Origin of the sequence: Thioclava arctica (assembly GCF_040892615.1) — a bacterium.
GTDB classification, from domain to species: Bacteria; Pseudomonadota; Alphaproteobacteria; order Rhodobacterales; family Rhodobacteraceae; genus Thioclava; species Thioclava arctica.
This window is the reverse complement of the sequence record NZ_JBFRYC010000005.1, coordinates 168,452-223,980: the sequence shown is the minus strand read 5'-3', so window position 1 is coordinate 223,980 and position 55,529 is coordinate 168,452. Positions and strand designations below refer to the sequence as shown.

56 protein-coding genes, 2 tRNA genes and 1 pseudogene (1 of these 59 cut by a window edge) are annotated in these 55,529 nt (G+C 59.3%); 37 read left to right on the top strand and 22 right to left on the bottom strand.

Annotated features, from left to right (window positions below):
• Positions 1 to 67: 67 nt before the first annotated feature.
• The 3 genes from AB4874_RS10880 (at position 68) to AB4874_RS10870 (ending at position 2,312) form a co-directional block, all read left to right on the top strand.
• A complete protein-coding gene (locus AB4874_RS10880; RefSeq protein WP_368391999.1) occupies positions 68 to 709 on the top strand; it encodes an acyl-homoserine-lactone synthase in 642 nt (213 codons plus the stop codon).
• Positions 706 to 1,020: a hypothetical protein gene (locus AB4874_RS10875; protein WP_368391998.1), complete on the top strand. Its 315-nt coding sequence runs from the start codon at positions 706 to 708 to the stop codon at positions 1,018 to 1,020. The genes AB4874_RS10880 and AB4874_RS10875 overlap by 4 nt, the downstream gene beginning before the upstream one ends.
• Positions 1,021 to 1,235: 215 nt before the next feature.
• Positions 1,236 to 2,312 carry a helix-turn-helix domain-containing protein gene (locus AB4874_RS10870; RefSeq protein WP_368391997.1) on the top strand — a complete coding sequence of 359 codons (1,077 nt, stop codon included), beginning with the start codon at positions 1,236 to 1,238 and terminating at the stop codon, positions 2,310 to 2,312.
• Positions 2,313 to 2,341: 29 nt separating this feature from the next.
• Here the strand turns inward: AB4874_RS10870 and AB4874_RS10865 are convergent, their stop codons facing one another.
• Positions 2,342 to 3,094: a CPBP family glutamic-type intramembrane protease gene (locus tag AB4874_RS10865; protein ID WP_368391996.1), complete on the bottom strand. Its 753-nt coding sequence runs from the start codon at positions 3,092 to 3,094 to the stop codon at positions 2,342 to 2,344.
• A 125-nt stretch (positions 3,095 to 3,219) separates the two neighbouring features.
• A complete protein-coding gene (locus AB4874_RS10860) occupies positions 3,220 to 3,801 on the bottom strand; it encodes a hypothetical protein (protein WP_368391995.1) in 582 nt (193 codons plus the stop codon).
• A 608-nt stretch (positions 3,802 to 4,409) separates the two neighbouring features.
• On the opposite strand from AB4874_RS10860, the gene rsgA reads away from it, so the two are divergent.
• Both rsgA and AB4874_RS10850 read left to right on the top strand, forming a co-directional pair.
• A complete protein-coding gene (gene rsgA, locus AB4874_RS10855; RefSeq protein WP_368391994.1) occupies positions 4,410 to 5,486 on the top strand; it encodes a ribosome small subunit-dependent GTPase A in 1,077 nt (358 codons plus the stop codon).
• 4 nt (positions 5,487 to 5,490) lie between these two features.
• Complete coding sequence (locus AB4874_RS10850) at positions 5,491 to 5,919, top strand: GNAT family N-acetyltransferase (protein ID WP_368391993.1); 429 nt, start codon at positions 5,491 to 5,493, stop codon at positions 5,917 to 5,919.
• A gap of 269 nt (positions 5,920 to 6,188) precedes the next feature.
• Here the strand turns inward: AB4874_RS10850 and AB4874_RS10845 are convergent, their stop codons facing one another.
• Positions 6,189 to 6,935: a hypothetical protein gene (locus AB4874_RS10845; RefSeq protein WP_368391992.1), complete on the bottom strand. Its 747-nt coding sequence runs from the start codon at positions 6,933 to 6,935 to the stop codon at positions 6,189 to 6,191.
• A 687-nt stretch (positions 6,936 to 7,622) separates the two neighbouring features.
• On the opposite strand from AB4874_RS10845, the gene AB4874_RS10840 reads away from it, so the two are divergent.
• The 9 genes from AB4874_RS10840 to AB4874_RS10800 all read left to right on the top strand — a co-directional run bounded on the left by AB4874_RS10840 (position 7,623) and on the right by AB4874_RS10800 (position 17,005).
• On the top strand, positions 7,623 to 8,783 hold the full coding sequence (locus AB4874_RS10840) for a transporter substrate-binding domain-containing protein (RefSeq protein ID WP_295536820.1): 1,161 nt from the start codon (positions 7,623 to 7,625) through the stop codon (positions 8,781 to 8,783).
• Positions 8,780 to 9,427, top strand: a complete 648-nt coding sequence (locus AB4874_RS10835) for an ANTAR domain-containing response regulator (RefSeq protein ID WP_368391991.1) — start codon at positions 8,780 to 8,782, stop codon at positions 9,425 to 9,427. The genes AB4874_RS10840 and AB4874_RS10835 overlap by 4 nt, the downstream gene beginning before the upstream one ends.
• A gap of 40 nt (positions 9,428 to 9,467) precedes the next feature.
• Positions 9,468 to 10,706: an urea ABC transporter substrate-binding protein gene (locus AB4874_RS10830; RefSeq protein WP_368391990.1), complete on the top strand. Its 1,239-nt coding sequence runs from the start codon at positions 9,468 to 9,470 to the stop codon at positions 10,704 to 10,706.
• A 93-nt stretch (positions 10,707 to 10,799) separates the two neighbouring features.
• Positions 10,800 to 11,672, top strand: a complete 873-nt coding sequence (locus AB4874_RS10825; protein WP_295536815.1) for an ABC transporter permease subunit — start codon at positions 10,800 to 10,802, stop codon at positions 11,670 to 11,672.
• A gap of 1 nt (position 11,673) precedes the next feature.
• Positions 11,674 to 12,744 carry an ABC transporter permease subunit gene (locus AB4874_RS10820; RefSeq protein WP_368391989.1) on the top strand — a complete coding sequence of 357 codons (1,071 nt, stop codon included), beginning with the start codon at positions 11,674 to 11,676 and terminating at the stop codon, positions 12,742 to 12,744.
• Positions 12,744 to 13,460: an ABC transporter ATP-binding protein gene (locus AB4874_RS10815; RefSeq protein WP_368391988.1), complete on the top strand. Its 717-nt coding sequence runs from the start codon at positions 12,744 to 12,746 to the stop codon at positions 13,458 to 13,460. The genes AB4874_RS10820 and AB4874_RS10815 overlap by 1 nt, the downstream gene beginning before the upstream one ends.
• The gene (locus AB4874_RS10810) at positions 13,453 to 14,166 is read left to right on the top strand and encodes an ABC transporter ATP-binding protein (protein WP_368391987.1); all 714 of its coding nucleotides are present in this window, start codon (positions 13,453 to 13,455) and stop codon (positions 14,164 to 14,166) included. The genes AB4874_RS10815 and AB4874_RS10810 overlap by 8 nt, the downstream gene beginning before the upstream one ends.
• 44 nt (positions 14,167 to 14,210) lie before the next feature.
• Entirely contained in the window at positions 14,211 to 15,209 is a 999-nt protein-coding gene (locus AB4874_RS10805) for an acetamidase/formamidase family protein (RefSeq protein ID WP_295537512.1), read from the top strand.
• A gap of 242 nt (positions 15,210 to 15,451) precedes the next feature.
• The gene (locus AB4874_RS10800; RefSeq protein WP_368391986.1) at positions 15,452 to 17,005 is read left to right on the top strand and encodes an amidase; all 1,554 of its coding nucleotides are present in this window, start codon (positions 15,452 to 15,454) and stop codon (positions 17,003 to 17,005) included.
• 676 nt (positions 17,006 to 17,681) lie between these two features.
• Here AB4874_RS10800 and AB4874_RS10795 read toward each other — a convergent pair.
• A pseudogene (locus tag AB4874_RS10795) lies at positions 17,682 to 18,936 on the bottom strand (IS3 family transposase).
• Positions 18,937 to 19,116: 180 nt separating this feature from the next.
• On the opposite strand from AB4874_RS10795, the gene AB4874_RS10790 reads away from it, so the two are divergent.
• The 4 genes from AB4874_RS10790 to AB4874_RS10775 all read left to right on the top strand — a co-directional run bounded on the left by AB4874_RS10790 (position 19,117) and on the right by AB4874_RS10775 (position 22,845).
• Positions 19,117 to 19,503 (top strand): antitoxin Xre/MbcA/ParS toxin-binding domain-containing protein, encoded by a 387-nt coding sequence (locus tag AB4874_RS10790; protein WP_368391985.1) that lies wholly within the window; start codon positions 19,117 to 19,119, stop codon positions 19,501 to 19,503.
• Positions 19,504 to 19,686: 183 nt separating this feature from the next.
• Positions 19,687 to 21,072 carry a transposase gene (locus AB4874_RS10785; RefSeq protein ID WP_368391984.1) on the top strand — a complete coding sequence of 462 codons (1,386 nt, stop codon included), beginning with the start codon at positions 19,687 to 19,689 and terminating at the stop codon, positions 21,070 to 21,072.
• Between the two features lie 328 nt (positions 21,073 to 21,400).
• Positions 21,401 to 22,243: a DUF6544 family protein gene (locus AB4874_RS10780; RefSeq protein ID WP_368391983.1), complete on the top strand. Its 843-nt coding sequence runs from the start codon at positions 21,401 to 21,403 to the stop codon at positions 22,241 to 22,243.
• The gene (locus AB4874_RS10775) at positions 22,240 to 22,845 is read left to right on the top strand and encodes a M23 family metallopeptidase (RefSeq protein WP_368391982.1); all 606 of its coding nucleotides are present in this window, start codon (positions 22,240 to 22,242) and stop codon (positions 22,843 to 22,845) included. The genes AB4874_RS10780 and AB4874_RS10775 overlap by 4 nt, the downstream gene beginning before the upstream one ends.
• 6 nt (positions 22,846 to 22,851) lie before the next feature.
• On the opposite strand, the gene AB4874_RS10770 is transcribed toward AB4874_RS10775, so the two are convergent.
• The 5 genes from AB4874_RS10770 to AB4874_RS10750 form a co-directional block, all read right to left on the bottom strand.
• On the bottom strand, positions 22,852 to 23,661 hold the full coding sequence (locus AB4874_RS10770) for a serine hydrolase domain-containing protein (protein ID WP_368391981.1): 810 nt from the start codon (positions 23,659 to 23,661) through the stop codon (positions 22,852 to 22,854).
• A complete protein-coding gene (locus AB4874_RS10765; protein WP_368391980.1) occupies positions 23,658 to 23,882 on the bottom strand; it encodes a hypothetical protein in 225 nt (74 codons plus the stop codon). Before AB4874_RS10765 ends, AB4874_RS10770 begins: the two co-directional genes overlap by 4 nt.
• A 5-nt stretch (positions 23,883 to 23,887) precedes the next feature.
• Positions 23,888 to 24,742, bottom strand: coding sequence for a CPBP family intramembrane glutamic endopeptidase (locus AB4874_RS10760; protein ID WP_368391979.1), 855 nt, complete (start codon positions 24,740 to 24,742; stop codon positions 23,888 to 23,890).
• Between the two features lie 77 nt (positions 24,743 to 24,819).
• Positions 24,820 to 25,227 carry a hypothetical protein gene (locus AB4874_RS10755; RefSeq protein WP_368391978.1) on the bottom strand — a complete coding sequence of 136 codons (408 nt, stop codon included), beginning with the start codon at positions 25,225 to 25,227 and terminating at the stop codon, positions 24,820 to 24,822.
• Between the two features lie 901 nt (positions 25,228 to 26,128).
• Positions 26,129 to 26,203: transfer RNA gene (locus AB4874_RS10750), tRNA-Thr, on the bottom strand.
• A gap of 118 nt (positions 26,204 to 26,321) precedes the next feature.
• Between AB4874_RS10750 and AB4874_RS10745 the strand changes: the two genes are divergently transcribed.
• The 11 genes from AB4874_RS10745 to AB4874_RS10695 all read left to right on the top strand — a co-directional run bounded on the left by AB4874_RS10745 (position 26,322) and on the right by AB4874_RS10695 (position 33,118).
• Positions 26,322 to 26,492: a hypothetical protein gene (locus AB4874_RS10745; RefSeq protein WP_295533037.1), complete on the top strand. Its 171-nt coding sequence runs from the start codon at positions 26,322 to 26,324 to the stop codon at positions 26,490 to 26,492.
• A complete protein-coding gene (gene murA / locus AB4874_RS10740) occupies positions 26,493 to 27,761 on the top strand; it encodes a UDP-N-acetylglucosamine 1-carboxyvinyltransferase (RefSeq protein WP_368391977.1) in 1,269 nt (422 codons plus the stop codon). It abuts the gene before it with no gap.
• A 52-nt stretch (positions 27,762 to 27,813) separates the two neighbouring features.
• On the top strand, positions 27,814 to 28,290 hold the full coding sequence (locus tag AB4874_RS10735; RefSeq protein WP_295533035.1) for a DUF2948 family protein: 477 nt from the start codon (positions 27,814 to 27,816) through the stop codon (positions 28,288 to 28,290).
• A gap of 175 nt (positions 28,291 to 28,465) precedes the next feature.
• Positions 28,466 to 29,776 (top strand): histidinol dehydrogenase, encoded by a 1,311-nt coding sequence (gene hisD / locus AB4874_RS10730; RefSeq protein WP_368391976.1) that lies wholly within the window; start codon positions 28,466 to 28,468, stop codon positions 29,774 to 29,776.
• Positions 29,776 to 30,252, top strand: a complete 477-nt coding sequence (locus AB4874_RS10725) for a UPF0262 family protein (RefSeq protein WP_295533033.1) — start codon at positions 29,776 to 29,778, stop codon at positions 30,250 to 30,252. The genes hisD and AB4874_RS10725 overlap by 1 nt, the downstream gene beginning before the upstream one ends.
• Before the next feature lie 3 nt (positions 30,253 to 30,255).
• The gene (locus AB4874_RS10720) at positions 30,256 to 30,708 is read left to right on the top strand and encodes an arsenate-mycothiol transferase ArsC (protein WP_295533032.1); all 453 of its coding nucleotides are present in this window, start codon (positions 30,256 to 30,258) and stop codon (positions 30,706 to 30,708) included.
• Between the two features lie 214 nt (positions 30,709 to 30,922).
• Positions 30,923 to 31,141, top strand: coding sequence for a translation initiation factor IF-1 (gene infA / locus AB4874_RS10715; RefSeq protein WP_010397442.1), 219 nt, complete (start codon positions 30,923 to 30,925; stop codon positions 31,139 to 31,141).
• A 9-nt stretch (positions 31,142 to 31,150) separates the two neighbouring features.
• A complete protein-coding gene (locus AB4874_RS10710) occupies positions 31,151 to 31,723 on the top strand; it encodes a Maf family protein (RefSeq protein ID WP_295533031.1) in 573 nt (190 codons plus the stop codon).
• Positions 31,720 to 32,754: a ribonuclease E/G gene (locus AB4874_RS10705; RefSeq protein ID WP_368391975.1), complete on the top strand. Its 1,035-nt coding sequence runs from the start codon at positions 31,720 to 31,722 to the stop codon at positions 32,752 to 32,754. The genes AB4874_RS10710 and AB4874_RS10705 overlap by 4 nt, the downstream gene beginning before the upstream one ends.
• Positions 32,751 to 32,942 (top strand): DNA gyrase inhibitor YacG, encoded by a 192-nt coding sequence (locus AB4874_RS10700; protein WP_295533029.1) that lies wholly within the window; start codon positions 32,751 to 32,753, stop codon positions 32,940 to 32,942. The genes AB4874_RS10705 and AB4874_RS10700 overlap by 4 nt, the downstream gene beginning before the upstream one ends.
• A gap of 100 nt (positions 32,943 to 33,042) precedes the next feature.
• Positions 33,043 to 33,118: transfer RNA gene (locus AB4874_RS10695), tRNA-Phe, on the top strand.
• A 380-nt stretch (positions 33,119 to 33,498) separates the two neighbouring features.
• Here AB4874_RS10695 and AB4874_RS10690 read toward each other — a convergent pair.
• The 3 genes from AB4874_RS10690 to AB4874_RS10680 all read right to left on the bottom strand — a co-directional run bounded on the left by AB4874_RS10690 (position 33,499) and on the right by AB4874_RS10680 (position 36,437).
• On the bottom strand, positions 33,499 to 34,284 hold the full coding sequence (locus AB4874_RS10690; protein ID WP_295533028.1) for an ATP-binding cassette domain-containing protein: 786 nt from the start codon (positions 34,282 to 34,284) through the stop codon (positions 33,499 to 33,501).
• Between the two features lies 1 nt (position 34,285).
• Positions 34,286 to 35,407, bottom strand: a complete 1,122-nt coding sequence (locus tag AB4874_RS10685) for an ABC transporter permease (RefSeq protein WP_368391974.1) — start codon at positions 35,405 to 35,407, stop codon at positions 34,286 to 34,288.
• 79 nt (positions 35,408 to 35,486) lie between these two features.
• On the bottom strand, positions 35,487 to 36,437 hold the full coding sequence (locus AB4874_RS10680) for a sugar ABC transporter substrate-binding protein (protein ID WP_295533026.1): 951 nt from the start codon (positions 36,435 to 36,437) through the stop codon (positions 35,487 to 35,489).
• A 187-nt stretch (positions 36,438 to 36,624) separates the two neighbouring features.
• Here AB4874_RS10680 and AB4874_RS10675 point away from each other — a divergent pair, with 187 nt between their 5' ends.
• The gene (locus AB4874_RS10675) at positions 36,625 to 37,623 is read left to right on the top strand and encodes a LacI family DNA-binding transcriptional regulator (RefSeq protein WP_295533025.1); all 999 of its coding nucleotides are present in this window, start codon (positions 36,625 to 36,627) and stop codon (positions 37,621 to 37,623) included.
• On the opposite strand, the gene AB4874_RS10670 is transcribed toward AB4874_RS10675, so the two are convergent.
• Genes AB4874_RS10670 through AB4874_RS10660 form a run of 3 tightly spaced genes read right to left on the bottom strand, consistent with a single transcriptional unit; the run spans position 37,620 to position 40,806 of the window.
• On the bottom strand, positions 37,620 to 38,777 hold the full coding sequence (locus AB4874_RS10670) for a Gfo/Idh/MocA family protein (RefSeq protein WP_368391973.1): 1,158 nt from the start codon (positions 38,775 to 38,777) through the stop codon (positions 37,620 to 37,622). The genes AB4874_RS10675 and AB4874_RS10670 overlap by 4 nt on opposite strands.
• Positions 38,778 to 38,789: 12 nt before the next feature.
• The gene (locus AB4874_RS10665; RefSeq protein ID WP_368391972.1) at positions 38,790 to 39,683 is read right to left on the bottom strand and encodes a TIM barrel protein; all 894 of its coding nucleotides are present in this window, start codon (positions 39,681 to 39,683) and stop codon (positions 38,790 to 38,792) included.
• A 13-nt stretch (positions 39,684 to 39,696) separates the two neighbouring features.
• Positions 39,697 to 40,806, bottom strand: a complete 1,110-nt coding sequence (locus AB4874_RS10660) for a Gfo/Idh/MocA family protein (protein ID WP_368391971.1) — start codon at positions 40,804 to 40,806, stop codon at positions 39,697 to 39,699.
• Between the two features lie 129 nt (positions 40,807 to 40,935).
• Between AB4874_RS10660 and iolD the strand changes: the two genes are divergently transcribed.
• From iolD to AB4874_RS10630, 6 genes are all read left to right on the top strand, one after another.
• The gene (gene iolD / locus AB4874_RS10655; protein WP_368391970.1) at positions 40,936 to 42,804 is read left to right on the top strand and encodes a 3D-(3,5/4)-trihydroxycyclohexane-1,2-dione acylhydrolase (decyclizing); all 1,869 of its coding nucleotides are present in this window, start codon (positions 40,936 to 40,938) and stop codon (positions 42,802 to 42,804) included.
• Positions 42,804 to 43,781 (top strand): 5-dehydro-2-deoxygluconokinase, encoded by a 978-nt coding sequence (gene iolC, locus AB4874_RS10650; RefSeq protein WP_368391969.1) that lies wholly within the window; start codon positions 42,804 to 42,806, stop codon positions 43,779 to 43,781. Before iolD ends, iolC begins: the two co-directional genes overlap by 1 nt.
• Positions 43,782 to 43,793: 12 nt before the next feature.
• Positions 43,794 to 44,636: a 5-deoxy-glucuronate isomerase gene (locus AB4874_RS10645; RefSeq protein WP_368391968.1), complete on the top strand. Its 843-nt coding sequence runs from the start codon at positions 43,794 to 43,796 to the stop codon at positions 44,634 to 44,636.
• Entirely contained in the window at positions 44,633 to 45,463 is an 831-nt protein-coding gene (locus tag AB4874_RS10640) for a class II fructose-bisphosphate aldolase (RefSeq protein WP_295533018.1), read from the top strand. The genes AB4874_RS10645 and AB4874_RS10640 overlap by 4 nt, the downstream gene beginning before the upstream one ends.
• A gap of 1 nt (position 45,464) precedes the next feature.
• Positions 45,465 to 46,466, top strand: a complete 1,002-nt coding sequence (gene iolG / locus AB4874_RS10635; protein WP_368391967.1) for an inositol 2-dehydrogenase — start codon at positions 45,465 to 45,467, stop codon at positions 46,464 to 46,466.
• A 310-nt stretch (positions 46,467 to 46,776) separates the two neighbouring features.
• Positions 46,777 to 48,510: an AMP-binding protein gene (locus tag AB4874_RS10630; RefSeq protein WP_368391966.1), complete on the top strand. Its 1,734-nt coding sequence runs from the start codon at positions 46,777 to 46,779 to the stop codon at positions 48,508 to 48,510.
• Positions 48,511 to 48,592: 82 nt separating this feature from the next.
• Here the strand turns inward: AB4874_RS10630 and AB4874_RS10625 are convergent, their stop codons facing one another.
• The 7 genes from AB4874_RS10625 to AB4874_RS10595 form a co-directional block, all read right to left on the bottom strand.
• On the bottom strand, positions 48,593 to 49,588 hold the full coding sequence (locus AB4874_RS10625) for an ABC transporter ATP-binding protein (protein ID WP_368391965.1): 996 nt from the start codon (positions 49,586 to 49,588) through the stop codon (positions 48,593 to 48,595).
• A 13-nt stretch (positions 49,589 to 49,601) separates the two neighbouring features.
• Positions 49,602 to 50,642 carry a Gfo/Idh/MocA family protein gene (locus AB4874_RS10620; RefSeq protein ID WP_368391964.1) on the bottom strand — a complete coding sequence of 347 codons (1,041 nt, stop codon included), beginning with the start codon at positions 50,640 to 50,642 and terminating at the stop codon, positions 49,602 to 49,604.
• Positions 50,639 to 51,481 carry a carbohydrate ABC transporter permease gene (locus AB4874_RS10615; RefSeq protein ID WP_368391963.1) on the bottom strand — a complete coding sequence of 281 codons (843 nt, stop codon included), beginning with the start codon at positions 51,479 to 51,481 and terminating at the stop codon, positions 50,639 to 50,641. Before AB4874_RS10615 ends, AB4874_RS10620 begins: the two co-directional genes overlap by 4 nt.
• Before the next feature lie 13 nt (positions 51,482 to 51,494).
• Positions 51,495 to 52,412, bottom strand: coding sequence for a carbohydrate ABC transporter permease (locus tag AB4874_RS10610; RefSeq protein WP_295533012.1), 918 nt, complete (start codon positions 52,410 to 52,412; stop codon positions 51,495 to 51,497).
• Between the two features lie 82 nt (positions 52,413 to 52,494).
• A complete protein-coding gene (locus AB4874_RS10605) occupies positions 52,495 to 53,748 on the bottom strand; it encodes an ABC transporter substrate-binding protein (RefSeq protein WP_295533011.1) in 1,254 nt (417 codons plus the stop codon).
• A gap of 32 nt (positions 53,749 to 53,780) precedes the next feature.
• Entirely contained in the window at positions 53,781 to 54,485 is a 705-nt protein-coding gene (locus AB4874_RS10600) for an N-acetylmuramic acid 6-phosphate etherase (protein ID WP_368391962.1), read from the bottom strand.
• The gene (locus AB4874_RS10595) at positions 54,485 to 54,718 is read right to left on the bottom strand and encodes an N-acetylmuramic acid 6-phosphate etherase family protein (RefSeq protein WP_368391961.1); all 234 of its coding nucleotides are present in this window, start codon (positions 54,716 to 54,718) and stop codon (positions 54,485 to 54,487) included. The genes AB4874_RS10600 and AB4874_RS10595 overlap by 1 nt, the downstream gene beginning before the upstream one ends.
• A 145-nt stretch (positions 54,719 to 54,863) precedes the next feature.
• On the opposite strand from AB4874_RS10595, the gene AB4874_RS10590 reads away from it, so the two are divergent.
• Positions 54,864 to 55,529, top strand: partial view of a glucosamine kinase nucleotide-binding domain-containing protein gene (locus tag AB4874_RS10590; protein ID WP_368391960.1) — the 5' portion only. It continues 180 nt past the right edge of the window; 666 of the gene's 846 nt are visible here — the first part of the coding sequence; its start codon is at positions 54,864 to 54,866; its stop codon lies off the right edge, out of view.

Sequence of the window (55,529 nt, the reverse complement as noted above, 5' to 3'; positions counted from 1 at the left end):
CCCTTATTTCCAGCGGTAAGGTTTAAAGCCTACAAGAAAGACCAATAGTTTATTGGGGGCAAGCACCATGATCATAATAGTAGACTCACTCAATGTTCACGAATATCCAGACCTTCTCATCGAAATGCATCGGCTCAGAGCTCGGGTGTTCAGCGGCAGATTGGGTTGGGATGTTGAGGTGGTCAACGGTATGGAGCGGGATACTTTCGATGATCTAGATCCTGCGCATGTCATAAGCGTGAATGATGATGGCCGCGTTGTTGGTTGCATGCGCCTCTTGCAGACAACAGGGCCGCACATGCTCTCCGACGTCTTTAGTTGCCTGCTCGATGGTGAGCCACCCCTTCGTAGCGCGCGAATATGGGAGGCCACTCGGTTCTGTGTCGATATGGGCCTACCCGGCCGCGGAACTGCGCGAAATTCGATTTCTTACATCACCAGCGAAGTGATGATTGGGGCTTTTGAATATGGCATGGCTGCCGGTATTTCCGATGCCGTTGCTGTCATCGATCCTGTCATGAATCGCGTTATGAAGCGCTCTGGCAATGCCCCATACGGCTACCTCGGCTCGCCATCCCCTATGGGAAAAGTCACTGCCCTTGCTGCTCTTATGGATTGTTCTGAGGAGCGCGTAGCCCAGATCCGTAATTTTTCAGGTATAAATCACGATGTTTTCAAAGCATCTACTCCAGAGGAGATCAGAAAATGACCATCTACATTCAGTTTGAGAATGACTGTGCCTCAGTTGTAGATTTGAATGTCGTCAAAGACAGGGAAGCACACCGTTGGATTATACATTCTCTTGCGGAGATCATCGAATACTCTGAGGCTCATGAACTTCATGAAGTCGCCAAGCCGCTTATCACCGCGATAGAAGAAATCTCTCCTTTCTTGGCCGGTATGACGCTCAGAGAAGGTTTGGTGTCTTCCGACGACGGAAGGCACAACCCGAAGGAGTCTTCAAAGGTCGTTAGTTTTCAAAAATGGAAAGATCTGAGGGACTCTGCCACACAAATGTAAGACCGCATGTCTTTTTCCAGCGGGGCGCGCATTCGCTTGAAACCCCAAAGAGGGCGGGAAGTGTGAATTCGCTGCAAGATCAAGCCAACGATGCCGCGAAGTAGAAAGCCGACATCCAGATGCCTCCGAAGCTCAATCTCGTTCTGCGCTGCAGCAAGTCTGGACTGACGCCGAACTGTTGTTGACCCCACATGATTTGTCTAAGACATGTTGGTATGGCCGCTACCAAGGTTGTTGTTTGGCCGACAGGAAGGCAAATGATCACTCTTCCCCTCGCCTGGCTCGTAAGTGTTCTTTCGACAATCGCAGCTTTCGCATTGGCGCAAGATACCCGCACGCCCTTTGCAGCGCGCCTTTTCCTATGCGGATTTCTTTTGACCTTGGCGACCATCGGCTTGCTTCTCGGGTTCCGGCTTTCATTTCAGGCACCCTGGGCCGCCTGGGTTCAGCCGTTGGTGGCCGTGATGGTTGCACCATCGGCCTATCTCGGTTTCTCGGCTCTCACCCAGGACCTGGGGTCGAACTGGCGCAAGAGGCTCCTTTTGAGCGGGGCGCCGGTCGCCTTCGCGCAATTGGCGATACTGGCAAACCTCCCGATCTCGGCAGACATGTTTGTCCTTGGGATCAACAGCATCTACCTGGTTTCGATTGCCCGCCTTCTGCGCCGCCAACCAGATGACTTCGTCCATGTCGCGCCGCACGCCTTGATAATCGTGCGCTCCGCGATCAAAGCCACCATTGTTCTGCTTGGCATGATGGTGGCCACGGATCTTTCGATTGTGGCCGCCAGCCTGTTCGCAGGCGATGCCTATATCCTGACATTTCTGACCGGGGTGTCAGGTGTTTTCACCGCATTCGTTTTTGTCGTCGCTCTGGTCGGTGCGCCGATGTTGCTTCAGGCCAAAAAGGGCGACGCAACCAAAGTCGAGGGACCGACCGACACCGACCGCGCGACACGGGCTGTGCTTGATGCGCTGATGAACGACACGCAACTCTACACGGACAGCAACCTGACGCTAGCGCGGGTCGCGCGGCGGTTGTCTGTCCCTGTGCGGGATGTCTCCAACGCCATAAACAGAACGACGAGCGAGAATTTTTCTCGCTATATCAACGGCTTTCGCATACGCCACGCGCAAGAGGCCCTGCGCAAGACCGAGTTGTCCATCACGGATGTGATGTTTGAAGCGGGCTTTGTAAGCAAATCGAGTTTCAATACCGAATTTCGCCGGGTGACCGGGAAGACTCCTTCGCAATTTCGCGCCGAAAAACCACCGCCTGATGGACACAGATAAAGCACCATGATGCCCGGTGCGCGGTAAGCCTAAAGCGTGACGGCAACAGACCAGAATGCAAGATGCGTGGCAATATGGGCAACCATCGTGTGTTCAAGCCCGCGTCGCCAGAACAGCCAGCCGAATGCCAACCCGAGCAATGCATTGAGCCCGACAGTGCGCAAAATCACAATCGGATTCAGTGGCGTGAGCGCTGCCATCGCTGGCAGGTGACCCACTCCGAACAGGATCGCGGACAAGAAAACGACGCCGAGGAATAGCCCGGGCGGGCGCGTCGTCCAGACTTTTGCGCCGACCCAGACAAGGAACGTCATCAGGCCGTATCGCAGCGTCAGCTCCTCGGTAATCCCACCGTAGCTGATCGCCATGATCGCCGTGCCTATGTCCGGAAGGCTCGCGACCGAGGGGAGCCCGATCCAGGGCGCGAACACTCTGTCGAGGAAGACGACGACCGCACCTGTGCCGAAGCCGAGAAGCGCTGCGAGGGCCAGGCTGGACACATGCATCACGGGCGGCAGGTCGCCCCGCAAACGGGCGGTTACCCAAGACCGAAGTCCAACACGTTCACCAAGGGCCACGCCAGCTCCGGTCCCGACGACCAGAAGGATAAATGGCTGCACCACGATCAGCGCCCGCAAGACGTGGTCAGACACATCCGGGAAAGCACCGAGCTCGCGCAGCGCGTCGATGTCCTGGCCGAGTGAGAGCGCAAGCAACCCGAGACTTCCAAGAAATAACCAGACGAAAAATGGAACAAAGAAGCCGGCAGATTGAGCGCGCATGACGGGTCCTTCTCACTTCGTTAATCCCCCGTCCAGCCCAAGGTCGGTTCAGCAAAGAAGGCGGAATGTAGCATGTCGATGATCGCGGACCGAGGTCATGCAACGCCGAAACCGTGATCTTCTGGTCATGAACCCTGAGCCCGAATCTCAGAGCAGACGATCCGGCTTGTCGTGGCACCAAATACGTCGGCAACGATGGAGCTTCCAGGATTGAGAACAAAACCATGGCTTTTACTCAATCCTGTCTGAATGATGATGTCTGCCTCAGGATCATCCAGCTGGGCGCTGATGCGATACATATCGCTGACCACGTCATCGCCAGCCGCAAGCGCGCGGGCGACCCGCGGGGATTGGAGGATCAGATGAATTGGTGTTGTTGCCTTGGCAGAGATGCCTTCGCCTCCAAAATCGCCTGCGACGAAACGGATGGGGATAGTCAGGCAATCGTGGCTGTCATCGCTCTTCAGGATCACGGTGCCGCTTCCCGTGACTCCCCTCAGCTGTAGCAGCGTCGCCACCCGTGGGGCATCGATGTAGGCAACCCCGGAGGCCCCGGCAGGTATGTGTTGCCCTACTTCCGTCTGAACGGCGGCACCCATAGGCCAGTTGATTTGCTGATCTGCCTCCTGGGCGCTTGCTCCGAACGACGTAAGAAGCAGTGCGATCGGGGCGGTCAGAAGAAGAATGGAGGATTGGAGGATCGACATGTCTGGTGTTCCTTGGTGCATGGCTGGTTGAGTTGCGCACGTGGCAGCAACACCTCGCATATGAGGGAGGGCGCCGGGCAAAGAGCCCGAATACGCGTTCCAGAACGTTCGGAATCGCAATTTCGAACCTCCGTTTGCGATACCCAATATCCGCCCGCCGGCGTCACGGATAACTCAGACAACGCGTCCGCAGCGAACGGCCAATGCGGAAAAGCGACACTGTGGCGTCGATGCTCCGATCGGATGCTGGCGCTGGGCCAGTCGGGTCAGGGCCGCGCCTGGCCACTGCCCTCGCTCGCGCGGCAGCGCCTCATGACAGACTTGGAGTCCCTGTTGCTTGATGCTCCACCCGGCACGATTGAACGCTTGCCGCCATCCGCTCCAAGGAATGCCTTGCTAAAATCAACGCACTGATCTACGTGCGTTGCACATTCATGGAGATTTTATGACCCGATAATGCGGGGAGGCAAGGCGCCCTCCCGATGCAAAGCAAAACAGAACCAACGCCGCCGCTTGACCGCTGGGGGTGAACAGCTTTGCTTGATCAGGTCAAAATCAGTGTTTCGGTGCGGGCCAGTCCCGTTTTCCGACCATGAAAGATCCAAACAATGACACGGGACTATTCCAAATTCTTGCTGCCTTCGGGTTTGAGCAAAATTCCAAAACGCGAGCCTTCCCCTCTGGAGAGACTTGGCTGGAAGCCCTTCTTTAGCCAGCAAACCGATGTTGACGCGGCTGCGGATACACCACCGGTTCGTGTGGTTGAGGTTCACAGAACTGGCTTGCGGGTGCTCGGTGAAAACCTTGATACCCTCATGCCGCCGGGGCCGAATGCGACGGTCGGCGACTGGCTGCTCTATGATCCGCAAAAGCCATCCAATAGTAAGGTCTTGGAACGCAGCAGCGTTTTCGAGCGTCGTGCGCCGGGCTCAGACCGCAAACGGCAACTGATTGCTGCCAACGTGGATACGGTCTTCATTGTGTCGTCCTGCAACAAGGACTTCAGCATCGCGCGGCTCGAGCGCTATGTTGCGTTGGCATTGGAGGCGGAGGTGACGCCTGTGATCTTGCTGACCAAGGCAGACCTTTGCGACGATCCAGTTGTCTACGTTAATGCGGCAAGCGCCATTTCAAACCGCGTTCTGGTCGAAATGCTGAATGCCTTGAGTGAAGAACCAATTGCCAAGTTGGCCCCATGGTGCAAGCCGGGGCAAACGATTGCCTTTCTGGGGTCGTCCGGTGTCGGGAAATCGACGCTGGTCAATGCTCTTTTTCGCGATGGTGTGGCCGATACGGCTGCCATTCGGGAAGATGACAGCAAGGGTCGCCACACGACGACGCGGCGACAATTGCACTTCACGGTCGATGGCTGTGCGGTGCTGGACACGCCCGGCATGCGTGAGCTTCAACTGACAGATGTCGAGGCAGGCATTGCCGGTCTATTCGCAGACATCGTTGCCTTGGCGGGCCAATGTCGTTTCAGCGATTGCAGACATGACACCGAACCTGGATGCGCCATCCAGGGTGCATTGGCGCGCGGCGAGATTGATCCTGACCGACTTGCGCGATGGAACAAACTGGCAGCGGAGGAACGCTTTAATGCGTCCACGTTGGCCGAACGCAAATCAGCCGATAAATCTCTCCATAAGATGATCAACGCGATCCAGCGGAAGAATAGGAAGTGAGAAGATGATGCGTGAATACAAAACCGCCGATACCGATGCCTTGATCACAATCTGGGACAATGCCGAACCACTTGCGCACCCCTTCTTGTCGGATGAGGTCAGAGATCAGGTGCGTAGAGATACGACCAATATCTATCTGCCAAACGCCGAAACATGGGTTTTGGAATGTGGGGGCGCGCCGGTCGGTTTTATCGCGATGATCGGCACGGAAATTGGAGGCTTGTTCCTTGACCCGTCTCACCAAGGCAAAGGTATGGGACGTCGGATGGTAGACCATATCGTTGCCATCAAGGGTCCGCTGACCGTTGAGGTTTTCAAAGAAAACAAGATTGGTTTGCCGTTCTACGAGCGATATGGCTTTGTTGTAATCGGCGAAGGCGTGTTTGAAGCCAGCGGCGACGAAACCTTCACGATGGCTATGCCCGTTTCGTGAAATTGATGGGAGGCGCTGATCATCAGTGCCTCCCATCATCGATGATCGCAGCAAGGAGACGTTCGTTTGCGTTTCGTAAATGGCAGCCAAACCCCGCACTGCGGACAGTCGTTTTTCGAGAATGCTGCCCGATGCGCCAATGGCCGGTTTGGTAACGCCGCCCTGCGGCATCAGGGCAACTGATCAAAGTCCGTTCAGGGCCGTCCCTGTCTCAAGGTCCCTCTTGGCAGTTCACTTCCTGTTGATCATTTGGGCGAAAAAGTCACTAATCATGGGCAAATGCCTTGAGCCATTGGGAAGAAGGTTGCGATCCAATCGAGCTTTAGCCGATCAAAGGCACAACGGGCAGGCTGGCCACGCGTCCAGTCCGGCGGAAGGAACGCGTTCAACTGCTCGCCGACTTGCACGGAGAGGCGCCCCATTTCGGAGACGATAGCTTCAAGAGCCGTTGCCTCCATGAACGGGCCAACAACTGCGTCGCCGTCCTTTTCTGGTCGCATCATCCACGCCGATTTCATGGTGGGATGACCGGCCAGCTCAGAAAACAACACGTATGCCTCGGCGCGTCGTTTCGAGGTAAATCCGTCGCGGACGTCGAGAGCCTCGCGAACCTTTACCGGCGAGAATTTCTTCATTCTGGTTTTTTTGTCTGCATTGCGCCATCGCTCAATCAGCGCCCGGTCACCGGCGAAAAGGTTGAGGAGAAAGACGGTCTCAAGCACATCACGGAGGATGAGAGCGCTGTTCTGGTGGTAGCCGGAGAGCGCCAGCTTTAAGCTTGACGCAAGGGCGTTGAACGTCCGCATCCCGAGGACCTGCGCCACTCTCAGGTCTTCGTCCATCGTGTCAAACTGACGGAAAATGTCGGCGAGATCCATGGCTGCTTCCAAAACAGCGAGGTTCAGTTGCAGCTTCTCGTCATTCGCAATAATGGCGAGAGCCTTCTCGCGGAGTTGTTCCTCGCCGCCATGCAGGTTCTTGAGGTTTTCCGGGATGATGTTTTGGAGTGCGGTCATCTGTGGCGGACGCCTCAGTTATCTTGGCTTATGGTCCTTATATGGGATTCTGTCTGCATCTGCGAGCTTGATCATGCTGCAAGAGGCACGAAGGACCGCTTCGGTTAACTGCATCGCGGCAACTGCCTCGCGACCGAATGGCTCGTCAGGGCCGTCACTTCCCTCGCCAACGTTGAACTGTTTGCACAAGATCAGGACCGGCACTCCATCCCCAGGCTGCACCGATTGCCGTGAAGACCAATACTCCAGCGATCGCTCCGAAGACTCCGCCGACGATGCCAGTGCCTGCACCGGCAAAGAAGCCAATTGCACCTCCGATAAGGCTGCCAAATACTCTGCTTTTCATTTTTGCCCCCTCACTTGGGACAACACTAGCGTCGATGTCCGCTACCGGGAAGCTGCATTTCGGCGTTTTGTGCGGCCTGAAGGGCAGTGAGCTCTTTCCGTTGCGCCCCAAAGGGGGGGCAGTCGAGGAAAAATTCGCTATAAAATTAGGCGGCTCGAAAATTTTCCAGTTAAGCTGTAGGGGCAGTCAAATTGCTGTTGACAGCTTTGCGATGCTAATCTTAGCGTGATTGTATCGCCGAGCAAATGCGCTCGCAGAGGCGGAACCTAACCTCAGATATGTCGGCAATTTTGCCCCAAAGCAGTCTCTGCTTTTGGGGCTTTGGTCGTTGGAACTTGGCAATGAAGCGTATCGAACTCCCGCTCGGACTTTTGTTCTCAAATACCGGCCCATATGGCAAGGTAGCTCATACGCTGTTGAATGGCGCACGCTTGGCTTGCGCCGAGATCAATGCAGATCCCGAATCCGGTGTCACGTTTCATCCGATTCACATTGATCCTAAAGGCATATTGCAAAATTACGCTCCAGCCGTTCAGTCACTGTTTGATCGCGGGATCCATCATGTTTGCGGATGCTACACGTCTTCAAGCCGCAAAGAAGTAATCCCGCTCTTCGAGAAACACGATGCACTACTATGGTATCCGACCCACTATGAAGGCTTCGAAAGCTCGACCAATGTGATCTATACGGGCGCAGCTCCCAATCATCACATGTCACCACTTATAGACTTTTTATGTTCTCGTTTCGGGCGGCGTGCCTATTGCGTCGGTTCGAACTACATCTGGGGGTGGGAAAGCAACCGGGTGATGCGTGAAGGCCTGCAAAAGCGGCACGGAGAAATCTTAGCTGAACGTTATCTGGCTGTGGGCGAAACTGACCTTGAAGATATAATTTCTGAAATTTTCGAGACGGAGCCAGACTTTGTCTTTAATGCGATGATCGGCGAGTCTTCATATGCTTTCTTCCGGGCGTTTCGAAAAGCTTGCGAGGCCCGCGGTATCGATCAAGCGAAGCGCTTTCCTATTGCTAGTTGCAACTTGTCGGAACCCGAATTGCGCGCGATCGGTCCAGAGAGTGCTGATGGCCAGATTAGTTCGAGTGTCTACTTTTCTTCACTAAAATCTCCGCGGAACGCGCAATTTGTTGCGGCTTACAGCAAGTTGTTCCGTGACGGACCGGTTGTCTCAGCCGAAGCAGAAGCCGCATATATTGCCGTTCATATTCTGGCAAAGACGGTGGCTCAGACGGGCACAACAAAAGTCAGTGAAGTGCTGAAGGCCGTAGCAGGACAGGCTTTCGATGCGCCACAAGGCCGAGTCATGATCGATCCCCATAGTTTCCATGCGGCATTAACTCCCCGGATTGGCCTCTCGCGTTCCGATTTTGAGTTTGACGTTCTTGTTGAAGCGCCGGAACCGGTAGCGCCTGATCCTTATCTAGTCTCTTCGGCGAGCGAGTATGAAGTAGCGTCGCGTCGAGCCAATGTGAGGATAGTTTCATGAAAACGGCCCGCATCACTCAAAACTTTAGGGGCCGGACGGCCATAGTCTTTTCATCCGAAGGGCGCTCACTTGATCTGCTAGAGCAAACAATGCGCCGTCTCGGGCTTGAGGCTGATATTCGCCCGTTGCAAATGCGACAAAGCCTTGAGCTGCCCGACGGGTTACATCGCGAGCATCATATCGTTTTAATCGATGGCGACATGACCCTTCCCGCCGCTTGGCCTGAAAGCTATGGCGCGGAGACGCCGTGTCCAACAATCGGTCTGGTGGGCATTGAGGCACCGAGTCGGCTTAAAGCGCTCTTGCAGCTTGGTGTGCAGGCCTTCCTGTCGAAACCAATACATAGTGGCTCAATTTATTCTGCCCTGTATCTAGCAGTTAACGAGTTTAACCGCATGGATGTCTTGCACAGAGACTTGCATGATCTCAGTGATCGCCGCCGCAAACGCATCCATGTTATTCGAGCCGTGACGGCACTTATGCGCCAGCGTGGACTGAGTGAGGACGCTGCGTATAGCATTCTTCGAAAAGACAGCATGCGGGAGCGCGTGAGCATCGAGGATCATTGTTTTGATCTGATGCATGCACAGTCTGACGACGATCCAAACAGCAGAGAAACCAACAAGAGGGGTCAAGCGCGGTAGCGTCTCAGACCCCCAATACCATCGCAACAAGGAGTTTAAAATGACCAGGAAACTGATCAGCACCGCTTCGGTGCTCGCTACCCTATTGTCTTTTGCCGGGCCCATTTCGGCGCAAGACACCACGCCCATTAAGATTGGTGTGCTTGAAGACCAGTCTGGGGATTTCGCGCTTGCAACGATCGGCAAGGTGCATGGTATCCAACTTGCAACGAAAGAGATCAATGACGCAGGCGGCATCGCCGGGCGCCCGATTGAGTTGGTGGTGTATGACACCCAGTCCGACAATACGCGCTATCAGGAATTCATGCGCCGGGTGCTTCAGCGCGACAAAGTGGATGTTGTTTTCGCAGGATTCTCCTCGGCCTCGCGAGAAGCTTACCGCCCGATCGTCAATCAGTTCAACGGCTTGGCGTTTTACAACAACCAGTATGAGGGAGGAGTTTGCGACGCCAATATGATCGTGACCGGTGCCGTGCCCGAGCAGCAATTCTCGACGCTGCTTCCCTACATGATGGAGAAATACGGCAAGAACGTTTACACGATCGCGGCCGATTATAACTTCGGTCAGATCTCGGCTGAATGGGTGCGCAACATCGTCAAAGAGAACGGTGGCACGATGGCGGGTGAGGAATTCATTCCGCTGGGCGTGTCGCAATTCTCGCAAACAATCCAGAACATCCAGAAGGCCAAGCCCGATTTCGTAGTCACGCTGCTCGTGGGAACGGCGCAATCGTCTTATTACGAACAGGCCGGCGCGGCCAATGTGGATCTGCCAATGGCATCCTCGGTCAACGTCGGACAGGGCTATGAGCACAAGCGTTTCACGCCCCCGAGCCTGAAGGACATGTATGCGACCGTGAACTACATCGAAGAGGTGGATACGCCGCAAAGCAAGGATTTCGTCAAGCGCTTCCACGCGATGTTCCCCGACGAGCCTTACATCAACCAGGAAGCCGAGAACTCTTACGCTGCCGTCTATTTGTATAAAGAGATGGTCGAGAAAGCTAAGGGCTCGACCAAGATCGACGACGTGCGTGCCACGCTGGCCGATGGGCAACTTTGCTACGACGCCCCCGAAGGCAAGATGTGTATTGACCCCAAAAGCCAGCATACCTCGCACACGATCTATCTCGCGCATGTGAATGCCGATCACTCGATCGACTTCCCGAAGAAATGGGATGACATCAAGCCTTACTGGCTGGGTGACGTGGGCTGCGATCTGACCAAGAATGATCCCAGCGCGCAATACACGCCCTCCAGCTTGCCTCCCAAGCTGTAACGCGTCCCTGACGGATGCGGGGTTTATGCGCCACGCATCCGTTCCTCCTTTCCGGTCTTCGCCGGTCGACTTCCGCCAAGAAAGGGATGCTCCATGGAGTTCCTCTACTCTCTTTTCAGCTTTCTCTATCAGTTCGGAGACGCCTTCGCCTTCCTAGTCCTAAGCGCGTGTGGTCTTGCGGTGATCTTCGGCATGATGGGGGTGATCAATCTGGCCCATGGTGAGTTCATCTTGTGTGGTGCCTATGTGTCCACCAGTGCAACCCACATGGGCGTGCCGCTGCCAATTGCGATTGCGCTCGGCTCGCTCGCGGCGGGGGTCGCCGGGATGATTGTCGAGGTCGCGATTATCCGACCGCTTTATAAACGCCCGCTCGATACGATCGTTGCGACATGGGGGATATCCATGATCGTCACCCAAGGCACCCTGATCGTGCTGGGCACGACGATGGCTGGAAGCGGCACACCCTTTAGCAGCTTTACCGTCGGCGATTATTCTTACTCGGTCTATCGCGTAGTGCTTATGGCCATGGCGGTGCTGACGCTTGTCGCCTTGTGGCTCATGTTCACCAAAACCCGCTTTGGCATTCTAGCGCGCGCAACCATCCAAGTCCCCCATGTTGCCGAGGCGCTCGGGGTCAACACCAACCTCATCTACAGCCTGACCTTCGGGCTGGGCGCGGCCCTCGCGGGGCTTGCGGGCGGATTATATGCGCCCACCATGACGCTGGTGCCTACGATGGGTGCCTCTTTCATGGTCGAGGCTTTCGTCACGGTTGTCGTGGGTGGGGCCGATATCTTCCTGGGCACGGCGCCTGCGGCTGTTGTGCTGGGCTTTATCAAGGCCGGGCTGACCTCTTGGCAAGGCCAACTCGCTGGTCAAATCGGCATGTTGCTCGCCGTCATCATCGTCATTCGTATTTTGCCGCGCGGCATTAGCGGTAAGATCCTGAAAGAAAGGGCCTGACGTGAATAGCGCATCCCGTTTTACTTCCTTCCTGAAGCTTGTCGAGGGACCGCAGACCTTGGGCAAAGGCCCTAAATTCTGGTCGGGTTTCGCGCTTGTGCTGCTCGCAGCCTGTGCCTACCCGATGTTCGCCGACAGCTATGACGTGGGTAACAACGTCTATTTCTTCAACTGGCTTTTCATGGCGATGGGACTCAGCTTGATCTGGGGATATGGTGGGTCTCTCAGCTTCGGTCAGACTGCCTTTTTTGGTATCGCGGGTTACAGCTACGGCGTCTTGACGATCAATCTGGGCGATGCGTATGGGCTGACTTTGATATCGCTTTTGCTAGCGGTCGGTATCAGTGCTCTGGCTGCCGCGATCTTGGGATACTTTCTGTTCTTTGGTCGCATCAGCGGGGTCTTTCTTGGCATCGTAACCTTGTCGGTGACCTTGGTGCTTGAACGCTTCATGGCGCAAACGGCAGCGCCGTTCTGGGCGATCGGAAAAGCGCGTCTGAATGGCTTCAACGGAATGGGCGCGATGCCGTCCCTTACGATCCCGTGGCCGGGCGGCAGCATCGTGCTCTATCCCGATGTGACGCTGTATTACGTCACCTTGGGTCTGCTCGCGCTATGCTATCTGGGGCTGCGCATTCTTGTGAATTCGCGCTTTGGAAATGTCATCGTCGCGATCCGCGAGAACCCGCTGCGCGCAGAAATGCTGGGTTATGACGTGCGCAAGTATCAGCTTGGCACCTTCGTAATCGGCTCTGCATTGGCCGGTTTGTCTGGCGTGCTTTATACGTCATGGGGCAATTACATCACGCCCGCCTCGATGGGGATGACCGCCGCATCGTTGCCCATCGTCTGGGTTGCCGTTGGCGGACGAACTGATCTGACGACGACGCTGGTCGGCTCGCTCGGTGTCCTGATCGTGTTTCAGTCTTTGACAATCTACGGCAGCCAATACGCGTTGGTGGTGATGGGCGTCTTGCTGGTGGTGACGGTGTTGGTCGCTCCCCGCGGCGTTGTGATTGCGCTGATCTCGTTGTTCTCCAGAGGTAAACCAAAATCCGAAGGAGAGCTCTGATGGCACTTCTCGAAACACATCAGCTTAACAAACATTTCGGCGGACTTTACGTCACTGGAAATGTCGATTTCGCGCTTCAACCTGGTGAAATGCACTGTCTGATCGGCCCTAACGGCGCTGGCAAAAGCACCTTCTTTAAACTGATCTTGGGCGAGCATCTCCCTGATAGCGGCAAGATACTTTACGACGGTAAGGATATCACGCGCGACAAACCTTTCGAGCGTATCCGGCGCGGTATTAGCGTGAAGTTCCAAGTGCCTGGCATTTTCAAAGAGCTGAGCGTTCGGCAGAACCTTACCATCGCCCTTCAACACCATGTGGCACCACGCCTTCTTAAAGAGGAGATCGACCGGCTGCTTGAGTTTCTTAAGCTTTCTCGCGATCACATGCAGCTCGCAGGCAATCTCAGTCACGGCCAAAAGCAATGGCTTGAGATCGGGATGGCGGTCGCGCTCAAGCCCAAGCTGTTGCTGCTGGACGAACCCACCGCGGGCATGACGCCGGACGAGACCTTCGCAACGGGGGAAATGCTTCAGGCGCTCAATCGTGAGGGCATGACCTTGTTGGCGGTCGAACATGACATGGCCTTCGTGCGTCAGATCGCGCATCAGGTCACGGTCCTCCATTTCGGCAAGATATTTGCGCAAGGCACGATCAACGAAATCGTGGCCGATGAACGCGTGGCCGCCATCTATCTGGGAGAAGTCGATGCGTAAAGAAGCCCTACTTGATGTCATCAATCTGCGGGCAGGCTATGGCGGGAAACCGGTCCTTCAAGGTGTCGATTTTCAAGTGCGCGAAGGTGAAATTGTCGCCGTGATCGGACGCAATGGGGTTGGGAAATCGACCCTGATGAAGACCCTGATCGGGCTCTTACCGACGGATGGCGGCTCGATAAACCTGCGCGGCACGTCCATTGACCCTTTGTCCGCACATAACCGCGCGCGCAAGGGCATCGGCTATGTCCCGCAAGGTCGCGATGTGTTTCCGCGCATGAGCGTTCTGGACAACCTATTGGTGGGCGAAAGCATCGCGGGCCAATCGACGCCGGGCAAGACCGAAGAGGTCTATCGGTATTTTCCCATCTTGAAGGAGCGCGCAGATCAACGCGCGGGAACGATGTCGGGCGGGCAACAACAGCAGCTTGCCATTGGGCGCGTGTTGATGGGCTCGCCTTCGATGATCTTGCTGGACGAACCCTCTGAAGGCATCCAGCCCAATATCGTTCAGGATATTGCTCGCATCATGGTCGAGCTGAATCGCGAAACCGGCGTCACCGTCGTCTTTGTGGAGCAAAATATCGACATGATCCGGGCAATGGCGCAGCGCTGCTACGTCATGGACAAGGGGCGCATCGTTGCCGTGCTTGACCGCGAGATGCTGAAAGATCGCGACACCATCCGAAAATACCTTTCGGTCTGATTGAATAGCCATCCTAAGAGAATATTAAATGAAGGGAGCAACTTATGAGCTGGTTTGACGAATCCATCATGGCGCGCAAGGGCGTCGCAAAGGGTCAGGCGCTGACGACGCGCACGATTACCGAAGACGAGCAAGGGAGCTATCCCTATATCTACACCGCCGGGATTGATCCGGTCTTGACGATCGACCCTGGCACCGTGGTCAGCGCCGAGACCCATGACGCCTTTGAGGGCGCGATCCAGAATGAAACGGATGTTCCCACAGAGATCTTGAATTTTCCGTTCCTGAACCCGCAAAACGGCCCGATCTACGTCAACGGCGCCGAAAAAGGCGATACCATCGCGGTCTATATCGAAAGCATCGTGCCGCGCGGGCCGCAGCCGCGGGGAACCACGGTCATCATGCCCGAATTTGGTGGACTGGTGCCGACTTTTGAAACGGCGTTGCTGACTCAGCCGCTGCCGGAGGTGGTGCGCAAGCTCGACATCACCGTTGAGGGTGGCACGAAATGGAATGACAAGATCAGTCTGCCATACGAGCCCTTCATCGGCACGATCGGGACGGCTCCTGAGGCCGAAGCGATCTCATCGCTTGTGCCTGATTATTATGGCGGGAACATGGACATGCCCGACGTGGCGCCTGGGGCGGTGGTCTATCTGCCGGTGCAGACCAAGGGCGGCTACCTGTTTCTTGGGGACTGCCACGCTGCGCAGGGCGATGGCGAACTTTGCGGTGTCGCGATTGAACATCCGACCGTGACCACCGTCCGTATCGATCTGATCAAGAATTGGACGATCCGCAGCCCGCGTCTGGAGAACGAGAAGTTTTACATGACGGTCGGGTCGGCACGCCCAATGGAGGATGCCGCGCGCGGTGCCTACCGCGAGTTGATCCGGTGGATGGCTGCCGATTTTGGCTTTGACGAAATCGATGCCTACATGCTGCTCACGCAATGTGGACGGGTGCGCGTGGGTAATATGGTTGACCCGAAATATTCGGTTGGAGCCTCGGTTCTGAAGTCGATCATCGGCATCTCGAAGTAATACATCGGCCGCACCCGATGCCCTTCGACGCTGCGGCCAGTGTGTTCGGCCGTCCTCGCATTTAGGGACGCGTTCCAAATGTGAGGACGGTATTTTTCCCGTCTTTTGTCTGCCGGACAAAATGAACCTGCCTGCGAGACCTGTCCTGTTGTTGGTCTGTGCCTCGCAATTCAAAACTGCTGTCCGGTGCGCGACCGGGCCTATGCGGTGGCACGCTGGCCACTGGACCAGGAGAGTATTCAATGACTAACACGCCTTCGACTGACATCGCCCCAAATGTCCCCAAACTTGAGACTTTGAGCGTCACCTCGATAAAAGACGGCCTCATGTCTGGCCGCTTCACTGCCGAGGATATAGCCAAAGCGTGCATCGCACAGATCAAGGCGCTCAACGGCAAATATAATGCGATAATTTTTGAAAATTACGCCGCCGCACTCGAAACTGCGCGCGACATCGACCGTCGTCGTGCAGCCGGAGAACCACTGGGCTCAATGGCCGGTGTGCCTGTAGTCGTGAAGGACCCGATGGATATGAAAGGGTTCCCGACTACGGCTGGTTGGAGGCTGCTATGTTCAAAGACCGGCGGTGTAGATCTGATGCCCGAACGCGACAGTCCTGTTGTGGCCCGGATGCGCGCTGCAGATGCGATCATCCTAGGTAAAACAAACGTTCCGATCCTAAGTTGGACTGGGACACATGCTAATGACAGTTGGGCGGGGCCCACTATAAACCCAGCAATCGAAGATCGTGCTCCAGGTGGATCAAGCGCAGGCACAGCCGCAGCAGTTGCCACCCATATGTGCGTGCTAGGCTTGGCCGAAGAAACTGGTGGTTCGATCCAGAATCCGGCATCGGCCCAAGGGCTTGTAGGGATAAAGCCGACGATCGGACTGGTGCCCAATGCTGGCGTAGTTCCGCTCTCGGGTAACCGCGATGTGGTGGGGCCGATCGCTCGCACTGTGATTGATGCAGCGCTGGGGCTTGATGTGTTAGCGGGTTTCACCACCGAGGATCCAAAGACGTTGGCTTCCGTCGATAAAATTCCTAAGGGCGGTTACACAGCAGGGCTATCGACGGACGGGCTTATAGGAAAGCGATTGGGGCTTTACGGGCTGGGTTGGCGCAAAAACGCACTGTCGCAGGAAGCATCAGAACTTTACGAACGCGCTAAGGCCGAGCTTGAAGAGTTGGGCGCAATTTTGATCGAAGATCCGTTCGCGGATACTGATTTTGCCTCGTATCGTCAGATTACTCTGGGCACTCCGTTCTTTGATGGGCGCGGGCTGGAATCTCTGCCGTATGACATGACGCAATATCTGCGTCGGCTAGGGCCAGATGCCGCACTCAAAACATGGGAAGAATTTGTTGCCGCCACCGAGGCAGAGAACCCGTTGGCCAAAGGGGCAATCTTGGGCTTCCTCAATGAATTACCCGATTTTCTTGAGGCGGTGAAATCTCCTACAACGCCTCCCGCGCTTCCTGAATTTACCGCGCTAAAGCGCGCTTATCTTCTGTTGATCCAAGAGGTCTTTGCGCACCATAAACTTGACGCTTTGGTCTATCCGCAAATGCTCCAAGAATTGCCGGGTTTACATTCCGGCGATGCGATTCTTGAAACTACAGTGGGAGAGCTGAATATTGCGGGGATACCCGGCATAACCGTGCCAGCGGGGTATTACGCCTCGGGTGCCCCGTTTGAATTGATATTCCTTGGCCAGCAGTGGAGCGAAGCAACCTTAATCAAATGCGCATACGCATACGAGCAAGGAACGCAGCATCGCCAATCAGCGATCTAGGGTCAGGCTTCCTAGCCAGAACGTGACGAAGGCAGCCAAAGCGCAGGCCGACAAGAATATCGTCGGAAAGCCCACGGTTTCTTACGATTGCATCAGAAAGGTTAAGTGGCAGGGCGCGCGAGAGAGCCGCCCTGCCATTGCGATCTCGGTATCAACACAGTCGGCCCGGCAGCCGTCAGCATCTGAGGGCCGCGGATTTCGGGGTGCGAAACGTTCTCAGGGCATCAATCCGAAGACCTTTCAGGTTGCAGACTTTCACGCCGCTCCGTGAGCGGTTTTTGTTCCGCCGTTGACGGACTTTCCTGCGCAACCGGCCATTACACTCGCACAAAAATTCGCGTTTTATCACTGCGAAACAATAGTTTGACGCCTGCGCCGTAAAATTCTGAATTGACTTCAACCCGCGCCCGAACTATCCAGCGCGCACTATGACACTCAGTAATCGGCATATTCAGCGCGCAATACGCGCCATCTGAACCCCATCTTGGGGGCCGGTCACGACTGTCTAAATCCAGCAGCTTTGACGCAATCATGCCGGGCCTTTGCCTGCGGTCCTCCAGGTTTTCCAACCATAGGAGACCTCCATGTCTATCATCACATCCCTTCATACGCACGCCCCCTGCCGCACCATCGCACGCTGTTTTGCGCAATCCGATCAGGAGCGGTATCGTCATGGCTAGCCTTTCAAATGACCGCATGGCGGTTCTGCCGCCCACGCTGGATGTGCCGCGTGTCGAAGACATGGAGACCCGCTTTCTGGCGTTTTGGCGCGCAACGCGGCCCACGCCGAGATCACGATGCGGGCATGGGTCAGGTTGTGGAACATGGTCTCGTTGAGCAGCTCGTCGCGCATCCGCCCGTTGAAACTCTCCACGAAACCGTTCTGCATCCATTGCGCAGCAATGGCCCGATAGGGGGCTTTCCCGGCGCAATGTAGTGCCACTCGACCTTGGTCTCGGAACACCACCGCAGGATGGCGTTCGAGGTCAGTTCCGTCCCATTGTCTGAGACAATCATGCCGGGCTTCCCACGGCGCTCAATCAGGGCCGAAAGTTCACGGGCAACACGCCGCCCCGAGATCGAGGCGTCCGGGATCGCAGCCAGGCATTCGCGCGTAACGTCATCGACCACGTTGAACACCCGGAAGCGCTGTCCATTCGCGAATTGGTCGTGAACGAAATCCAGCGAACCCGTCGACCGGCAGGCGATTGCAAGGCAATCGCCGAGAGGGGGCGCGCATTGGCGCGGGCTTCGACCAGGATCGGCACCCGTGTGCCCACGGCTTTGCGCCGTGCCCGCCGCTTGCGCACAGTCAATCCCTCTTCGCGGTAGAGCCGATAGATCCGGTTGATGCCGGAAGCCTCGCCTTCGCGGCGAAGCAGAACGAACAGCCGCCCCCTCTCGGGCCATTGCTGCGCAATGCCCTGCCGGGCAAGTGGATAGCCGAACCGCCGACGCTCATTGGCCAGCTCACGCAGCCGACCACGCAGCACCGTGTCCGGCGCACGGCTCGCGACCGGTAGCGGATCATCTTGCGATCTGCCCCGACAATCTGGCACGCCCGCCGTTCCGAGAGCCCGAGCAAGGACCTCAGATGCGCGACCGCTTCGCGCTTCACGCATTCGCCATTGTCACTCGGACCAATGGCGTGACATGGCTCATCGTCACCACTTTTTTGCGACGAGTTTCTTCATCGCCGCTAGGTCCAGCATCTGCTCGGCTAGCAGCTTCTTGAGCCTGGCGTTCTCATCCTCGAGCGCCTTCAGCCGCTTCGCCTCCGACACCGTCATGCCGCCGAACTTGGCTTTCCAGTTATAGAAAGTGCCCTCCGACATTCCGTGCTTGCGGCACAGATCGGCGCACTTCGCACCCGCCTCATGCTCCGACAGGATGCCGATGATCTGTTCGTCCGTAAATCTCGTTCGCTTCATTGTCCGTCCTCAAGTTGGATCGGACTCTAATCGATGGTGGAGGAAAAATCCCGTGGCAGGTCACGGCCCATGCGGGTTTCAGATACGGTTACGCATTGAATCGCTCTTCGAACATGATAGCGAATTGATCACCGACCCAGTCGTGTCGAAGTGAAAACAACCTGCTTGCGGAGAGAGCGGATGGAGATCGAAGGTAACAGCTTTTCTCATGTGGAGATCGAAGTGTGCCTGAAGGCATATTCGCGCCTTGCGCGCGCATGGGGCCTGTCGGAGCGCGAAGCATCTGGTCTCCTTGGAATGCCTGAGCCAGTTCGGAGCACCCCACAGGAGCCGGGCGATGCCCCATCTCTGACAGAGGATCAACTCCTTCGCCTTTCTGCTGTGCTCGGGATCTACGAGGCGCTTGAACTCTATTTCTCCAAGCCGCTCGCGCGCACTTGGATGACGCGGCCCAACACCGGGCCGCTGTTTCTCGGCGCGCGCCCGATTGATGTGGCAATCAGAGGAGGCTCGGAAGAGATCCTGGAGATCCGGAAATATCTCAATGCTTGCCTTGCCGGGGCGTGAGGAGTGGCCCGCACAGTCAGCGGATGGTGCCAGTTCAATACCGCCAGTGAGCGTATCCGGTCCGAGGGGCTTCGGGGCGCTTGGACTATATGGGTAATTCAGGGCGAATTTTGTTGAAAAACTCTTGTTGATTTGATCGCCAGTCGCTGATTCAATTTCCCTTATTCTGTGGGGGGAGCTGCGATGTTGGGGCCGAAGCAAGAGGCGCAAGGCGCACTGTTCTACGAGTTTTCAATTGAGGATCACGTCCCGCAGGACCACCTGCTGCGTTCCATCGACCGTTTTGTTGATTTGACCGAAATACGTGCCTACCTCGCGGAGTTCTACAGCCACACGGGGCGGCCATCCGTCGATCCCGAACTTCTGATCCGTATGCTGTTGGTCGGCTATTGCTTCGGCATCCGGTCTGAGCGACGGCTCTGCGAAGAGGTGCATCTGAACCTTGCTTACCGGTGGTTCTGCCGCCTCGACCTGAGTGATCGGGTCCCGGATCACTCGACATTTTCCAAGAACCGTCACGGTCGTTTTCGCGATAGCGAACTGCTGCGGCATCTGTTCGAAACAACCGTCGCGCGTTGCATCGCCGAAGGTCTGGTCAGCGGCCAGCGCATGGCGGTCGACGCCAGCCTGATCGAGGCGGATGCGAACAAGCAGAACTCGACGCCGAAGGAAGACTGGGATGCATCGACGATCAACTCGACCGACGCACCCCGCGCGGTGCGCGAGTATCTCGACACGCTGGACGAGGCCGCCTTTGGCGCCGCCAGCGAGGTCCAGCCCAAGTTCACCTCGCATTCGGACCCGGCCAGCCAGTGGACAGCGGCGCGGAAAGGGCCTGCTTTCTTTAGCTATTCCGACAATTACCTGATCGACACAGATCACGGTGTTATCTTGGACGTGGAACCCACCCGATCCATCCGGCAAGCCGAGGTTGGATCAACAAAAACCATGCTGACGCGGGTGAAAGACAAGTTCGGCTTGGTCCCTGACTGGATGATCGCCGACACTGCCTATGGCTCAGGCCCAATGCTTGGCTGGCTCGTAGATCGCAAGATCGATCCTTACATCCCGGTGATCGACAAGGCCGGACGCCCCGATGGCACTTGGACACGCACAGATTTCGACTGGGATGCAGAGAATGATCAATACATCTGCCCTGAGGGGCACGCGCTCAAGCCGTTCCGCCGCAATTATTCCGATCCGAACCGGGGCCCGACCGGCAAGGGCCGCGCGAAGTATCGTGCTCTGAAACTGACCTGCCAAGTTTGCCCATCCAAGCCGAAATGCTGCCCCAACGCCGACGCCAGGTCTATCACCCGTGAAGAACACGAAGATGCCCGCCAAGTTGCCAGGGATTTGGCCAAAACTGATGAATACATGATTGCGATGAAGCTCCGAAAAAAGGTCGAAATGCTCTTCGCCCATCTGAAACGCATTCTCGGCCTCGGTCGGCTCCGATTACGTGGGCCATACGGTGCAAATGACGAATTCCTGCTCGCCGCCACCGCCCAAAACCTCCGCAAACTGGCCAAGATCTTTCCTGCACCGCAGCAAACACGCAAAGCCTGATAAGAAAGGCGCTCGCCGTGAATTCAGAACGGCTATTTCTGCGCTCGCGAACGGGTGTTTTTCAACAGAATCGGCGGGAAGCGGACGTTCGCTGCGATATGCGCGAATGTCCGGGCTCGTCAATTTACGACAGCGATAGGGCGTTGCGCTCGTCTCCGCAGAGCTGTCTGAATTGGAGATCGAAAGGCGATGCAGAAACCAATGAGCTCTGCGTTGCATTTCGCCAGGATACGGACGCACGTCGCCGTATCGGGTTTGACCCACGTCATTGCACCGGATGCATCCTTGGAAGTAGCGAGTGTCAGGAACGTGAAAGAGACTGATCACAATGAAATTCGTCGCCGTTGGAATTCTGCTCATTCTATTGCTCGTGCTCCTGGGACTGGCGCTTCTGCAGGCTCTGGATCGACGGGCTGACCGTGCCGAGTGGAACAGGCTGGAGGCCCTGCAGCCGGACGACCCTGTTCCTTTTTCAAACGAAATGGTGGCCGATCTACCGGAACCAGCGCGTCGTTTTTTTGCCTACACCATCCAGCCGGGAACGCCGCTTCTACCAGTGGCCACCATCGAGATGACAGGGCAGTTCAGTCTTGGGTCTAAGGCCGCTCCGCGCTATCAACCGATGGAAGCGCATCAGATCCTCGCCGCACCCGAAGGGTTCGTCTGGGCTATGCGCACGACAGCGGGCTTGCCGCTTTCTGGCTCGGATACTGGGCGATGGACGCGGTTTCGGATCCTCGGCTTGGTTCCCGTCGCGCGCTTGGGTGGTAATTCAGATCATACCCGTTCTGCATATGGTCGTTATGTAGCTGAGTCTATGATCTGGGCGCCAGCTGCTCTTCTTCCCGGGCCAAATGTGACATGGACGCTAGTTGACGATGACACAGCCCGCGTCACCGTCCGACATGGCGAACTCAGCCAGTCGGTGGATGTAACCGTCGACAGCGAAGGCAAGCCGACTGTCGTCACTTTTGAGCGTTGGAGCAACGCCAACCCGGATAAAAAACACCGATTGCAACCTTTCGGTGCAATCATGTCAGATTTTCGAAACGTCAGCGGATACCGCCTGCCGTTTCGCGTTGAGGCTGGGAACATGTTCGGCACCGACGACTACTTTCCCTTCTTCGTTGCCGACGTCTCCGAGATCCGATTCCCAAGAGGCGCGCCATGACGGCCATGATCCTTGCGGTTCAGGTCGCGTTGCCGCTGGCAATGCTTGCTTGGCTGGCCTTCCTGCCGGCGGGCAGCCTTGCAGGCTTCGCGCTGCAGGCAACAGGCATTGGGGCCTTCCTGTTCGCGCTCGCCAAGGTCGCGCAATGGGCCGTTCCCGTCTGGTGGCTACCTTGGGTCTACAGTGGTCTCTGGCTGGGACTGATCTTAGTCTGGCCATTGAGAAAGAACCTGCGCAATCTTGCGCTGCTGCCCGCCGGGCTGTCGGGTTGGATGTTTGTCGTTCCTTCGGTTGTGCTCCTTAGTGTCGGCGGATGGTATGGTGCGCGAGCGCTGGCGGGGCGCAGCTTGCCGTCGGTGGAGGTCGTCTTGGCGCATATGCGGCATGGCCAGGTGAACGTCGTGCCCGGCGACGTGCTGGCACAAGGCGACCGCCTAGGCGAAGTCGGCAACTCCGGTGCGAGCACGGAGCCGCACCTGCACATCCATGCGCAACGTCCCGCCCCGGAGGGCACAGCGCCGATCTCCGGCGAACCGCTGGCCCTGCGCTTCAATGGTCGCTTTCTTGTGCGGAACGACCGGCTGACGGGGCTGGGCTGGTGAGGTCTGTCATCGGGCAGCGGCAGCCTGTTGTCGGCGCTCCGCCCCTAACGCAAACGCGGCCAGACCGAGGCCAGCAAGGCAGGAGGCCGCGCCGAGCCATAGCCAGAGGCTGGGCAGGATCGAGAACGGGATCAGGTAACCCTGCGCTGATGCCCAGAGCGGCCAGAGGATCAGGGGTGCGGAAATCACGCCAGCGCCGATCCTGACGATGCGCGGGCGCGACCGGCCACGAAGCGCTATCCAAAACGCAACGGCCGTCAACGTGGTAAGAACAACGATCGAGATCCGCGCTGCCGTCTCTGCCCAGAGCACGCGCGCCATCCCCACCGGCGCAACGCCGAGGCTCTCGGACCAATCCCGCAGGATTGCCGCAAAGAGCGGGCAGCTGCGCTGGCTGTTCGAGAGGATCACGATGCCGTCGCCGGTCACCTCCTCGATCACCAGCCCGAGCAGGATATAGCCGGTATCACTGTAGGCCCAGCCAGCGTCTGCGGCGAACAGGGGCGCGCGACCGGTCACGAAATCCAGCAGTTCCTCGGGGGGGAATCTACGCTTGCCGGCCGCGATCCGTGCCGCCGCGGCGGTCTGGAATGTCGGCAGGTGCGGGTGATCCGGTAGGCCGGACTGGTGGCGCAGCAGGTGCCCGATGGTGATGGTCTCGGCATTGGGCAGCTTGGTGGACCACGTGCGGTCGCCAAGATGATCGGCCAGCAGGTCCGCCCGCGAAAGACGTCCCTCGCTTTCGAGCGCGAGAACGGTGTCGGCGACGAAGGTCTTGCCGATGCTCGCCGCGAGCATCCGGTTTTCGGGTGTCATGACCATCCGGCCTCGACATCCGCGAAGCCCGTCGCCGCGGTCGCGAGCGTTCCGTCGGGCAGGACAATGGCGGCAGTTGCGCCGGGGACACCGTAGCGGGAGCGGAACGCGTCGAGAGTGTCGGACAAACTGACCGTCAGGCTCGTTGCGCCGTCCGCCGCTGCGGCACCTACCATCACAGGAAATAGAACCGTTGCGATCAAAGCGAGGATGATCCGCATGGCGCTCAGCCCGCCGTTAGCGGCGCTGCACGGGCCGGGGTCGGTATGACCTCGGTCACGGCGCCCTTACGGCTTAGCATGGTCTTCCGGTTCCACCAGACAACGATTGCCGCGACACCTACGAGGAGCCAGGTGTCCCATGGCTGGGCGTCGGGCCAGAACGGGTTGATGAGTTGCCAGTGGAAAAGCATCGGCCAAAGCAGGCTACCCCCCGTCCGGTTAAAGATCGGCGTTACGAGCACGGCGAGGACCACGTTGCCCAGAAAGAAAGGCAGGAAATGCCACCCGCCAAACACCGTGCCGGAAAGGTAGAATGCGGGAAAATGCCAAAAGCCCCAGGTCACGCCGATCAGCAGTCCTGCCCAGAGCGGGGCCATGTGGCGCTGGAGCAGAGGCTGCAGGACGCCGCGCCAGCCGAACTCCTCCATAGGGCCGAGAAAGAGCATCATGGCCATGACCGCGAGGATAGGGCTGGCCCCCTCAGGCGGAAGCGGCGCCAGCACGGGGCCGCCCTTGATCAGGGACCCGGCGACGAAGACCAGCGGCAGGCCGATCAAGACAAAAGCCCCCCATCCCGCCGACACGCGCCAGAGCAGCAGCCGCGACAGGAAGCGTCGCAGCCCGGATGCGCCGCCATGAGAGAGGACGAGCACGAAAGCCGCGATCGCCGGCGCCCAAGTTGCGAGAAAGAAGAGCGGGTGTGATCCGCTGATCGCGCCGAACCAGCTGGATGCTTGCTCGGGGGCGAGCACGTAGATCCCAATCACGCTCCAGGTGATGAGAAAAGTCAGTGCAAGAAAGTAGAGGGTCGCGCGGAACGGAAGTCGCGCGCCTGCGCCGTCATGCCGGGGCGAATTCATGAGAATCTCCGCTGAATAAATCGAAGAACACCTTGTGACACTCTCGATGATTAGCTGGAGCGGCGCCGTGATGCAAATCAACCTGCGTCGCTTCCATTGCCGGTAAGCACGCCTATGGCTGCAGTCCTGTCCAGCTTTTGCCAGCCTCGGAATTTACCGACTGCTGACAGCCTACAACGACGACTGATCCCTTTATGCTGGGTGTCCGCGTATCCTGGTAGTGGATCGACCGAGACAGAAACATCTCCATGAGAAAACTTGAGAGTGGCAATAAAGCTCGCGACGCCCCTGAGTCCTCTAATTGCGAGACTCTTTGCCTTTTCTACGTTGCTCAGACGCAGCAGGGCGGTTTTGGCTGCGATGGTGAATTGACGCGCGAAATCATCCTTTTCTGGATCTTCAATGCGAAGCGCGAGGAACCCTTCGTCCTTGGCGATTCGATTAAGCGGGACGTTCTTCCCGGTCCCTCGAAGCCAGATCAGCATAAGGTTTCTTGCAGGTCACCCCTGGAGTGCTCGCTGCATGGAAACGGTCGCATCATGGATGATACTGTCGCGCCCCGACAACTCCGGCGGGGGTGTTCCCGCATCAGGAGCGAATGGATTCCTAACTTCGTCCAATGTCTTCATCCTTCTTTGACGTTCTCTGAGCATCAACAAAGAAACTCAGAGAACGTCAAAGAAATCTGAAGAGCGGTTCTCGGATCAGAGAAGCTGCCCCTTCCCCCGAAATTGTTTTCGAGACATTGCTCACCTGTGTTCTCCCTTAGGGTTTCCACAAGAGCCTTGTCGCAAAAGCAATTTTTGCCCTTTGGGGCCAGCACAGGTGATTATTTCAACATTTACCGTCAGGGGCTGGCTTAAGACCTCGGGCGCGCGGTGGGTGAGAAACTGGCGCAAGGCCACAATGCTCTCTATTTGGTTCAGCGGGGAAACGTGCCACGCCCACCCTTTAGGGTCCGCTTCCGAGCCTCATGTAGCCGGAAGTGGACCTGATGCGTCCAGACAGTTTGATCCGCCTCCAAACCTAATTCCTCAATCATCGCATTATGCATGAAGAGTTTCTGAGTCCTGCATAAAGCCGTCAATGGCAAGTCTTCTCAAAACCGGATCATCGCGGACGCATTAAAATGGGCGATTTGGTCACGATAGAAGTCCTTAATGTTATTTTCCATGAGCACAGCTCCGGCGCGCCCACGATCCAAGCTGCAATGATCTCTCCGTGTCTGTGATCGGGAAGGCTTCGATTATCGTAGAACGGCTTCTGCGGAAAGATTGGGTCTCACCATTTGAGATAAATCGAACAAAAAATTACCACGCGGCAATCCGATCTCTCCCCGCAATACGCGACCTTCTCGAAAATGTATATTGATTTTAAGGGCTTGGGTGGTGCTGTGAGAGAGGATTGAACTCTCGACCTCTCCCTTACCAAGGGAGTGCTCTACCACTGAGCTACCACAGCGCCGTTACAGCGTCGTTTCCGACCGTGGGCGGGGATTTAGACGCAATCGCGCCATGGTGCAAGGGCAAATCTGCCCTCTCTCTCGACAGGATTTGCCTTGCAGGGTAAACGAGGCGCCATGACACAGGATTATAGCGAAACGTCCGGGGCCAAGCGCGCACCCAAACCCAGCCGGGAAGAGCGCCTGGCCGAGGCCTTGCGCGCCAACCTACAAAAGCGCAAGGCACAGGCGCGCGCGCGCAAGAACGATGCGGCGACGTCGCAAAATGATAAGAACGAGGGCAGTTGAATGGACAGTATCATCGTGCGCGGCAGTGGCCCGCTCAAGGGGCAAATTCCGATCGCGGGGGCCAAGAATGCCTGTTTGGCGCTGATGCCGGCCACGTTGCTCAGTGAAGAGCCGCTGACGCTGACCAACGCGCCGCGCCTCAGCGATATCCGCACGATGACCGAATTGCTGGCCTCTCTCGGCGCCGAGGTGACGGCACTGCAAGAGGGCAAGGTGCTGGCCGCTTCGTGCCATGGCGAGATCAATCCGGTCGCCGATTACGACATCGTGCGCAAGATGCGCGCCTCGAATCTAGTGCTTGGGCCGTTGCTGGCGCGGCTGGGCCATGCGGTGGTGTCCCTGCCCGGTGGTTGCGCGATCGGCGCGCGTCCGATGGATATTCACGTCGATGCGCTGACCGCCTTGGGGGCACAGATTGAGTTGCGCGACGGTTATCTGCACGCCAAAACGCAAGGCGGGCTGAAAGGCGCGGTGCATGAAATGCGCTTTGCCTCGGTGGGCGCGACGGAAAACTTCTTGATGGCGGCCACGTTGGCGAAGGGCACCTCGGTGCTGAAAAATGCCGCTCGCGAACCCGAGATTGTCGATCTGGCCGATTGCCTGCGGGCGATGGGCGCACAAATTGAGGGCGACGGCACCGGAACGATCGAAATTCAGGGCGTGGACAGGCTGCACGGCGCAACCCACCCGGTGGTCGCTGATCGGATTGAACTGGGCACCTATATGCTCGCCCCCGCAATCTGCGGCGGCGAGGTGGAATGTCTTGGCGGACGAATCGAACTGATCGAAAGTTTCTGCGAGCGTCTCGATGCCGCGGGCGTTTCGGTCGAGCAGACCAAAGCGGGCATCAAGGTGAGTCGTAAGAACGGTCGAATCCGCGCCGTCGATGTGGTGACCGAGCCCTTCCCCGGCTTCCCCACCGATTTGCAGGCGCAGATGATGGCGCTTTTATGTACCGCCGAAGGCACCAGCGTTCTGGAAGAAAAGATCTTCGAGAATCGCTTCATGCACGCCCCCGAACTGCTGCGCATGGGCGCGAATATCGAGGTGCATGGCGGTCACGCAACAGTGCATGGCGTCGACAAGCTGCGCGGCGCGCGGGTGATGGCGACGGATTTGCGTGCCTCGGTTTCGCTGATTCTCGCAGGGTTGGCGGCAGAAGGCGAAACGATGGTCAGCCGGGTCTATCACCTCGATCGCGGCTATGAGAGAGTTGAAGACAAGCTCAGCGCGGTCGGTGCACATATCGAGCGAGTTAAAGGCGAGTGATCGTTTCGCGCAGGTGAAACGTGAAACTGCCGCAGCGCATAAAGGGAACATCATGGTAGATGCGAAATTCGACGAGGGTGGCGAAGGCGCAATATCCCTGCGCGCCGAAACGCAGGCCGATCTGTCGGTAATGGCCGCATTGGTGCAAGACGCCGTTCTGCCGATCACCGAGATCGTGTGGGAGGCCAAAGCACGCCGGTTGGCATTGCTGATCAATCGCTTTCGTTGGGAAGACAAGGCACAGGCCGAGGCCGAAGGACGCCCCTACGAACGCGTGCGCGCGCTTCTCGTGGTCTCTGATGTCACCCATGTCGCGAGTCAGGGAATTGATCGCGGCGATCAAGACGTCGTGCTCTCGCTCCTTGATATCGCCTTTGAGCCTGCGCAAGACGGGGCGGGACGGGTCGTTTTCACGCTGGCTGGCGATGGGGCAATTGCGGCCGATGTCGAATGTCTCGATGTCGATTTGCGCGATGTCGAACGCCCCTACCGCGCCCCCTCGGGCAAAGCGCCGCGTCATCCTGACTGACACCGGTTTCATCTAGCTCGAAATACTCCCGCCGGAGGCTCCCGAACCTTCTGCTGGACGCTCCGCGGGGAGTATTTCGAGCCAGATGAAACGCGAAAACACCCCGAAAGCCGGAGCGGCGCTTGCGGGGGCGGGCCAGACTGTCTAATTCCGATGGCGGACAAGGAGTCGAGTGATGGTGCAGTTTCTTGACACGCGCGCGGAGGGGTTTGAGGCCCGCTTCACCGAGCTTTTGGGCATGAAGCGTGAAGACAGCCCTGATGTCGACGCGGTTGTGGCCGCTATTATCGCGGATGTGCGTGCGCGCGGCGATGCGGCGTTGATTGAGTTGACGGCGAAATTCGACCGTCTTGATCTGACGGATGAAACGCTGGCGTTTTCGCCTGACGAGATTGCCGCGCAGATTGCCAAGGTCCCTGCGGCCGAGCGCGCCGCGCTGGAACTCGCCGCAGAACGCATCCGCGCCTATCACGCCCGCCAAATGCCCGAGGATCAGCGCTGGACCGATGCCGCTGGCGCGGAATTGGGCTGGCGCTGGGGTCCGGTCAGCGCGGCGGGACTGTATGTGCCCGGCGGATTGGCAAGCTATCCGTCCTCGGTTCTGATGAATGCAATTCCCGCCAAGGTGGCCGGGGTAAAACGGCTGGTCGTTGCCTGCCCGACGCCCGGCGGGGTGGTTAATCCGCTGGTGTTGCTGGCGGCGCAGATCGCGGGCGTCGATACCGTTTATCGGGTGGGCGGCGCGCAGGCGATTGCGGCCCTGGCCTATGGCACTGAAACCATCGTGCCGGTGGATAAGATCACCGGGCCGGGCAATGCTTTTGTTGCGGCAGCCAAGCGGCGGGTCTTTGGACGTGTCGGCATCGACATGATCGCGGGGCCGTCGGAAATTCTGGTGATCGCGGATGGCACAGGCGATCCCGACTGGATCGCGCTTGACCTGCTTAGCCAAGCCGAACATGACGAAAGCGCGCAAGCGATCTTGATCACCACCGATGCCGCCTTTGGCCAAGCGGTGACGAAGGCCGTCGAGGCGCGCCTGCAAACGCTGGAGCGGCGCAAGATCGCGGGCGCAAGCTGGCGCGATTTCGGCGCGGTGATCGTGGCGCGCGATCTGGACGAGGCGGCAACTTTGTCAAATAGGGTTGCACCCGAACATCTGGAGCTATGCGTCGCCGACCCAGATGCGCTGGCCGAACAGATCACCCATGCCGGCGCGATCTTCCTAGGCGCCTATACCCCCGAGGCGATCGGCGATTATATCGGCGGGCCAAACCATGTTCTGCCCACGGCGCGTTCGGCGCGGTTTTCCAGCGGCTTGTCGGTGCTGGACTTCCTCAAACGCACCACGCTGGCCAAAATGACGCCCGGTGCGCTCAAGGCGATTGGCCCGGCGGCCGAGACATTGGCGATTTCGGAAAGCCTCGAGGCGCATGGGTTGAGTGTGCGCGCGCGTCTGGATGCGCTCAACAAAGGAGATCGCTGATGGCCCGGATCAGCCAGCTTGTGCTGGACACTGGCGGCTTGCCCGCCCCCTCGCCCGAGATCGAGCAAGAGCGCAAAGTCGCGGTCTATGACCTGCTTGAGGATAACAGCTTTATCCTGCCCGGTCGCGATGGACAGCCCGCACCGTCCGGGCCCTTTGCACTGAACCTTGGGGTACGCGACCGGCGGCTGGTGTTTGATACGCAAACCGAGACGGGGGTTAAAGTTGCCGAATTTCACCTGTCATTTGGCCCGTTTCGCCAAGCGGTGAAGGACTATTTCCAGATCTGCGAAAGCTATTTCGAAGCCGTTAAGAAACTGCCGCCCAGCCAGATTGAGGCGATCGACATGGCGCGCCGGGGCATTCACAACGAAGGGGCGCGGATCTTGCAAGAGCGCCTTGAAGGCAAGGTCGAGCTCGATATCGATACCGCGCGTCGATTATTCACCCTTGTCGCTGTTCTGGCGCCGAGGTAACGGATGGGCGATCTTCCCTCCTCGGTGCTTTTTGCCTGCGACCATAATGCGACACGCTCGCCAATGGCTGAAGGCATGATGAAGAAATTCTACGGCACCGATGTTTACGTCCAATCCGTGGGCGTGAAGGCGGATCTTGAGATCGACGGTTTCACTATCGCGGTAATGTCCGAGATCGGGGTCGATCTGGTGCGGCATCGGTCGCGCTCGTTTAGCGAATTGCAGGAATGGGGCGATGATCTGTCGGCGTTTGATCTGGTCGTCGCGCTTTCACCAGCGTCTCAGCGTCAAGCATTAGAATTCACGCGGTTTTTCCACCTTGATGTGGAATATTGGCCGATTCTTGACCCCACCGGCATTGGCGAGAGTCGCGACGCCAAACTGGCGGCTTATCGTGACACACGCGACCAGATCAGAGGCCACTTGGTTGCCAGGTTTGGCGCGCCCAGGCTGTAAGCTGCGACTCAGGTGCGTTTCAGGCCGATCTGCCACAGCCCTTGCGCCCGCAAACCCCTGTCTGTGCAGGCTCTGGGGTGCAATTCTCACCCAAATGGTCAACTCCGTGAGGGAAAAGCCCGCTCCTGCTAGACATTACGCTTGAAATTTTGCGCTTGCGGGCGCATTTAACGCTCGCCCGCACAATCTGCGGGTTTTCAAATACGGAGTGACCATGGCCAAGGAAGAAATGCTCGAATTTCCCGGTGTCGTTAAGGAACTCCTGCCTAACGCGACATTTCGGGTCGAGCTGGAAAACGGCCATGAGATCATCGCGCATATGGCAGGCAAAATGCGCAAGAACCGCATCCGCGTTCTTGCAGGCGACAAGGTACAGGTGGAAATGAACACCTATGACCTGACGAAGGGTCGCATCAACTACCGTTTCAAGTAAGCGGATCTGTTGAAACTTATTCTGGGATCGGCAAGTCCGCGTCGGCGGGAGCTTTTGGCCCAATTGGGTCTGGAGCCTGCCGCCCTGCGCCCTGCCGAAATCGACGAGACCCCCGCCAAGGGGGAGTCGCCGCGCGATTATGTGACGCGCATGGCGCGCGAAAAGGCGATGGCGCTTGAGATGGCCGCTGATGAGGTGATCCTGAGTGCCGATACCACCGTGACCTGTGGCCGCCGCATTCTGGGCAAACCCGATGACGAAAAGCAGGCGGCAGAGTTTCTGTGGCTCCTGTCGGGTCGACGTCATCATGTACTGACAGCGATCGCTGTGCGCAGCGCGTCTGGCCTGCGCGAGCGGCTGGTCGATACCGTGGTCAAGTTCAAACCGCTCAGCAATGAAGACGTGAATGGCTATCTGGCCAGTGGCGAATGGCGTGGCAAGGCGGGTGGCTATGCCATTCAGGGCCTTGGCGGGGCGTTCGTGCCGTGGCTGCAAGGCAGCTACACGGGCGTCGTCGGCCTGCCATTAAGCGAAACCGCAACATTGTTGGCCGCTGCTGGCATCAAGGGAGAATGGGCATGATTGGACGGGTCATTCTGCTGGATCAAATCGCGGGCCGTGAGGCGGCTGCGTTGATGGTGGATGGGCAGCTGGAAGATTTGCTGATTGATCCGGGCGTGGCGCTGGCCCCCGGCGCGATCTGTCGTGGCGTGATCGGGCGCCAGATGAAGGGGCAAGGCGGAGTGTTCGTCGATCTACCCCAAGGCGCGCGCGGCTTTCTGCGCGAGGTAAAGGGATTGAGCCCGGGCCAAACCGTGATCGTTCAGGTCTCGGGCGGGAGCGAGCCCGGCAAGGCGCTGCCCGTCACGCTGCGGGTCTTGTTCAAATCGCGCCACGCGATTGTCACCCCCGGCGCGCCCGGACTGAATATCTCACGCCGAATTCGCGACGAAGACTTACGCGCCAGCCTGCAATCTCTGGCCGAGGCGGAGATGTCGGGCGCGCAGGCCGGGTTGATCCTGCGCTCGGTTGCTGCGCATGCCGACGCGACTGACATCGCCGAGGATATCGCTGCGATGCGCACCCTGTCCGAGGCTGTGATGGCCGATCTCTCAGGCGCGCCGGAATTGCTTGTCGATGCGCCCAGCCCGCATGAAGAGGCGTGGCGCGACTGGGCTGATCCGGCACCAGATGAGGTGGTTGAGGGCGGCTTTGACGATCATGGCGCGACCGACGCGATCGAGGCGCTGTTACAGCCGCGCGTCGAATTGGACTGGGGCGCGCATATGATGATCGAACCCACCCGCGCACTGATTGCTGTGGATGTGAATACTGGTAATGATACGTCGCCGGCAGCGGGGCTCAAGGCCAATATCGCCGCCGCGCGGGCCCTGCCGCGCCAGTTGCGCCTGCGTGGGCTGGGAGGGCAGGTCACCGTCGATTTCGCCCCAATGCCCAAACGCGATCGCCAGCCGCTTGAACAACAGCTACGCACCTCGTTCAAAGGCGAGGCCGAGGCCTCGTTGGCCGGCTGGACACCGCTTGGAAATTTCGAGTTGCAGCGCAAGCGCGACCGTGTTGCTCTAAGCTCTCTGCTGGGAGATGTGGTGTGAGCTGTCCGATCTGCGCGAAAGAATCTGATCCGAAATACCGCCCGTTCTGCTCAAAACGCTGCGCGGATGTGGATTTGGCGCGTTGGCTGAACGGATCTTACGTCATTCCCGGCGACGCCGTCGAGGAAGAAGAACACGCGCCCATCAATCCAGACGACTTGCAGGGCGGCGCGCAAAAGCCGCACTAACCGGCCCCCCGGCACTCGCGTTCATTTTTCTGACAAATCCCTCTGGACAGCTTCCCCGCCCTGATTTAGTAACCGCCCAGCAAGGCCGTAAGGCCAGAGTGCCCGAATAGCTCAGTTGGTAGAGCAGCGGATTGAAAATCCGCGTGTCGGTGGTTCGAGTCCGCCTTCGGGCACCACTTAAATTCCTAAAAATAGAAAATACTTATCTGCTCACTGAGCCGGGTTTTAGCGTTTGGTCGTCGAAAGCCCCTTTGGGGCATACAGGGGCGTATTTTCCGAAACCTAGTCGTCGAGCCTTTTGTCGCAGGATGCGGGCGTTGCAGGCGAATCTTTCGGAAAGGTCGCCTCACCGATGGACCCAAGCTGGAGCAGCTTGAGAAATGCAGAAACCCGCATGGCACCCGGCGCATTCCTGAACGGTTTTTCGATCCTCAGGTGAGAAGAGAGCTTGGGCCTAATCGGCTCCGGTCGGTCGCGCAGGTGCTTGGATAGGGCTTTGAAGGAACCGGGCCGGACTTACCTTAGGCTTTAACGCGAACGACGAAAGCGCTCGCCCTCAGACGGTGCCACCAAGGCTGCCTTCCAGCTCAACCAGTTCCTGACCGCCAGCCATGAGATCCTGCAACTCCTCGGGCGTGATCTGACCGCGCTGCGCGGTGCCCAAGGTCTTGCCGCGATTAAGCACGGTAAAGCGATCCGCCACCGCCATCGCGTGGCGCACGTTATGGGTGATGAACACCACCGCGATGCCTTGCTTGCGCACCTTGTCGATGGTCGAAAGCACATTCGCAGTCTGGCGCACCCCAAGCGCCGAGGTCGGCTCATCCAATATCAGCACCTTCGCGCCGAAATGCACCGCGCGCGCAATCGCCACCGTCTGGCGCTCGCCGCCTGACAGCGTGCCCACTGCCTGATCGGGTCCGCGCAGGTTGATGCCCATGCGGCGCATCTCTTCCATGGTCACCGAATTGGCGTGCTCATGGTCAAAAAATTTGAGCGGCCCAACCTTGCGCAAAGGCTCGTTTCCCATAAAGAAATTGCGACTGACCGACATTAACGGGATCATCGCAAGGTCTTGGTAGACGGTCGCGATTCCCGCATTGATCGCATCGCGCGGGCGGTCGAAGTGTAGCGGTTTGCCCTCGAACAGGATCTCGCCCTTGGTGGGCTTATGCACCCCGGACATGGTCTTGATGAAGGTCGATTTGCCCGCGCCGTTATCGCCCAGCAGGCAATGACATTCGCCGGGAAAGACCTCAAGCGAGACCCCGGCCAGCGCGATCACCGAGCCGAAATGCTTTTCGATATTCTTCATCTGGATGATGGGAGCATGCGGGTTCATTTTATCTCTCCCCGGTAATCAGGCGACGGACATAGGTGTTCAGGATCACCGCGCACAGCAGAATGACGCCCAGAAACACCCGGAATAGTGAGCTTTCGACACCGGCAAAGAACAGCCCCTGCTGCACGACGCCAAAGATCAGCGCACCAAGCGCGGCACCGATGACGCTGCCATAGCCACCCGTCAGAAGGGCGCCGCCAATCACCACGGCGATGATCGCCTCGAATTCTTTCAGCAAGCCGCGATCCGCCCCGGCCGAGCCGAACTCCATCACTTGGCAAGTGGCAAAGACGGTGGCGCAGAAGGCGGTAAACATGAACATCAAAATCTTGACGCGGTTCACCGGCACACCGGCATAGCGCGCTGCTTGCGCATCGCCGCCACTGGCAAATATCCAGTTGCCGAACCGCGTGCGCGTCAGCACGATATGACCGATCACCACCAGAACCAGCGCCCAGACGATCAGCATCGGCACGCCATCGACAACCGGCTGGCCCTTGCGCAGGCCGCGATCAAAGGTGGCGATCAGCCCGGCATTGCCCAGCCAAGTAAACAGACCCGTGAGGATCTTGCCGCCAAACACCGCCGCGAGCCAATCGCCTTGGGCGACCTCGGAAACGCCGCCGATGATGGTCTTGCGCTCAATCGTTTGGGGGAAATAAATCGTAAAGCCGCGCAGGATGAACAGCGAGGCCAGCGTCACGATAAAACTGGGCAGCCCGGTGCGCACCACGATAAAGCCGTTGAGCGCCCCAATCGCCAGCGCCAGCACAAAGGTCACGAGAATCGCCAGCCAGACCGGCCAGCCCAACGTGACAGAGAACATCGCGATCATCATGCCCGAAAAGCCGATCATCGACCCCACGGAGAGGTCGAACTCGCCCGCGATCATCAGCAGGCAGGCGCCCACCGCAATAATCATGAATTGCGCCGAGACCTGGCTCCAGTTCATGATGCCTTGGCTTTTGAACATGCCGCTATCAAAGGCGAAAACCGCGAACAGGGCAAAGACGACGATGGTGCCAACGATGCCGCCGAGTTCGGGGCGGATCAGGGCTTCGCGCAGACGCGAGCGCGACTTGATCCTCTCGTCATCGGGCAATTGGGTGTGGGCGTGTGACATGGCGCGTTGAGGCTCCGAGAAAGAGAAAAGAGAGAGGGGGCGGCCAATGCGCAACGACCGCCCCCGGATTCACATCAGATCAGCGGTACTCGCCGGCGAATTTCTCGACCATTTCCAAGCCATCGGCGGTCACAAAGCCGGGGCCGGAGTTGATATTATTGCCGGGCAGAACGCCGTAGCGGTGATAGTTCGTCATCACGACCACCGGCAGATAGGCCTGCAAGAAGGGCTGCTGGTCGATGCCCCAATTGATGATGCCTGCCTTGATCGCCTTAACGATTTCCTCACCCAGATCGAACGTGCCGAAATAGATGTCGCCCGCCATGCCGTTCTCTTCCAGCGCCTGAATGGTCGGGTCTGCAGAGGTCGGGCCAAGCGTCAGCACGGCATCGGTATCGGGATTGGCCGAAAGATAGGCCAGCACCTTGTTTTTGATCTCGGACGGGTCTTGCCCGGAATCGATCATCTGGTTGCCCAGTTCGACCCCCAGCCCATCGGCAAAGCCCTGGCAGCGTTCGGTCGAGGAGGGCGAGCTGATATAGTGGTTCACGCAGAGAAAGCTTTTCACGCCATCGGCCTTGGCACGCTGCCCGGCTGCGAGCCCTGCGTCATATTCCGGTTGGCCGACATACATCAGCGCGCCCAGATCGCGCGCCTGCTGGGGCGTACCGGAATTGATGATAACCACATCAATACCTGAATCTACGGCATTACGGATTGGTCCCGAAAGCACGTCGTAATCGGCCAAGGTGGTGATGATGCCGGTCGGGTGCGAGGCGGCGGCCTGCTCGATGATGCGCGCCATATCGGCCAAGTCACCCGTCGGCGGGTTGCGATATTCGACCTGCACATCCATCTGCTTGCCCGCCAGAGCAAGGCCATTCTTGATCGTGTTCCACCAGCTGTCGCTGTCGGGGGCGTGACTGACGAGAATGTATTTCTCACCCTCTGCCGAGGCCGTAGTGGCCGCCATCAGGGGCGCTGCTGCGACAACAGCCGCCAGCGCCAGATGTTTCATCAGTGACGTCATGATTTCCTCCCAAAAATTGACTGTCTCCCGGCAAATGCGCGTCTCGCCTTTGCCCCTCCGAGTCGGAGTAAAGCATGTCGGCATCATTTTTGCAACCGGTTGCAAAAATGATCGCGCTCTTTCAAGCTGTGCAGAGTTGCGATACGCGCTAGAAACCGCGCAACACGCGAAAAGGGAGCAGACCGGAATGGCCGTTACGTTGAAAGAGGTTGCACAACGCGCCGGGGTTTCGCGCTCGGCGGTGTCGCGCGTGTTCACGCAAGGGGCCTCGGTTTCGGACAAGATGCGGCGCAAGGTCGAGAAGGCAGCGCGCGAACTGGGCTATAGCCCCAACGCGCTGGCCTCGTCGCTGACCACCGGGCGCACCAAGCTGATCGGGCTGGTGTCGAACAACTTTCACAACCCGATCTTTCTGGAAGTGTTCGACCTGTTCACTCGCGGCCTACAAGATCGCGGCTTGCGCCCGCTTTTGGTGAATCTTTCGGATGAGACCGACCCCGAGGCCTCGGTGCGCATGTTGCGGCAATATTCGGTCGATGGGGTGGTGGTAGCGTCCTCCACCTTGCCGCCCGGCTTTGCCAAGGCGTTTCGCGATGTCGGCATTCCGGTGGTGCATGCGTTCGGGCGGGCCTCGGCGGCACCGCAGGTGCATGTCGTGGGGATCGACAACGTGGAATGCGGGCGGATGGCGGCGCGCACGCTGATCGCGCATGGCTATCGCGATGTCGCCTTTCTAGGCGGGCCCGAAGGAGCGACCTCAACGCAGGATCGCTATAGCGGCTTCATGACCGAACTTTCGGCGCATCGCGCGATCAAGACCAGCTATTCCTTTGCCGACGACTATTCGTTTGACGCAGGTCGGCGCGAAATGCTGCGCCTGCTGCGTGCACGCCCTGCCGAGGCCTATTTCTGCGGCGATGACGTCCTATCCATCGGTGTGCTGTCCGCGATCCGCGAAAGCGGGCTGGATGTGCCCGGCGATATCGGGATCATCGGGCTCAACGACATGGAAATGGCGCGCTGGGAGAACATCAACCTCACGACGATCCGCCAGCCGATCCGCCAGATCATCGCCTCCACGATTGAACTCATGGTGGCGATGCTGAACGAACCCGACCGCTATCCAGAGGCGCGAATCTTCCCCTGCAGCGTGATTGAGCGAGCGACATTGCGCCCGCTCACTTAGCGAAACATCGGCGGGCGTGCATCGACCCAGACACCCTCGGCGTGACCGCTTTGCGCCACCGCAAACACCGCCGCCATCGAGCGTAGGCCATCTTCGGCGCGCGGATATAGGTTAGCTGCGGGGTCCATCCTACGGCCCTCTTTCTCGGCGCGGATGGCCTCGGCCAGATCGGCATAGATATTGGCGAAGGCAAGCGGCATCCCCTCGGCATGGCCAATCGTGACGCGGCTGGTGCGATCGGCCTCGGGGGACAGATTGGCCTCTCCGCGTTCGATCACCTGCAGACGCTCGCCCAAGGGCATCCAATACAGCTGGTTGGGCTGTTCCTGCGCCCACCGCAAACCGCCCTTCTCGCCAAAGACTTGCAAGGTCAGCCCGTGCTGACGCCCGATCGCGATCGAGCTGGTCCAGAGCCGCCCGACCGCGCCCCCGTCAAAGCGCAGATTGACCATCGCGTCATCTTCGAGCGTGCGGCTGGCAATGCAGCTGACCGTATCAGCCGAGAGCATCCGCGCCTCTTGTCCGATCACGAAGCTCGCCATGTGCAGCGCGTGAATACCGCAATCGGCAAACTGCGCCGACACGCCCGCCTGCGCGGGATCATAGCGCCAGCGCACCCGCGGATTGTCGGCATCGGCGGCATCGGCGTGATGGCCATGGGCGAACTCGGCCTTGACCAGACGGATTTGCCCCAGATCGCCGCGCGCCACCATCGCGCGCATGTGGCGCACCAGCGAATAGCCGCTATAGCCGTAATTCACCGCGCAGATTTTGCCGGTCTCGCGCGCGAGGTTGACGATCTCTTCGCCTTGCTCGACCGTCATCGTCATCGGCTTTTCGCACAGCACGTGAAAGCCCGCTTCGAGAAACCCTTTGGTGATTTCGAAATGCGTCGCGTTGGGGGTGGCGACGGTGACCAGATCGACGCGGTCTTCGCGCCCGCGCTCGCCCTCCAGCATCTCGCGCCAATCTCCATAGGCGCGATCGGCGGCCAGTCCCAGCCGCTGCCCATACTCACGCCCGGCCTCGGGGCGATGATCCAGCGCACCCGCGCTGAACTCGAACGCCCCATCCAGCCCTGCGCCAAGGCGGTGCGCTGGCCCGATCTGGCTGCCTTCGCCGCCCCCGATCATGCCCCATTTCAGTTTTGCCATCACGCGCGCTCCTTAGTTAAATCCAATGGATTCAAGATATTTCCGGTTCTTTTTGGCGTCGCCAACGGGGTCCGGGTCCAGCAGCGGGTCGCAATCCTGCTCGACCGTGCACCAGCCCTCGAACCCCGCGTCCAGCAGCACTTGGCGCACGGCGGGAAAATCGACATCGCCCTGCCCGAGATTGCAGAAAATCCCCTGACCGCAGGCGTCGTAAAACCCGGTGCGCTGAGCCACAGCGCGGGCTTTGACCTGCGGGTCGATATCCTTGAAATGCATGTAAGAGATGCGGTCGATATGGCGCTTCATGAAGGCCACCGGGTCATAGCCCGCATAGGAATGGTGCCCGGTATCGAAGCAGATTTTCAAGATATCTTCATCGACCTCATCAAGCAGGCGTTCCAGTTCGGGTTCAAAATCCATAAAGCCCGCAGCATGGGCGTGAATGCCCACCGTCAACCCATAGTCTTGCGCCCCGATCCTTGCCGCCTGCGCGATCCGGTCGCGATAGGCAGCCCATTCGGACGCGTCCATCTGCTCGGCCTCAGCGGCGCGCCCGGCAGTGGGCGCGCGGCGCGGTGAGATGGAATCGATCAGCACCAGATGGCGCGCGCCATGGGCCTGCAACGCCTTGCAGGTGCGATGCGTGCCATCAAGCACATCGTCCCATTGCGCGGGGTCGTGAAAGGCGCGAAACACCACGCCGCCGATCAACTCAAGGTCATGCTTCGCCAGCGCCTCGCCCAAAATGGCGGGGTCTTCGGGCATGAAGCCGACGGGGCCAAGCTCGATCCCCTTATAGCCCGCATCGGCGCAATCCTGCAGCACCGATTGCCAACTCGGATTACGCGGGTCCTGCGCGAATTCGACACCCCATGAACAGGGCGCATTGCCAATTCTAATAGCCATTCTCTTGCCTCTCCTATCCGGAAAATGTCGCGATATCTTGCCATTTTTGCGCGCGCGCCGAGGCCATTGCGGCAGCGATCACCCGGTTCACCTCATGCCCGTCGCGAAAGGTCGGCCAGACCGGCGTCCCCGTCGCGATGGCACTTAAAAAGTCGCGCGCCTCGATGATGATCTGGTCCTGATAGCCGGTGCCGTGGCCGGGGCCTTGGCAGAAGGCGGCGTAATCGGGATGGGCGGGGCCCGTCAGGATCTTGGTAAACCCGCGCGTGGCCTCGGGCCCCTCGGCCCGATACAGCCACAGCGCGTTCTGGTCTTCTTGATCGAACCGGATTGCGCCTTTTGTGCCGGTGATTTCATAGGCATAGCCCATCTTTCGCCCCGTCGCGATGCGCGAGACATAGATCTGCCCCATCGCGCCATTTTCAAAGCGGCACATCATCTGGGCGTGATCGTCATTGTCGACGCGACCGCCGGGGCGGGTGGTGTGAACGGTCTCGATTTCGGCCATGACGCGCGCAATCGGCCCGATCAGCGCCAGCGCGGCGTTGAGGATATGCGGCGCCAGATCGCCCATCGTCCCATTGGCCGCGCCTTGCGTGCGCCAACTCGCCGGGGCCTGCGGGTCGGCGTAGAAATCCTCGGTATGCTCGGCGCGAAACCAGGTAATCTCGCCAATCTCGCCGCGCGCAATCAGCTCGCGCGCGAACTGGCTGGCGGGGGTGCGGATATAGTTGAACCCGACCATATTCGCCACGCCCGAGGCTTCGGCGGCTGCCACCATCTCGGCGCTGTCTTGCAGTGACGCACCCAGCGGTTTCTCGCAAAACACCGGCTTGCCCAGCGCAAACGCGGCCAGTGCCACGTCGCGATGGGTTTCCTGAGGGCTGGCGATGATCACCGCCTGCACAGCCGGGTCGTTGACCAGCACGCGCCAATCATCGGTGGCGCGTGTGAACCCATAGGCAGTGCGATAGCGTTCAGTACTTTGCGCGCTTGAGGCGCAGACCATTTCCAAATGCGGGCGCAGAGCAGGGTCGAATACCGCCCCGACGGCGGACATCGCCACCGCATGGGCCTTACCCATATAGCCCCCGCCCAGAATACCAATCCCGATCCGAGACACCGCAACCTCCTCCGAGATCTTGAATTACAATTTGCAACCGGTTGCAAAAGTTGTATCCTGAGAATCGTAACCCCGCAAGCTGTGTTCGGCATCCGTCCGAATTTTCCCGACAAAAAGGTTCGCGCTGACATGACAACGCCGACAGACACAATTCGCCTGACCACCGCCCAAGCGATCATCCGCTGGCTTTCCAATCAGTTCATCGAGATCGACGGGCAAGAGCTGCGCCTGTGCGGCGGGGGTTTTGGCATTTTCGGCCATGGCAATGTGACGTGCTTGGGTGAGGCGCTGCACGGGGTGCAGGACGCGTTGCCGCTTTATCGTGGCCAGAATGAGCAGAGCATGGGGTTCGCGGCGGCGGGCTATGCCAAGCAATGGCTGCGTCAGCGTTTTATGTTTTGCACCGCGAGTGCCGGGCCGGGCACCTCGAATCTACTGACGGCGGCGGCTTTGGCCCATGCCAACCGGCTGCCGATGCTGTTGCTGTGTGGCGATACGTTCATCACCCGCCTGCCCGACCCAGTCTTGCAGCAGATGGAGAATTTTTCCGACCCGACCTTCGGGGTGAATGACGCGTTCAAGCCGGTCGTGCGCTACTGGGACCGCATCTGTCACCCGGCGCAAATCCTGCAATCGCTGCCCAATGCGCTGGCCACGATGCTGGACCCAGCAGATTGCGGCCCGGCTTTCTTGGGGCTGCCCCAAGATGTGCAGGGCTGGAGCTATGACTATCCGGCCGCGTTCTTTGCCAAGAAGGTTCATCGTATCCGCCGCCAGGCCCCCGACCCCGCCGAAATCGCAGATGCGGTGGCGCTGCTGAAATCGGCAAAGCGCCCGATGATCATCGCAGGCGGCGGGGTCCAATATTCCCGCGCGGTCGAAGCGCTGACCCAATTCGCCGAGACCCACCAGGTCCCCGTGGTCGAAACCATCGCCGGGCGCGCCAATCTGACGGCCACGCATCCGCTCAATATCGGACCGATCGGGGTGACGGGATCAGACAGCGCCAACGCGATTGCCGAGCAGGCCGATGTGATCCTTGCCATCGGCACGCGCTTGCAAGATTTCACAACCGGGTCGTGGACCGCCTTTGCGCAGAATGCGCAGATCATTGCGATCAACGCCGCGCGCCATGATGCGATGAAACATTTCTCCCTGCCGGTGGTGGGTGATGCGCGCGTTTCGCTTGCGGCGCTGGCAGAGGCGCTCGATTATACCGCGCCCCCCAAGTGGGTCAGCGGGGCGCAGGATGAGCGCAAGACTTGGGATGCGTATGTTGCCAAGAACGTCGCCGCCGGCAATCGCCCCAATTCCTATGCGCAGGCGATTGGCGTGGTGAATGCGCTCTGCGATCCGCGCGACCGTGTGGTGGCCGCTGCTGGCGGGCTGCCTGCCGAAGTCACAGCGAATTGGCGCACACTGGATATCGGCACGGTCGATGTGGAATTCGGCTTTTCCTGCATGGGCTACGAAATCGCAGGCGCTTGGGGCGCACGCATCGCGCAATCCGAACGCGAACCCGATCAGGACGTCATCACTTTCTGCGGCGACGGGTCCTACATGATGCTGAATTCCGATATTTACTCCTCGGTCCTCAGCCAGAAAAAGCTGATCGTGCTGGTGCTGGACAATGGCGGCTTTGCGGTGATCAACAAGCTGCAAAACAACACCGGCAACGAGAGCTTCAACAACCTGCTCGCCGATTGTCCGACCATCCCCGAACCGTTCGGCGTTGATTTCGTGGCCCATGCCACGGCAATGGGGGCGGCGGCAGAAAAAGTCGCCAACCCCGCCGAGCTAGCCGAGGCCTTTCGGCGCGCCAAGGCCTCGGAGAAAACCTATGTGATCGTGATGGATGTCGACCCTTACGAGGGCTGGACCACGCAAGGCCATGCTTGGTGGGAGGTCGGCACGCCACAAGTGTCTGACAGCGCGAAGGTGCGCGACGCGCATGAGGACTGGGAATCCAGTCGCCACAAACAGCGGCAGGGTGTGTGATGGTGCTCGCCGCAATCGCCAAGCGCGATTTCCTGGTGCTCGGCCGGGTGGGCATGGACCTGACACCGGACCCGCCCGGCGCGCGTCTGCGCGAGGCCCAAACCATGATGGTCGCGATGGGCGGCAGTGCGGCCAATATTGCGGCGGGGCTGGTCAAGCTGGGCTGCAAGGCCGCGCTGATGACCTGCGTGTCCGATGACGCGGTGGGCTGGTATTGCGAGGCTCAGCTTGATGCCTATGGCGTGGACCGTTCGCTGGTGAAGCGCATCCGGGGCGAGCAACGCACCTCTCTGGCGCTCTATGAAACGCGCATGGAAGAGCATCAAAGCGTCATCTATCGCAACAATGCCGCCGATTTCCAAATGAGCCTGGCCGATGCCGAGGCGGTGGATTTCTCGCGCTATGGCGCGCTGGTCTCAGCGGGCACCATCTTTGCCGCTGAACCCTCGCGCAGTGCGGCGTTTCGGGCGTTTGAAATGGCGCGCGCGGCCGGGCTGGCGATCATTTTCGATGTCGATTACCGCCCCTATAGCTGGCCTTCTCCGCAGGTCGCGCAAGACGTTCTTTCGCGCGCCGCAGCGCTGTCTGACGTGATCGTGGGCAATGACGAAGAGTTCGGCTTCATGGCCGGGGGGATCGCGCAGGGCATGGACAAGGCGCGCGACCTGGCGGGCTCGGGTGCGGCGATCGTGGTTTATAAGATGGGGCCGCAAGGCTCGGTCACGTTTGCCGATGGCGCAGCGCTGCGCAGCGGCATCTTCCCCACCACCGCGCTCAAACCCACCGGGGCGGGCGACAGCTTCATGGCCGGGTTCCTCGACGCGCTCTCACGGGGGCGACCCTTGGGCGAGGCGGTGCTGCGCGGTTCGGCCTGCGCCTCAATCGTCGTGTCGCGACCCGGCTGCGCCCCCGCCATGCCCGACACACCCGAGCTGGATGCCTATCTCGCCACCCATCCCGGCCCAACACAAAGCTGAATAGGAGACGCCATGCATATCGCGCCCCATGACAACCAGAACAAGCCCATCGTGGACGTCGATCACGACCTCGTCCCGCTGAACTATTTCAACATCATCAAGCTGAAGAAGGGCGAGAGTTTCGACTATGCCGTGCCCGGCTATGAAACCTGCGTGGTGCCCGCCACCGGCACGGTCGATGTGGATGTCGAAGGCGCAGTGTATGAAGGGATCGGCAACCGCACCGTGGATGTCTGGGATGGCGAGCCCGAGGGCGTTTACGTTCCCGTCGGCACCCGCGTGCGCATCACCTGTCTTACGGACAACACGGAGACCTTCATCGCAGGGGCGAAATACGACAAGGTGCTTGAACCCTTCGATGTGCGCGCCGATGCGCTTGATAAGGTGCAATACGGCTCGGATGACACCAAGACCCATCGCAAGATCAAGCATATCCTTGGCAGCAAGCATCACGACAAGGTCGGTCGTCTGCTGGTGAGTGAGCTGTACACCGTGGGGCAAGGCGGCTGGTCGGGCTTCCCAAGCCACAAGCATGACACTGACCGTCTGCCCGACGAGACGCGCCATGACGAGACCTACAACTTCCGCTTCCGCCCCGATTACGGCTCGGGGCTACAGATGCTGCAGCGCGAGGATAACAAGCCGGGCGATGCCTATCACATCATGGATCGCTCGACGATCCTGATCGATAAGGGCTATCACCCCTGCGCGGTGCTGCCGGGCTACGAGATGTATTACTTCACCATCCTCGGCGGGCTGAGCCAGCGCAGCCTGAAGCAGTATTTCCAACCCACCCATGCCGCCCAACTGCACACTATTCCGGGCATCATGGACATGGTGGCAAAGTTCAAATGAGCCTTGTAACCCTTGCCGATGTCTTGCAGCCCGCGCTGCGCCAGCACCATGCGGTGGCCGGATTGGTCACGCTGGGCTGGGAGGATATGCGCGCCTATGTCGCCGCCGCCGAGGCCGAGGGCGTGGCGGTGATCCTGCAAGCCGGGCCATCGTGCCGCGCCCACACGCCGCTGCCGATCCTTGGCCAGATGTTTCGCTACTTGGCCGAGGGGGCCAGCGTGCCCGTCGTCGCCCATCTCGATCACGGCTACACCTTTGAGGAGTGCAAGGAGGCCATTGAGTGCGGCTTCACTTCGGTGATGTTTGACGGCTCGCGAAAGCCGCTGGCGCAAAATATCGACGAGACGGCGGCAATCGCGGAATTGGCCCATGCGACGGGTGTCTCCTGCGAAGGTGAGATCGGCTTTGTCGGGTATTCGGGCGGCGAAGGATCAGCCGGCACCGACCCAGACGAAGCCGCGCGTTTCGCCCGCGAAACTGGCGTCGATGCGATGGCGATTTCTGTGGGCAATGTGCATTTGCAGCAGGGTAAAGAGGGCGGGCTGGATGAGTCCCGCATCCGCGCCATTGAGGCCCTGACCGAAGTGCCGCTGGTGATCCATGGCGGCTCGGGCGTGCCGGTGGCGCAGCGCCGGGCGCTGGCGCGCGGTTCGAAAATCTGCAAGTTCAATATCGGAACCGAGCTGCGCATGGCCTTTGGCGCTGCACTGCGACACGCGGTCAATGCCGATCCGGACCGCTTTGATCGGGTCCAGATTTTGAAGGAAACGCATGAACCTCTGGTCGCAGCCACGCGTCAGGTGCTGCAAGCGTTCAAGGGAGAGTAGAATGCTCAATATCGGGATTTTGGGATGTGGGCGGATCGGTCAGGTCCATGCCGGTTCAATCCGTCAGATCGACGGCGCAAGGATCACATCCGTCGCGGATGCGTTTCCCGAACCGGCTGCGGCGCTGGCCGCGCGCAGCGGGGCTCGCGTGATGGGGTCGTTAGAGCTGATCGAAAGCAGTGACGTCGATGCCGTGGTGATCGGCACGCCGACTGACACGCATTACGATCTGATCCATGCCGCCGCCGCGGCGGGCAAGGCGATATTTTGCGAAAAACCAGTGGATATGTCGGCTGCGCGCATCAAGGATTGCATCAAGGCCGTGGAGCGCGCGGGCGTGCCCTTCCTGACCGCCTTCAACCGCCGCTTCGATCCGAATTTCGCCAATCTGCAAGCCCGGATCGCGGCTGACGAAATCGGCGCAGTCGAGATCGTGACAATCCTGTCACGCGACCCCGCGCCGCCGCCGATCAGCTATATCCAAAGCTCGGGCGGGCTGTTTCGCGATATGATGATCCATGATCTCGACATGGCGCGGTTTCTGCTGGGCGGGGACGAACCGGTCTCGGTCTATGCCACGGGCGCGGCACTCGTTGATCCCGCGATTGGGGCTGCTGGGGATGTCGACACAGCGGCGGTAATTTTGACGACGGCCTCGGGCAAGATCTGCCAGATTTCGAATTCGCGCCGTGCCAGCTATGGCTATGATCAACGCATTGAGGTGCATGGCGCGCGCGGCATGTTGCGCGCAGAAAACATGCTTGAAAACACGGTCGAGATCGCAACCGATGCGGGCTTTCGCAAAGCCCCCGCACAGCATTTTTTCCTAGAACGCTACGCCGCCGCCTATCGTGCCGAGATGGCCTATTTCCTGCATGCGGTGCGCGAGGGCGGGTCGATCACGCCCGGCATTCTCGATGGGCTGCGCGCGCAAGAATTGGCCGATGCAGCCGCTTTGTCTTTGGCACAGGGACGACCAGTCTCGTTGGCAAATGAGGGCTGAAAACCAACCTGACACCCGATAGGTTGGCCTTATACCCGGCTGCCCGGTGATGCCCCTTTTGCAGCGATCCCCGGGCATGGCGATGCTCACCCTCAGGGCGACCATTTGACCTCCACGCATGATCGAGCGCGCTCGTTTCCTAACGTGGCGCGCTTGCGCGGGCTTGAACACGCTTTCGCGACCTCGCCATGAAATCCTTGTCTCACGATCTGAGTCTTGCAAGAATTGAACCATTGTTCATTTAATGTGGGCAGCCCTTGGAGGGTCGTCGGTTTGCTGAACTGGCGATGGGGCGCAAGAGGAGGAAATCATGCAGACTGATAGCAACGGGAGCCAACGCTGTGGCGTCATCCCGCAACGCGGCTTGGCCCATGTCGCAGGGCCAACCGAGACCCCATTGATCGAAGACACAATTCCCGCTGTGCTGATCCGGACCGCCAATCTCTGGCCCGAGCGCGAAGCGGTGGTGTTTGCCGCAGAGGGCGTCAGATGGACTTGGGCAGAGTTTTCGGCGCGGATTGATCGGCTCGCTTGGGGATTGTTGCGGCTTGGTCTGGGGCATGGGGATCGGCTTGGGATTTGGGCGCCCAGCCGTTCAGAGTGGGTCCTGACGCAACTTGCGACTGCCCGGATCGGCGTGATCCTCGTCAATATCAACCCGGCCTATCGCCTTCACGAGCTGGAATTCGCGCTGAGAAAGACGGGCTGTCGCGCGCTGGTGCTGGCAGAGACGTTCAAAAGCTCTGACTATGTGGCGATGATCAACGGGCTTTCCCCGGAACTTGCGCGCTCACAACCCGGGCAACTCGAATGTCGCAAGCTGCCCGATCTGCGCGATGTGATTGTGTTGGGCGCGGCGCATCATCCCGGCTGCTACCGCTTTGTTGATGTTGAGGCGATGGGCGACGACTATGACCGAAGCGAACTTGACGCCATAACCGAGCGGCTTGATCGCAATGAGCCGATCAACATCCAGTTCACGTCCGGCACAACAGGTGCGCCCAAAGGGGCGACGCTGACGCATCGCAACATCATAAACAACGCGCATTTTGTGACCAACGCGATGAACGCGACCGAGGCTGATCGGATCTGCATCCCGGTGCCCTTTTATCATTGCTTCGGAATGGTAATGGGCACGCTGGGCTGCGTGACCAAGGGGGCAACCATTGTCGTGCCTGACGAGGGATTTGACGCCCAAGCGACGCTCACCTGTGTCGCAGCCGAACGCTGCACCGCGCTTTACGGCGTGCCCACCATGTTTGTGGCGATGCTCGAACATCCGGGCTTTGCGCAACATGATCTTTCATCGCTGCGCACCGGCATCATGGCGGGGGCCCCCTGCCCGATCGAGGTGATGAAGCAGGTGCAATCCAAGATGCACATGTCTGAAGTGACGATCGCTTATGGCATGACCGAGACGAGCCCGGTCTCGTTCCAATCAGCCACCAATACGCCCTTGGAAAAGCGGGTCACGTCGGTCGGGCAAGTTCAGCCGCATCTGGAGGTGAAGATCGTGCGCGAGGACGGCTCTCTCGCCAATGTCGGCGAGCAGGGGCAGCTGCTGACGCGCGGCTATTCGGTCATGTGCGGCTATTGGGACGAAGCCGAGCGCACCGCCGAAGCGCTGGATGCCGAGGGCTGGATGCAAACCGGCGATCTCGCGCGGATCGACGCCGAGGGTTATTGCAACATCACGGGCCGGGTAAAGGATATGATCCTGCGTGGCGGCGAAAATGTCTATCCGCGCGAGATCGAGGAGTTCCTCTATACCCATCCCGATATCAGTCAGGTGCAGGTTTTTGGCATTCCCGATCACAAATATGGAGAGATCGTTGCCGCCTGGATCGTGGCGCGCGCCGGGGCTGTGCTTTGCGAAGATGACATCAAGGATTTCTGTCGTGACCAGATCGCCCATTTCAAAGTGCCTGCGGTGATCCGGTTCAAGGACGACTTGCCGATGACGGTCTCGGGCAAGCCTCAGAAATTCGTCATGCGCGATGCGATGATCGAGGAATTGAGCTTGGAGGTGGAGCAAACCGCCTGACCTGTCCGCTCCGCGCCCGACGATATGAGGCTCGGGCGCGGAGCAGCAAAGCCGAGTTGGTAGCGCTTTGGGATATGCGCCTTTAACGCATCCGCTGGCCTTCGGCGTCGAAGTGAAAGCGCCGCGCCGGGTCGGGGCTGATTTTCACGCCAGCGTCGATATCGAAATCATGCTCGCCAAACAGCCGCACCGTCAGCAGCCCGTGCGGCCCGGTTTTGACATAGACATTGGTCTCGCCGCCGAGATGCTCGACATGGCTAATCGTGCCGTCGATCTCGCCGCTGTCGCCGATAACAAGATGCTCGGGGCGGATACCCACCGTCTCGCCCTGCAGCCCCAGCGCGCCAGCCTTGAGGAAATTCATCTGCGGCGAGCCGATGAACCCGGCAACGAAGGTGTTGGCCGGATCGTTATACAGCTCCATCGGGCGCCCGACCTGCGCCACCTTACCCGCATTGAGCACCACGATCCGATCCGCCAGCGTCATCGCCTCGACCTGATCATGGGTGACATAGACCATCGTTGCGCCCAGTTCGTAATGCAGTCGTGCGATCTCGATCCGGGTGGCCACGCGCAGCGCCGCGTCAAGGTTGGACAGCGGCTCGTCAAACAGGAACAGCTTGGGGCGGCGCACGATGGCGCGACCGATGGCGACGCGCTGACGCTGTCCACCCGACAGTTCGGCCGGGCGACGATCCAGCAGCGTTTCGAGCGACAGCATTTGCGCCGAATTGATCACCGCCTGCGTGACTTCGGCCTTGCTGGCCCCGGCGCGTTTCATCGCCAGCCCCATATTGTCGCGCACGTTGAGATGCGGATAAAGCGCGTAGCTTTGAAACACCATCGCGATCTCGCGCTTGCTCGGCGGCAGCAGGTTGACCCGTTTCCCGTCGATCATCACATCGCCCGAGGTCACGTCCTCAAGCCCCGCGATCATCCGCAGCAGGGTGGATTTCCCGCAGCCCGAGGGGCCGACGAAGACGCAGAACTCGCCGTCCTGCACCTCAAGATCGACGCCCTTGATCACCTCGGTCTTGCCGAAGCTCTTGGTCACGTTGCTAAGTGTCAGCGAACCCATGGGCGGGTCTCCTTCAGATCTGGATCGGGTCAAGCGTGACCGCGCGCCCCGAGCGCACGCTGTCATCAGCGGCAAGGCAGACGGCGAGCGATGTCACCGCCTCGTTCAGGTGGCGCGAAAGGTCGAGATCCTCGGCGATGGCGCGGGCAACAAATGCCGCTTCGCGATCGCAGAGCGCCTGATGACCCGGTTCATCCGCCATCGAAATATCCTGATCGGGCTGACCCACGCGGTGCAGTCGCAAAGTAGACGTCTTGGTATGGGTCTCGATATCATCGGATTTCGCACTTTCAGGCATCCGGATCGAAACCGCGCCATTGGGGCTGACGACATCTTTCACGAAAAACGCCGTGTCCGAGATCATTGGTCCCCAGCCGGCCTCATACCAGCCGGTCGAGCCATCCTCGAAAAGCACCTGGAAATGGCCGTAATTATACATATCCTCTGCGATCTCACTCGACAGCCGCACGCCCATGCCACGCACCTCGCGGGGGCGGGCATCGGTGATTTGCAACATCACATCGACATAATGCACGCCGCAATCGACGATGGGCGGGGTGGACTGCATCAGAGCCTTATGCACCTCCCATGTCGGGCCGGTGGATTGCTGGTTGAGATTGAACCGAAACACATAGGGCGCGCCCAGATCCCGCGCCTCCGAGATCAGCCGCTGCCAGCTTGGATGATGGCGCAGGATATAGCCCACGACGCATTTGCGACCTGTATCGCGTGCCGTGCGCGCCACCCTCAGCGCATCCTCCACCGTGGTGGCGAGCGGCTTTTCGACGAAGACATGCGCGCCTGCTTGCATCGCCGCAACGGCCAGATCCGCATGACTGTCCGAATAGGTGGCGATGGCCACCAGATCCGGCTTCAGCTCGGCCAATGCGGCTGCGAAATCGTGGCTCAGCGGATAGCCAGTCAGCGCATCGGGCAAAGCGGGCGCGGAGCGGTTGACCAGCCCCACCACCTCGAACTCCGGGTTCGCATGATAGGCCAGCGCATGCGACAGCCCCATATTACCAAGGCCGACAACGAGGGTTCGAATACTCATTTAACCGCTCCCGAGGTGATCCCACGGATCAGTTGCCGTGAGAAGATCAAGTACAGCACCAGCACCGGCAAGATCGCCAAAGACAGCGAGGCCAGAACCGCATTCCAGTTGGTGACATATTGGCCGATAAAGGTCTGCGCGCCCAAGGTGACGGTCTTGGTGGATTCCGAGGGCGCAAGGATCAGCGGGAACCACAGATCGTTCCAGATCGGGATCATCGTGAACACCGCCACCGTCGCCATTGCGGGGCGCACCAGCGGCAGCACGAGGGTGAAGAAAATCCAATATTCGCTCAGCCCGTCGATCCGACCCGCATTCTTGAGGTCGTCCGACACCGTGCGCATGAATTCCGACAGGATGAAGATCGCCAGCGGCAGGCCCTGCGCCGTATAGACCAGGATCAGCGAAGTCAGCGTGTTTGTCAGATGCGCCGCCGCCATCAGCTTCAGGATCGCCACCGTGCCCAGCCGGATCGGGATCATGATGCCGATGGCAAGGTAAAGCCCCATCAAAAAATTGCCCCGAAAGCGATATTCCGACAGCGCAAAGGCCGCCATCGCCCCGAAGACCAGCACCAGCGCCAGAGACACCACCGTCACGATCATGGAATTTCCGAAATAAAGCGGGAAATTGCCCTGAGTGAGCACCGTCTGGAACCCGACAAGATCGAACGTGTCGGGACCCGGCAGGGCCAGCGGCTCACGGAAGATCGCCTTGCGAGACTTCATCGAGTTGATCAGGATCACGAAGACCGGGAATAATGCGATCAGCGTGTAAAGGATCAGCGCGGTGTGCACCGCCACCGTCCGCGGCATCGAGGTTCTTGCGCTTATGCTCATGGCTCGTCGCTCCTCAGAACTGGTAGCGACGCAGCCGCCGCTGGATGCCGAACAGGTAAAGACACACGCCGATCAGGATGATGAAGAACATCACCGAGGCAATGGTCGCGCCCATGTTCGGATCGCCAAGCTGGAGCTGGAAGCCGAAAAAGGTGCGATACATGAACGTGCCCAGAATATCGGTTGAGAAATCTGGTCCGGCCAGCGCGCCCTGCGCGACATAGATCAGATCGAATGCGTTGAAATTGCCCACGAAGGTCAGGATCGAGATGATCCCGATTGAGGGCAGGATCAACGGTAGCTTGATCTTCCAGAACTGTGCCATCCCGGTGATACCGTCGACCTCGGCGGCCTCGATCACCTCTTCGGGGATCGACAGCAGCGCGGCATAGATCAGCATCATCGGGATGCCAATGAACTGCCAAACCGAGATCAGCGCAACGGTGGTCAGCGCGGTTGTCTCTTGCCCGAGCCACGGCTCAAAAAGATGACGCAGTCCGATTGCGGCCAGCATCGAGGGCGCGATGCCCCAGATCGGCGACAGGATCAGCTTCCAAACGAAGCCGACAATCACGAAACTCAGGATCGTAGGCACGAAGATGGCCGAACGATAAAGCGCGGCAAAGCGCAACCGGGGCAGCGACAAAAGCGCCGCCAGCGCGATCCCGACGGGGTTCTGAACCGCCATGTTGATCAGGAAGAACCAAACATTGTTCCAAAACGCATTCCAAAACTGCTCGGCCCAGTGCGCATCGCCGAACAGCGTGCGGAAATTCTCCAAACCGACGAATTTCGTGCCCGTCTCTGTCGCGGAATACAGCGACAGATCAAGGGTCGCGAAAAGGGGGATGATCATCACCAGCGTGTAAATCACCACCGCCGGGGCAAGAAATACCGCGATATGCCAGCGGAATGGCGTGCGCTCGGACATCAGCTCAGCCCTTTCGGTTTCGATGATTGGAAAACGGCGCGGGGACCGGGCGAGCGGGCAAGTGCCGCCCGCCCGGTTCGGCTCAGTTTTGCTGCGGCTTATACCAGCTCGCCAGATCCTTTTGCAGATCGGCGGCTGCCTCTTCGGGCGTCTGGGTGCCGTTCATCACATTGGCCGACGCCGCCCAAGTCGCGTTCTCCAGGTTCGGCGTGCCGCGCGAAAGGATCTGATAGGTCGAGCGGATCGTCGATTTGCAATCCTTGCGCCAGCTCAGGAACTCCTGCGCGAGCGGATCTTTCAGATCGACCGGGGCCGAATTCAGCGCGAAGAAACCGGGAAGAGAGTTCGCATAGATCTGCGCGAAGTCCTGACCACCCAGCCATTGCAGGAAGGTCATCGCCGCGTCCTTGTTCTTGCTCGCCGCGTTGAGCCCCATCGCATGGTCGGGCTGGTCCGAGATGTAGCAGGTGTCGCCAACTTTCTGCACCGGCGGCGCGAAGGCCCCCATCTTGAAATCGGCCTGCGCCTCAAAGCCCGGAATCTCCCACGAGCCAGCAGGATAGATCGCTGCGCGGCCCAGCGTGAACAGGTTCTGGCTGTCAGGATAGGTCTGCGCCTGATAGCCGTCGCCAAGGTAGTTCGACCATTTCGCGAGTTGCTTGAGCGGTTCGACCCAATCGGGATCGGTCAGCTTTTGGGTGCCCGCGATCAGTGCCTTGCGGCCCTCTTCGCCCTTCCAATAGGTCGGGCCGATATTCTGATAGCCCATCGTCGCGGCTTCCCACTGGTCATGGGTGCCCATGTCGAGCGGAATATAGCTGCCATCGGCTTTGATCTTGTCGAGGTCGGCATAGAATTCGTCCACCGTCTTGGGCGGGGTGATGCCCAGTTCGTCGAAGGCATCCTTGTTATAGATGAAGCCGTGAATCACCGAGGCCATCGGCATGCAGAACGTATGGGCCCCGTCATCGGTCTGCCACGCGGATTTGGCCACCTCGGGGAAGTTCTTCATCTCTGCCATGTCGCTCAGATCGGCAAGCTGACCCTTCTTGTACAGCGCCAGCGAGGCGTCATAGGGCCGACAGGTGATCAGGTCGCCCGCTGTGCCCGCGTCAAGCTTGGAGTTCAGCGCGGCATTGTATTCGGTGGGCGCAGAGGGGGCGAAGACCACCTTGATATCTGGATGGTCCTTCTCGAAGGCGGGAATGATCTCTTTCTGCCAGATGGGCAGGTCGTCATTGCGCCAACTCTCGATGGTGATCGTGGTCTCGGCCAGTGCTGCGTTGCCAGCCAGTGCCGTGCCCAGCAAAATAGCTGCGATTGCGTAGGATTTCATAGGTACCTCCGGGTTGCGGGCCAATAGGCCCTTTAAATGGATTGGGCCTTTGCGGCCTCTAGTTTGAGTTTTAGACGATCAAGTGCTGCCGCAAGATGCCCGCCGCTCGCGGCAAGCAGGTCTTGCGCCAGCTCCGGGCTGGCCCCGGTCGCGATCAGCACCGCCGGCTTGACCGCACCATCTGCCAGATCAAGCGCGCGCGCCGCGACCTCGGGCGGGGTGCCAGCGATCGCCGCCACCATGCCGGTGGCGCGGGCGCGCAGCTTCGTGTTATCGGCCGTGAGATTGACCATGTAGCCGTCATGAACATGGCCGAGCAGCAGCCCGATCTGGGTGGATATCATGTTAAGCGCGATCTTCTGCGCGCTGCCCGCGGCCATCCGGGTCGATCCCGAAACCAACTCGGCCCCGGTCTCTAGGGCGATGGCGATATCGGCGCGCTCCAACAGCGGCGAGCCCACGACATTCGCAATCCCGATCACGCTGGCACCGGCGGCCTGCGCCCCCTCGGCCACTACAAGCGTATAAGGCGTACGCCCCGACGCCGAGACACAGATCACCGCATCCGAAGGGCCAAGCGCGGCAGCGGCAAGATCGGCGCGGGCCAATTCGGGATCATCCTCGACCGCGCCGATCATGTGCGACAGGGCCGCTGTGCCGCCCGCGAACAAAATCGGCGTGCGCGCGGGCGCAATGCCGTAAGTGCCCGCGAGCTCAAGACAATCGGCCATCGCCATCAACCCGAACTGCCCGCGCCCGCATAAGCAAGCTTGCCGCCCGCCTGCAACGCTTGCGCCGCGCGCGCGGCGGCATCCGCAAGAGCGGGCAGCGCAAACTGCAGCGCACCGAGCGAGTCAAGCTGAGCCGAAAGCAGCCGCGCCATCACCTCGCGCGGCGGCAATGCGTGAAGCCCGGCCGATCCCTCGTGCCGGTCTTCGGTATGGCGCGCGCTGGCAGGCTGTGCGGTCATGCGAATCTCCCCCTTGGTGGCGAATGATGCCAAAATAATACCAATTGTCCAGGTGAAAGGAGGATTTTGTGAAATTTACCCGATGAACCTCATCCATCTTGCGAAATGGTATTCATTTGGTATGGTCTTGGTCAATGGAGGGCGCATGCGCATATTTCTGGGAATCGATGGCGGTGGTAGCGGGTGTCGCGCGGTAATCGGCGACGATGCCGGTCACGTGATCGGACGCGGTGAGGCCGGTCCGGCCAATATCGTGTCAGACCCCGAAGGCGCACGCGCCAATATCCTGACGGCGGCGCGCATGGCGCTTGGCGACGCGGGCAAACCTGAGGATCTGCACGCCGTGCTGGGTCTAGCGGGCGGCAATCTGGCCGCAGCCGCGCAGACGTTGGCCGCACAGTTGCCCTTTGCCAGCGCGCGCGTCCTGTGGGACGCGCAAACGGCGGCCGAAGGTGCGCTGGCCGGGCGCGACGGGATCGTCGCGGCGCTTGGCACCGGGTCAGTCTTTGCCCGGCGCGTGAAAGGCGATCTGCGGATGACGGGCGGCTGGGGGCTTGCGGTCGGGGACGAGGGCAGCGGCGCTTGGCTGGGGCGCGCGATGATGAGCCGCGCGCTTTGGGCACATGACGGGTTGATCGAGATGACGCCATTCCTGCGCGACCTGCTGGACGATATGGGTGGGGCCGAAGCCATGGCGGGATTTGCGGCCTCGGCGCGCCCTGTCGATTTCGCCCAGCACGCGCGCCGTATGCTCGAACGACCCGAAGATTCTGCAGTTCAGGCGCTATTGGTCGAAGCCGAGGCTTGGGTG

Bases quoted from the DNA above. Each gene is read 5' to 3' on its own strand.
- AB4874_RS10810 (WP_368391987.1), top strand. From the start codon at position 13,453: ATGCGTAAAGAAGCCCTACTTGATGTCATCAATCTGCGGGCAGGCTAT.
- AB4874_RS10755 (WP_368391978.1), bottom strand. From the start codon at position 25,227: ATGCTGATCTGGCTTCGAGGGACCGGGAAGAACGTCCCGCTTAATCGA.
- AB4874_RS10765 (WP_368391980.1), bottom strand. From the start codon at position 23,882: ATGCGGATCATCCTCGCTTTGATCGCAACGGTTCTATTTCCTGTGATG.
- AB4874_RS10685 (WP_368391974.1), bottom strand. From the start codon at position 35,407: ATGTCACACGCCCACACCCAATTGCCCGATGACGAGAGGATCAAGTCG.
- AB4874_RS10640 (WP_295533018.1), top strand. From the start codon at position 44,633: ATGAGCCTTGTAACCCTTGCCGATGTCTTGCAGCCCGCGCTGCGCCAG.
- hisD (WP_368391976.1), top strand. From the start codon at position 28,466: ATGGTGCAGTTTCTTGACACGCGCGCGGAGGGGTTTGAGGCCCGCTTC.
- AB4874_RS10880 (WP_368391999.1), top strand. From the start codon at position 68: ATGATCATAATAGTAGACTCACTCAATGTTCACGAATATCCAGACCTT.
- AB4874_RS10780 (WP_368391983.1), top strand. From the start codon at position 21,401: ATGAAATTCGTCGCCGTTGGAATTCTGCTCATTCTATTGCTCGTGCTC.
- rsgA (WP_368391994.1), top strand. From the start codon at position 4,410: ATGACACGGGACTATTCCAAATTCTTGCTGCCTTCGGGTTTGAGCAAA.
- AB4874_RS10600 (WP_368391962.1), bottom strand. From the start codon at position 54,485: ATGGCGATGGCCGATTGTCTTGAGCTCGCGGGCACTTACGGCATTGCG.
- AB4874_RS10775 (WP_368391982.1), top strand. From the start codon at position 22,240: ATGACGGCCATGATCCTTGCGGTTCAGGTCGCGTTGCCGCTGGCAATG.
- AB4874_RS10595 (WP_368391961.1), bottom strand. From the start codon at position 54,718: ATGACCGCACAGCCTGCCAGCGCGCGCCATACCGAAGACCGGCACGAG.
- AB4874_RS10770 (WP_368391981.1), bottom strand. From the start codon at position 23,661: ATGACACCCGAAAACCGGATGCTCGCGGCGAGCATCGGCAAGACCTTC.
- AB4874_RS10870 (WP_368391997.1), top strand. From the start codon at position 1,236: ATGGCCGCTACCAAGGTTGTTGTTTGGCCGACAGGAAGGCAAATGATC.
- AB4874_RS10620 (WP_368391964.1), bottom strand. From the start codon at position 50,642: ATGAGTATTCGAACCCTCGTTGTCGGCCTTGGTAATATGGGGCTGTCG.
- AB4874_RS10625 (WP_368391965.1), bottom strand. From the start codon at position 49,588: ATGGGTTCGCTGACACTTAGCAACGTGACCAAGAGCTTCGGCAAGACC.
- AB4874_RS10815 (WP_368391988.1), top strand. From the start codon at position 12,744: ATGGCACTTCTCGAAACACATCAGCTTAACAAACATTTCGGCGGACTT.
- AB4874_RS10630 (WP_368391966.1), top strand. From the start codon at position 46,777: ATGCAGACTGATAGCAACGGGAGCCAACGCTGTGGCGTCATCCCGCAA.
- AB4874_RS10790 (WP_368391985.1), top strand. From the start codon at position 19,117: ATGGAGATCGAAGGTAACAGCTTTTCTCATGTGGAGATCGAAGTGTGC.
- iolC (WP_368391969.1), top strand. From the start codon at position 42,804: ATGGTGCTCGCCGCAATCGCCAAGCGCGATTTCCTGGTGCTCGGCCGG.
- AB4874_RS10875 (WP_368391998.1), top strand. From the start codon at position 706: ATGACCATCTACATTCAGTTTGAGAATGACTGTGCCTCAGTTGTAGAT.
- AB4874_RS10840 (WP_295536820.1), top strand. From the start codon at position 7,623: ATGAAGCGTATCGAACTCCCGCTCGGACTTTTGTTCTCAAATACCGGC.
- AB4874_RS10760 (WP_368391979.1), bottom strand. From the start codon at position 24,742: ATGAATTCGCCCCGGCATGACGGCGCAGGCGCGCGACTTCCGTTCCGC.
- iolG (WP_368391967.1), top strand. From the start codon at position 45,465: ATGCTCAATATCGGGATTTTGGGATGTGGGCGGATCGGTCAGGTCCAT.
- AB4874_RS10860 (WP_368391995.1), bottom strand. From the start codon at position 3,801: ATGTCGATCCTCCAATCCTCCATTCTTCTTCTGACCGCCCCGATCGCA.
- AB4874_RS10825 (WP_295536815.1), top strand. From the start codon at position 10,800: ATGGAGTTCCTCTACTCTCTTTTCAGCTTTCTCTATCAGTTCGGAGAC.
- AB4874_RS10805 (WP_295537512.1), top strand. From the start codon at position 14,211: ATGAGCTGGTTTGACGAATCCATCATGGCGCGCAAGGGCGTCGCAAAG.
- AB4874_RS10610 (WP_295533012.1), bottom strand. From the start codon at position 52,412: ATGTCCGAGCGCACGCCATTCCGCTGGCATATCGCGGTATTTCTTGCC.
- AB4874_RS10665 (WP_368391972.1), bottom strand. From the start codon at position 39,683: ATGGCTATTAGAATTGGCAATGCGCCCTGTTCATGGGGTGTCGAATTC.
- AB4874_RS10680 (WP_295533026.1), bottom strand. From the start codon at position 36,437: ATGACGTCACTGATGAAACATCTGGCGCTGGCGGCTGTTGTCGCAGCA.
- iolD (WP_368391970.1), top strand. From the start codon at position 40,936: ATGACAACGCCGACAGACACAATTCGCCTGACCACCGCCCAAGCGATC.
- AB4874_RS10785 (WP_368391984.1), top strand. From the start codon at position 19,687: ATGTTGGGGCCGAAGCAAGAGGCGCAAGGCGCACTGTTCTACGAGTTT.
- AB4874_RS10690 (WP_295533028.1), bottom strand. From the start codon at position 34,284: ATGAACCCGCATGCTCCCATCATCCAGATGAAGAATATCGAAAAGCAT.
- AB4874_RS10830 (WP_368391990.1), top strand. From the start codon at position 9,468: ATGACCAGGAAACTGATCAGCACCGCTTCGGTGCTCGCTACCCTATTG.
- AB4874_RS10705 (WP_368391975.1), top strand. From the start codon at position 31,720: ATGATTGGACGGGTCATTCTGCTGGATCAAATCGCGGGCCGTGAGGCG.
- AB4874_RS10865 (WP_368391996.1), bottom strand. From the start codon at position 3,094: ATGCGCGCTCAATCTGCCGGCTTCTTTGTTCCATTTTTCGTCTGGTTA.
- AB4874_RS10745 (WP_295533037.1), top strand. From the start codon at position 26,322: ATGACACAGGATTATAGCGAAACGTCCGGGGCCAAGCGCGCACCCAAA.
- AB4874_RS10675 (WP_295533025.1), top strand. From the start codon at position 36,625: ATGGCCGTTACGTTGAAAGAGGTTGCACAACGCGCCGGGGTTTCGCGC.
- AB4874_RS10725 (WP_295533033.1), top strand. From the start codon at position 29,776: ATGGCCCGGATCAGCCAGCTTGTGCTGGACACTGGCGGCTTGCCCGCC.
- murA (WP_368391977.1), top strand. From the start codon at position 26,493: ATGGACAGTATCATCGTGCGCGGCAGTGGCCCGCTCAAGGGGCAAATT.
- AB4874_RS10615 (WP_368391963.1), bottom strand. From the start codon at position 51,481: ATGAGCATAAGCGCAAGAACCTCGATGCCGCGGACGGTGGCGGTGCAC.
- AB4874_RS10835 (WP_368391991.1), top strand. From the start codon at position 8,780: ATGAAAACGGCCCGCATCACTCAAAACTTTAGGGGCCGGACGGCCATA.
- AB4874_RS10720 (WP_295533032.1), top strand. From the start codon at position 30,256: ATGGGCGATCTTCCCTCCTCGGTGCTTTTTGCCTGCGACCATAATGCG.
- AB4874_RS10850 (WP_368391993.1), top strand. From the start codon at position 5,491: ATGATGCGTGAATACAAAACCGCCGATACCGATGCCTTGATCACAATC.
- AB4874_RS10605 (WP_295533011.1), bottom strand. From the start codon at position 53,748: ATGAAATCCTACGCAATCGCAGCTATTTTGCTGGGCACGGCACTGGCT.
- AB4874_RS10800 (WP_368391986.1), top strand. From the start codon at position 15,452: ATGACTAACACGCCTTCGACTGACATCGCCCCAAATGTCCCCAAACTT.
- AB4874_RS10845 (WP_368391992.1), bottom strand. From the start codon at position 6,935: ATGACCGCACTCCAAAACATCATCCCGGAAAACCTCAAGAACCTGCAT.
- AB4874_RS10645 (WP_368391968.1), top strand. From the start codon at position 43,794: ATGCATATCGCGCCCCATGACAACCAGAACAAGCCCATCGTGGACGTC.
- AB4874_RS10735 (WP_295533035.1), top strand. From the start codon at position 27,814: ATGGTAGATGCGAAATTCGACGAGGGTGGCGAAGGCGCAATATCCCTG.
- infA (WP_010397442.1), top strand. From the start codon at position 30,923: ATGGCCAAGGAAGAAATGCTCGAATTTCCCGGTGTCGTTAAGGAACTC.
- AB4874_RS10670 (WP_368391973.1), bottom strand. From the start codon at position 38,777: ATGGCAAAACTGAAATGGGGCATGATCGGGGGCGGCGAAGGCAGCCAG.